Annotated in this window: 52 protein-coding genes and 4 pseudogenes (2 of these 56 only partly in view); 36 read left to right on the top strand and 20 right to left on the bottom strand. The window is 68.2% G+C overall.

The window, feature by feature from the left end:
- From BM150_RS11180 to BM150_RS11165, 4 genes are all read left to right on the top strand, one after another.
- Positions 1-242 carry the end of a DUF3097 domain-containing protein gene (locus BM150_RS11180; RefSeq protein WP_425427418.1) on the top strand. It extends 592 nt beyond the left edge of the window, so only the last 242 of its 834 coding nucleotides appear in the window; the start codon falls outside the window, past its left edge; its stop codon occupies positions 240-242.
- Positions 243-329: 87 nt separating this feature from the next.
- Positions 330-770 carry an NfeD family protein gene (locus BM150_RS11175; protein WP_092926776.1) on the top strand — a complete coding sequence of 147 codons (441 nt, stop codon included), beginning with the start codon at positions 330-332 and terminating at the stop codon, positions 768-770.
- Positions 771-780: 10 nt separating this feature from the next.
- Positions 781-1974: an SPFH domain-containing protein gene (locus tag BM150_RS11170; RefSeq protein WP_092926773.1), complete on the top strand. Its 1194-nt coding sequence runs from the start codon at positions 781-783 to the stop codon at positions 1972-1974.
- Between the two features lie 156 nt (positions 1975-2130).
- Positions 2131-3108: a hypothetical protein gene (locus BM150_RS11165; protein ID WP_092926771.1), complete on the top strand. Its 978-nt coding sequence runs from the start codon at positions 2131-2133 to the stop codon at positions 3106-3108.
- A 77-nt stretch (positions 3109-3185) separates the two neighbouring features.
- Here the strand turns inward: BM150_RS11165 and BM150_RS11160 are convergent, their stop codons facing one another.
- Complete coding sequence (locus tag BM150_RS11160) at positions 3186-3791, bottom strand: DUF421 domain-containing protein (protein ID WP_245755430.1); 606 nt, start codon at positions 3789-3791, stop codon at positions 3186-3188.
- A gap of 206 nt (positions 3792-3997) precedes the next feature.
- On the opposite strand from BM150_RS11160, the gene BM150_RS11155 reads away from it, so the two are divergent.
- From BM150_RS11155 to BM150_RS11145, 3 genes are all read left to right on the top strand, one after another.
- Positions 3998-4447 (top strand): helix-turn-helix transcriptional regulator, encoded by a 450-nt coding sequence (locus BM150_RS11155; RefSeq protein WP_092926950.1) that lies wholly within the window; start codon positions 3998-4000, stop codon positions 4445-4447.
- 6 nt (positions 4448-4453) lie between these two features.
- Entirely contained in the window at positions 4454-4864 is a 411-nt protein-coding gene (locus tag BM150_RS11150; protein WP_092926768.1) for a VOC family protein, read from the top strand.
- A gap of 189 nt (positions 4865-5053) precedes the next feature.
- Entirely contained in the window at positions 5054-7444 is a 2391-nt protein-coding gene (locus tag BM150_RS11145; RefSeq protein ID WP_092926766.1) for an ATP-binding cassette domain-containing protein, read from the top strand.
- A 50-nt stretch (positions 7445-7494) separates the two neighbouring features.
- Here the strand turns inward: BM150_RS11145 and BM150_RS24115 are convergent, their stop codons facing one another.
- Complete coding sequence (locus BM150_RS24115) at positions 7495-7710, bottom strand: alpha/beta fold hydrolase (RefSeq protein WP_092926764.1); 216 nt, start codon at positions 7708-7710, stop codon at positions 7495-7497.
- A gap of 168 nt (positions 7711-7878) precedes the next feature.
- Here BM150_RS24115 and BM150_RS11135 point away from each other — a divergent pair, with 168 nt between their 5' ends.
- Together BM150_RS11135 and BM150_RS24485 are read left to right on the top strand one after the other, a co-directional pair.
- Complete coding sequence (locus BM150_RS11135; RefSeq protein ID WP_092926762.1) at positions 7879-8193, top strand: hypothetical protein; 315 nt, start codon at positions 7879-7881, stop codon at positions 8191-8193.
- 465 nt (positions 8194-8658) lie between these two features.
- Positions 8659-9942 carry a TIGR03086 family metal-binding protein gene (locus BM150_RS24485; protein WP_217641563.1) on the top strand — a complete coding sequence of 428 codons (1284 nt, stop codon included), beginning with the start codon at positions 8659-8661 and terminating at the stop codon, positions 9940-9942.
- Positions 9943-10072: 130 nt separating this feature from the next.
- Here the strand turns inward: BM150_RS24485 and BM150_RS11125 are convergent, their stop codons facing one another.
- Positions 10073-10405: a winged helix-turn-helix transcriptional regulator gene (locus tag BM150_RS11125; protein WP_092926760.1), complete on the bottom strand. Its 333-nt coding sequence runs from the start codon at positions 10403-10405 to the stop codon at positions 10073-10075.
- A 108-nt stretch (positions 10406-10513) separates the two neighbouring features.
- Here BM150_RS11125 and BM150_RS11120 point away from each other — a divergent pair, with 108 nt between their 5' ends.
- The 5 genes from BM150_RS11120 to BM150_RS24105 all read left to right on the top strand — a co-directional run bounded on the left by BM150_RS11120 (position 10514) and on the right by BM150_RS24105 (position 13422).
- Positions 10514-10924 (top strand): RidA family protein, encoded by a 411-nt coding sequence (locus BM150_RS11120; protein WP_092926758.1) that lies wholly within the window; start codon positions 10514-10516, stop codon positions 10922-10924.
- Between the two features lie 111 nt (positions 10925-11035).
- On the top strand, positions 11036-11410 hold the full coding sequence (locus tag BM150_RS11115; RefSeq protein WP_217641560.1) for an NAD(P)H-binding protein: 375 nt from the start codon (positions 11036-11038) through the stop codon (positions 11408-11410).
- 160 nt (positions 11411-11570) lie between these two features.
- Positions 11571-11906, top strand: a complete 336-nt coding sequence (locus tag BM150_RS11110; protein WP_092926756.1) for a hypothetical protein — start codon at positions 11571-11573, stop codon at positions 11904-11906.
- A gap of 332 nt (positions 11907-12238) precedes the next feature.
- Positions 12239-13246: a TerC/Alx family metal homeostasis membrane protein gene (locus BM150_RS11105; RefSeq protein WP_092926754.1), complete on the top strand. Its 1008-nt coding sequence runs from the start codon at positions 12239-12241 to the stop codon at positions 13244-13246.
- A gap of 2 nt (positions 13247-13248) precedes the next feature.
- The gene (locus tag BM150_RS24105) at positions 13249-13422 is read left to right on the top strand and encodes a hypothetical protein (RefSeq protein ID WP_175496779.1); all 174 of its coding nucleotides are present in this window, start codon (positions 13249-13251) and stop codon (positions 13420-13422) included.
- A gap of 81 nt (positions 13423-13503) precedes the next feature.
- Here the strand turns inward: BM150_RS24105 and BM150_RS11100 are convergent, their stop codons facing one another.
- On the bottom strand, positions 13504-14481 hold the full coding sequence (locus BM150_RS11100) for an extracellular catalytic domain type 1 short-chain-length polyhydroxyalkanoate depolymerase (RefSeq protein WP_092926752.1): 978 nt from the start codon (positions 14479-14481) through the stop codon (positions 13504-13506).
- Between the two features lie 304 nt (positions 14482-14785).
- Positions 14786-15493, bottom strand: a complete 708-nt coding sequence (locus BM150_RS11095; protein ID WP_092926750.1) for a GntR family transcriptional regulator — start codon at positions 15491-15493, stop codon at positions 14786-14788.
- 59 nt (positions 15494-15552) lie between these two features.
- Here BM150_RS11095 and BM150_RS11090 point away from each other — a divergent pair, with 59 nt between their 5' ends.
- Entirely contained in the window at positions 15553-16857 is a 1305-nt protein-coding gene (locus BM150_RS11090; protein ID WP_245755429.1) for an MFS transporter, read from the top strand.
- A gap of 8 nt (positions 16858-16865) precedes the next feature.
- On the opposite strand, the gene BM150_RS11085 is transcribed toward BM150_RS11090, so the two are convergent.
- Positions 16866-17675, bottom strand: a complete 810-nt coding sequence (locus BM150_RS11085; RefSeq protein WP_092926746.1) for an SAM-dependent methyltransferase — start codon at positions 17673-17675, stop codon at positions 16866-16868.
- A gap of 326 nt (positions 17676-18001) precedes the next feature.
- On the opposite strand from BM150_RS11085, the gene BM150_RS11080 reads away from it, so the two are divergent.
- Positions 18002-18730: a pectate lyase gene (locus BM150_RS11080; protein ID WP_175496784.1), complete on the top strand. Its 729-nt coding sequence runs from the start codon at positions 18002-18004 to the stop codon at positions 18728-18730.
- A gap of 118 nt (positions 18731-18848) precedes the next feature.
- Here BM150_RS11080 and BM150_RS11075 read toward each other — a convergent pair whose 3' ends face one another.
- Positions 18849-19841, bottom strand: coding sequence for a DMT family transporter (locus BM150_RS11075; protein WP_245755427.1), 993 nt, complete (start codon positions 19839-19841; stop codon positions 18849-18851).
- A gap of 109 nt (positions 19842-19950) precedes the next feature.
- Positions 19951-20874, bottom strand: coding sequence for an LLM class flavin-dependent oxidoreductase (locus tag BM150_RS11070; RefSeq protein WP_217641559.1), 924 nt, complete (start codon positions 20872-20874; stop codon positions 19951-19953).
- 711 nt (positions 20875-21585) lie between these two features.
- Between BM150_RS11070 and BM150_RS11065 the strand changes: the two genes are divergently transcribed.
- A complete protein-coding gene (locus BM150_RS11065; protein ID WP_092926742.1) occupies positions 21586-22275 on the top strand; it encodes a GntR family transcriptional regulator in 690 nt (229 codons plus the stop codon).
- A gap of 70 nt (positions 22276-22345) precedes the next feature.
- Here BM150_RS11065 and BM150_RS11060 read toward each other — a convergent pair whose 3' ends face one another.
- Positions 22346-23830: an NAD-dependent succinate-semialdehyde dehydrogenase gene (locus BM150_RS11060; RefSeq protein ID WP_092926740.1), complete on the bottom strand. Its 1485-nt coding sequence runs from the start codon at positions 23828-23830 to the stop codon at positions 22346-22348.
- Between the two features lie 185 nt (positions 23831-24015).
- Here BM150_RS11060 and BM150_RS11055 point away from each other — a divergent pair, with 185 nt between their 5' ends.
- Positions 24016-25128 carry an LCP family protein gene (locus BM150_RS11055; protein ID WP_092926738.1) on the top strand — a complete coding sequence of 371 codons (1113 nt, stop codon included), beginning with the start codon at positions 24016-24018 and terminating at the stop codon, positions 25126-25128.
- Between the two features lie 82 nt (positions 25129-25210).
- On the opposite strand, the gene BM150_RS11050 is transcribed toward BM150_RS11055, so the two are convergent.
- The gene (locus BM150_RS11050) at positions 25211-26005 is read right to left on the bottom strand and encodes a lysozyme (RefSeq protein ID WP_217641558.1); all 795 of its coding nucleotides are present in this window, start codon (positions 26003-26005) and stop codon (positions 25211-25213) included.
- Between the two features lie 170 nt (positions 26006-26175).
- On the opposite strand from BM150_RS11050, the gene BM150_RS11045 reads away from it, so the two are divergent.
- Both BM150_RS11045 and BM150_RS11040 read left to right on the top strand, forming a co-directional pair.
- A complete protein-coding gene (locus BM150_RS11045) occupies positions 26176-27906 on the top strand; it encodes an ABC-ATPase domain-containing protein (RefSeq protein ID WP_092926736.1) in 1731 nt (576 codons plus the stop codon).
- Between the two features lie 123 nt (positions 27907-28029).
- Positions 28030-28695, top strand: a complete 666-nt coding sequence (locus BM150_RS11040; RefSeq protein ID WP_092926734.1) for a phosphoribosyltransferase — start codon at positions 28030-28032, stop codon at positions 28693-28695.
- Between the two features lie 309 nt (positions 28696-29004).
- Here BM150_RS11040 and BM150_RS11035 read toward each other — a convergent pair.
- Both BM150_RS11035 and BM150_RS11030 read right to left on the bottom strand, forming a co-directional pair.
- A pseudogene (locus BM150_RS11035) lies at positions 29005-30230 on the bottom strand (carboxylesterase/lipase family protein).
- 25 nt (positions 30231-30255) lie between these two features.
- A pseudogene (locus BM150_RS11030) lies at positions 30256-31173 on the bottom strand (MBL fold metallo-hydrolase).
- A 136-nt stretch (positions 31174-31309) separates the two neighbouring features.
- Between BM150_RS11030 and BM150_RS24915 the strand changes: the two are divergent.
- The 6 genes and pseudogenes from BM150_RS24915 (at position 31310) to BM150_RS11000 (ending at position 39592) form a co-directional block, all read left to right on the top strand.
- Positions 31310-32213: pseudogene (locus tag BM150_RS24915) on the top strand (helix-turn-helix domain-containing protein).
- Positions 32214-32461: 248 nt separating this feature from the next.
- Positions 32462-34894, top strand: coding sequence for an AAA family ATPase (locus BM150_RS11020; RefSeq protein ID WP_092926732.1), 2433 nt, complete (start codon positions 32462-32464; stop codon positions 34892-34894).
- A complete protein-coding gene (locus BM150_RS11015) occupies positions 34891-35715 on the top strand; it encodes an SAM hydrolase/SAM-dependent halogenase family protein (protein ID WP_092926730.1) in 825 nt (274 codons plus the stop codon). The genes BM150_RS11020 and BM150_RS11015 overlap by 4 nt, the downstream gene beginning before the upstream one ends.
- 83 nt (positions 35716-35798) lie before the next feature.
- Positions 35799-36797 (top strand): SMP-30/gluconolactonase/LRE family protein, encoded by a 999-nt coding sequence (locus BM150_RS11010; protein WP_092926728.1) that lies wholly within the window; start codon positions 35799-35801, stop codon positions 36795-36797.
- A gap of 163 nt (positions 36798-36960) precedes the next feature.
- Positions 36961-38928 (top strand): aconitate hydratase, encoded by a 1968-nt coding sequence (locus BM150_RS11005; RefSeq protein ID WP_092926726.1) that lies wholly within the window; start codon positions 36961-36963, stop codon positions 38926-38928.
- A gap of 172 nt (positions 38929-39100) precedes the next feature.
- A complete protein-coding gene (locus BM150_RS11000; protein WP_245755422.1) occupies positions 39101-39592 on the top strand; it encodes an STAS domain-containing protein in 492 nt (163 codons plus the stop codon).
- A 91-nt stretch (positions 39593-39683) separates the two neighbouring features.
- Here BM150_RS11000 and BM150_RS23735 read toward each other — a convergent pair.
- Positions 39684-39809 (bottom strand): annotated as a pseudogene (locus BM150_RS23735) (alpha/beta fold hydrolase); the annotation flags it as partial.
- Between the two features lie 337 nt (positions 39810-40146).
- Here BM150_RS23735 and BM150_RS10995 point away from each other — a divergent pair.
- Positions 40147-40731, top strand: a complete 585-nt coding sequence (locus BM150_RS10995) for a GNAT family N-acetyltransferase (protein ID WP_092926724.1) — start codon at positions 40147-40149, stop codon at positions 40729-40731.
- A 137-nt stretch (positions 40732-40868) separates the two neighbouring features.
- On the opposite strand, the gene BM150_RS10990 is transcribed toward BM150_RS10995, so the two are convergent.
- Together BM150_RS10990 and BM150_RS10985 are read right to left on the bottom strand one after the other, a co-directional pair.
- The gene (locus tag BM150_RS10990; protein WP_092926722.1) at positions 40869-41060 is read right to left on the bottom strand and encodes a hypothetical protein; all 192 of its coding nucleotides are present in this window, start codon (positions 41058-41060) and stop codon (positions 40869-40871) included.
- A 75-nt stretch (positions 41061-41135) separates the two neighbouring features.
- On the bottom strand, positions 41136-41315 hold the full coding sequence (locus tag BM150_RS10985; RefSeq protein WP_092926720.1) for an alpha/beta fold hydrolase: 180 nt from the start codon (positions 41313-41315) through the stop codon (positions 41136-41138).
- Between the two features lie 87 nt (positions 41316-41402).
- Between BM150_RS10985 and BM150_RS10980 the strand changes: the two genes are divergently transcribed.
- Positions 41403-41915 (top strand): DinB family protein, encoded by a 513-nt coding sequence (locus BM150_RS10980; RefSeq protein ID WP_092926718.1) that lies wholly within the window; start codon positions 41403-41405, stop codon positions 41913-41915.
- A gap of 116 nt (positions 41916-42031) precedes the next feature.
- Here BM150_RS10980 and BM150_RS10975 read toward each other — a convergent pair whose 3' ends face one another.
- Positions 42032-42292: a Prokaryotic metallothionein gene (locus BM150_RS10975; RefSeq protein WP_092926716.1), complete on the bottom strand. Its 261-nt coding sequence runs from the start codon at positions 42290-42292 to the stop codon at positions 42032-42034.
- 215 nt (positions 42293-42507) lie between these two features.
- Here BM150_RS10975 and BM150_RS10970 point away from each other — a divergent pair, with 215 nt between their 5' ends.
- Entirely contained in the window at positions 42508-42816 is a 309-nt protein-coding gene (locus BM150_RS10970; RefSeq protein ID WP_092926714.1) for a DUF6221 family protein, read from the top strand.
- A 202-nt stretch (positions 42817-43018) separates the two neighbouring features.
- On the top strand, positions 43019-44485 hold the full coding sequence (locus BM150_RS10965; RefSeq protein ID WP_092926712.1) for an MFS transporter: 1467 nt from the start codon (positions 43019-43021) through the stop codon (positions 44483-44485).
- Positions 44486-45249: 764 nt separating this feature from the next.
- Here BM150_RS10965 and BM150_RS10960 read toward each other — a convergent pair.
- Complete coding sequence (locus BM150_RS10960) at positions 45250-45966, bottom strand: 3-keto-5-aminohexanoate cleavage protein (RefSeq protein ID WP_092926710.1); 717 nt, start codon at positions 45964-45966, stop codon at positions 45250-45252.
- A gap of 232 nt (positions 45967-46198) precedes the next feature.
- Here BM150_RS10960 and BM150_RS10955 point away from each other — a divergent pair, with 232 nt between their 5' ends.
- From BM150_RS10955 to BM150_RS10935, 5 genes are all read left to right on the top strand, one after another.
- Entirely contained in the window at positions 46199-47185 is a 987-nt protein-coding gene (locus BM150_RS10955) for a malate dehydrogenase (RefSeq protein ID WP_092926708.1), read from the top strand.
- A 167-nt stretch (positions 47186-47352) separates the two neighbouring features.
- Positions 47353-50565, top strand: coding sequence for a UvrD-helicase domain-containing protein (locus BM150_RS10950; RefSeq protein ID WP_092926706.1), 3213 nt, complete (start codon positions 47353-47355; stop codon positions 50563-50565).
- A 46-nt stretch (positions 50566-50611) separates the two neighbouring features.
- Positions 50612-51502 (top strand): SDR family oxidoreductase, encoded by an 891-nt coding sequence (locus tag BM150_RS10945; protein WP_217641549.1) that lies wholly within the window; start codon positions 50612-50614, stop codon positions 51500-51502.
- A gap of 55 nt (positions 51503-51557) precedes the next feature.
- Positions 51558-52157, top strand: a complete 600-nt coding sequence (locus BM150_RS10940) for a GNAT family N-acetyltransferase (RefSeq protein WP_175496778.1) — start codon at positions 51558-51560, stop codon at positions 52155-52157.
- A gap of 53 nt (positions 52158-52210) precedes the next feature.
- The gene (locus BM150_RS10935; RefSeq protein ID WP_092926702.1) at positions 52211-52768 is read left to right on the top strand and encodes a dihydrofolate reductase family protein; all 558 of its coding nucleotides are present in this window, start codon (positions 52211-52213) and stop codon (positions 52766-52768) included.
- 9 nt (positions 52769-52777) lie between these two features.
- On the opposite strand, the gene hrpB is transcribed toward BM150_RS10935, so the two are convergent.
- Positions 52778-55258, bottom strand: coding sequence for an ATP-dependent helicase HrpB (gene hrpB, locus BM150_RS10930; protein ID WP_092926700.1), 2481 nt, complete (start codon positions 55256-55258; stop codon positions 52778-52780).
- 190 nt (positions 55259-55448) lie between these two features.
- Here hrpB and BM150_RS10925 point away from each other — a divergent pair, with 190 nt between their 5' ends.
- Positions 55449-55967 (top strand): 2'-5' RNA ligase family protein, encoded by a 519-nt coding sequence (locus BM150_RS10925; protein ID WP_175496777.1) that lies wholly within the window; start codon positions 55449-55451, stop codon positions 55965-55967.
- Here BM150_RS10925 and BM150_RS10920 read toward each other — a convergent pair.
- Entirely contained in the window at positions 55961-57190 is a 1230-nt protein-coding gene (locus BM150_RS10920) for an MAB_1171c family putative transporter (RefSeq protein WP_092926696.1), read from the bottom strand. The genes BM150_RS10925 and BM150_RS10920 overlap by 7 nt on opposite strands.
- 2 nt (positions 57191-57192) lie before the next feature.
- A protein-coding gene (locus tag BM150_RS10915) for a hypothetical protein (protein WP_217641548.1) crosses the window boundary here: on the bottom strand, positions 57193-57671 show its 3' portion. 136 nt of this gene lie beyond the right edge of the window; the window shows 479 of its 615 coding nt (coding positions 137-615); its start codon lies beyond the right edge, outside the window; its stop codon occupies positions 57193-57195.

The raw sequence follows: 57671 nt of genomic DNA, 5'->3' as shown, positions 1-57671 counted from the left end.
GGCATCCTTACGTGGACGTCTGGCAGGCCGTGTGCCCGGCCACGGTGGGGATAACCGAGTGGCCGGACATCGACAGGCGGCAGGACTGGAAGACCGGGGTGTGCCGCGAACTGGGCTGGACGGATCCGTCCGAGGGCTGGCGCAGGATCCTCGACGCGGTCGGTGACTTCCGGGACCTGCGGGCCCCACTGCTGGGGGCGGTGGAACGGCTCGTCGACTTCGTCACCCTCGCCGAGGAATAGCCGCCCACCCGCTTCGCCCGCCGACAGCACCCCCTCGCGGACGACTTGAACGGTCACGAAGAGAAGTCGATCTGTCACCATGGGTGTATGGCCGCGTTGGTGTGGTTGATCGCCGGGGTGCTCCTGGTGGCCGCCGAAGCCACTTCAGGTGAGTTCGTGCTGTTGATGCTCGGGCTCGCCGCGATGGGAACCGCCGGAGCGGCGGCGCTGGGTGCGCCGCTGTGGCTGGACGCGGTGATCTTCGCCGCACTCTCCGGCGGACTGGTGTTCCTGGCGCGCCCGGCGGTCAAACGCAGACTGCTGCGTGAGACGACCGAGGGAATCGAACCGCGCACGAACGTGGATGCGCTCATCGGCAAACGTGCCACCGTGGAATCCGCGGTGGATGCCCACGACGGCCGGGTGCGCATCGGCGGGGACGTGTGGTCGGCGCGCTCTTTCGACGAGACACAGGTGCTGGATGTGGGGCGCACGGTGATGGTCATGGAGATTTCGGGGGCCGTCGCCGTGGTGTGGGCCGAACCGTGAGGAGGCGGATGTGAATCCTGCCGTGTGGATTGTGCTGCTGGTGGTCGTACTGCTGGTGATCGTGCTGCTGGCCAAGACCGTACTGGTCGTGCCGCAGGCCACCAGCGCTGTCATCGAACGTCTGGGACGGTTCCGCACCGTGGCCCACCCGGGACTGAACATGCTGTTTCCGTTCCTGGACCGGGTGCGCGCCAAGATCGATCTGCGGGAGCAGGTGGTTTCGTTCCCACCGCAGTCGGTGATCACTCAGGACAACCTCACAGTGTCCATCGACACCGTGGTGTATTTCCAGGTCACCGAATCCCGTTCGGCGGTGTACGAGATCTCCAACTACATCGAGGGGGTCGAGCAGTTGACCACCACCACGCTGCGGAACGTGGTCGGTGGTATGAGCCTGGAGGAGACGTTGACCTCGCGGGACCAGATCAACAGCCAGCTGCGGGGGGTGTTGGACAGCGAGACCAGCCGTTGGGGGATCAGGGTCGCCCGGGTTGAGCTCAAGGCGATCGACCCGCCGCCGTCGATCCAGGACTCGATGGAAAAACAGATGCGCGCCGACCGGGAGAAGCGCGCGATGATCCTCAACGCCGAAGGTGAACGCGAATCCGCCATCAAAACGGCCGAGGGGCAGAAGCAGTCGCAGATCCTGGCCGCGGAGGGGTCCAAGCAGGCCGCGATCCTCAACGCCGAAGGTGAACGCCAATCCAACATTCTGCGTTCGCAGGGTGAGCGGGCCAGCAAGTACCTCACCGCCCAGGGCGAGGCCAAGGCGATCGAGAAAACCTTCGCCGCCGTCAAACGCGCCAAGCCCACTCCCGAGATGCTGGCCTACCAGTATCTGCAGACCCTGCCCGAGATGGCCCAGGGCGACGCCAACAAGGTCTGGGTGGTGCCCAGCGAGTTCAGCAAGTCCCTGGAGGGCTTCGCCCGCATGCTCGGCAGCCCCGACGAGGAGGGCGTGTTCCGCTACGAACCGCCCGAGCAGGAAGTTCCCAGCGAGCCCCCGGAGCAGGACGATCCGTCGGTGTCCTCCTGGTTCGAGATGGCCTCCAACCCCGAGGTGGCCGAGGCGGTGCGCGCGGCCGAAGCGGTGGCCCGCAAGGAAGTTCCCACCGACCTGAGCAGCACACCACGGGCCAGCGGCTCGGCGGACCAGCAGGCCCTCGGGGGAGCGGGAAACTCCCAGCAGCGCGCCGACGGGTGAGTCCCACCGCCCGGCCCGGTCGGCGTGGGCGTGTCGACCGGGCCGGTACGCGGTGCGGTGCTCGCCCGGACGGGAGCGGGGCAGCCGTGGGTGCGGCGAGGACGTCGGTGGTGCGTGGTGGGATATGCTCACCGACGACGAGGAGCACCACCCGTTATGGCACGCACCACCCCACCACGCCCGGTGAACATGGCCGAGGTGTTTCCGGAACTGGCCGGGATGACCAGAACCACCACCAGGCTCCACCCCCGACGGGGTGACCCCACCGTGGAGCGGAGTTCGGTCGGTGGGCCACTGCTGTGGCCCGTCGAGGAACCGTGGCCACGCTGTCACGACTGTCACCACAACAAGTATGGTTTCGCGCCCGAGCTGACCTCGTTGCACGAGGTCCGAGCCGCACGTGGACTCGTCACCGGCGAGCCGTCCCCGCTGTCGGCCGAGGACTTGGAAACGCTGCGGCGTTCGAAAGAAGGAGTCCCGGTAGCCGAGCACGCGCTCAGCCCGATGCCGCTGCTGCCCGTGGCGCAGCTTTACGCCACCGAGATCCCCGATCTGGTCTGTCCGCCGGGAGCCGATCTGTTGCAGGTGCTGTGGTGCCCTTTCGACCACGAGGACGACTACACCCCGAACGTGTGGTTGTACTGGCGCCGTGCGGCCGACATCGAGCATGTGCTGCTGGAACCTCCGGAACCGGCCCTGGTGGTGGATGAAGAGTTCGTTCCTCACCCGTGTGTGCTCAACCCGGAGCGGATCATCGAATTCCCGCCGTTGCACCTGATTCCGCAGAATCTCGCGGAACGTATCCGCCACTGGGAGCAGGAACGGCACATGGATTACGACGACGACCTGTCGATACCGCCCGGTTGGAAAGTGGGCGGTTGGGAATCGATGTGGACGTTCCGCGATCCGATTCCACTGGGCTGCGAACAGTGCGGGTCCGACGTCGAACCGTTGTTGATGATGGAAGGAGGGAATTTCACCCCCAGTTGGCGTGCCGTCGAGGACAACGCTGAACTCGGTGAAGTTCCTGACGGGGAGAGCCACCCGGGGGTTCGGATCGGACGTGGCTACACGTTGCAGATCTACTGCTGTAGCCGTGACCGGAGGCATCCCTGCGTCACCGCCATGCAGTAGCCGCGTGTCGCCCCCACGGAGGCACCCCAGGTTGTTCTGCTTGGTCGTGCCGTGCCGATGGCACCGTTCTCCGAGGGTTACCGGTCCTCCTCCGGTCCGGTGGACGGTCCGGACGAGGGATCGGTGGACTCGGGGGAGTCCGCGGTGTGGGTGGGTAGCCCACTGCGTACCGGCCGTTGCGGCCCGTCGACGCTGGAAAGCAACCTGCTGTCCACGGGACGTCCCCTGGGGTCGACGGTCAGTACCGAGACCTCTCCCGTGGTCTCCAGCACGACCGCCTCGAGCTGCTCCAGCCGGGTGATCCCGGCCAGCCGCAGTTTCGCGTAGAGGTCGTTGCGGGTCATCTGCGCCTGATCCAGGTTCTCGCGCAGTTCCCGGGAACCGTCCATGAGCAGCAACGGCCGGTTGTCGGTGACCCGCTCGACCCTGCGGAGCTTGCGCAGATACGCCAACAGGCTCTGCGTGATGAACAGCGCCGCCAGCGCGAACATGCCCTGCAGCAGCGACACCTCGGAACTGACCGCTGTGGTGGCGGTGATCGACCCGAAGGCCACGGTGGCCGCGTAGTCGAAGTTCGTCATCTGGGAGAACGAACGCAGCCCGGCGATGCGGGAGAACGCGATCAGTGAAATGTAGATCGACACTGTCGAGAGCGCCACGAGCGCCAGCGTCTGCCACGACACATGCAAACCATCGATCACTTGGTGCCCCCTTGGGCGGGCCGGGAATTTCCGCGAACGATTCGAACGCTGCCGGCGCAAACTACCATCGGCCGAGGTCAACCGCTTTTCTCACGCGGTTCGACGAAAGCAGCGCGGCGGGAAGGGGCCGCCGCTCCCACCGTCGGAGACGGTGGGCAATTCGCGTGCGGCGTGGCAACATCGACCGGGTGACCAGCAGCTGCGCGGCATCGCGATATTTGGACGAACTCACCCGGTTGCGCCGGGTCCGGGACCGGATCGACCGGGAGTACGAGCGGCCACTGGACGTGGCAGCGCTCGCGCTGGGGGTACACATGTCGGCGGGACACCTCAGTCGCGCGTTCCGTCGTGCCTACGGCGAGTCACCGTACTCCTACCTGATGACGCGGCGCATCGAGCGCGCGATGGCGTTGTTGCGTCGAGGTGATCTCAGCGTCACCGAGGTCTGTTTCGCGGTCGGCTGCCGCTCGTTGGGCACGTTCAGCACGCGGTTCACCGAGCTGGTCGGTATGCCTCCCAGTACTTACCGGCACACCGCGACGCACACCACGGCCGGTGTGCCCGCGTGCGTGGCCAAGCGGGCGAGCAGACCGATCAGGAATCGAGAAGCGGGGATCGCGCCTCCGCAACTAGTCTGAACCGCCATGAGCCTCACCATTCACTCCAGCTTCCTTCCGCACGAGGACCCGGAAGCCTCCCTGGCGTTCTACCGGGACGTCCTGGGATTCGAGGTCCGCAACGACGTCGGGAACGGCAGGATGCGCTGGATCACGGTCGGCCCCGCCGGGCAGCCCGCTACGTCCCTGGTCCTGGCCCCGCCCGTCGCCGATCCAGGCGTCACCGATGAGGAACGCCGCACCATCACCGAGATGATGGCAAAGGGGACCTACGCCATGCTGCTGCTGGCCACCGACGACCTCGACACCACCTTCGACAGACTGCGGGTCGGCGATTCCGAGATCGTTCAGGAACCCGCCGAGCAGCCCTACGGCGTTCGTGACTGCGCCGTCCGCGATCCCGCCGGAAATCTGATTCGTATTCAGCAGTCGCGCTGACGCGCCCGGCGGAAACAGACACCGACAGCACGGCGGGTCACGGCCCCACCCGTCGAGGTCACCGGCAGGGCCACGGCGAGTCGCCGCCGGTCGTGCCGACGGTGCGCGATCGGACGCATTGTTCGGAACCGTTCGGGAGCACAGCCGTCGACAGCGGTGGCGGAGACGCGCCCAACACTGGGAGGCACGATGAAAACGACCGAGGAAACGCACCCGTATTCGCCCGTTTCGCACACTGCCGACAGTCATGATCTCATCCGCGTGCACGGCGCGCGGGAGAACAATCTCGCCGATGTCGGCATCGAGCTCCCCAAGCGTCGGTTGACGGTGTTCACCGGGGTGTCGGGCTCGGGCAAGAGCTCGCTGGTGTTCGACACGATCGCCGCGGAGTCGCAGCGCCTGATCAACGAGACCTACAGCGCCTTCCTGCAGGGGTTCATGCCCACGCTGGCTCGCCCCGAGGTGGACGTGCTCGACGGGCTGACCACGGCCATCATCGTCGACCAGGAGCGGATGGGGTCCGATCCGCGTTCCACGGTCGGCACCGCCACCGACGTCAACGCGATGCTGCGTGTCCTGTTCAGCAGGATCGGGCAGCCGCACATCGGTTCACCGAAGGCGTTCTCGTTCAACGTGGCCTCGATCAGCGGGGCGGGGGCGGTCACGTTCGAGCGTGGCGGAAAAACCGTGAAAGAACGTCGCGACTTCAGCATCACCGGCGGCATGTGTCCACACTGCGAGGGCCGCGGCTCGGTCACCGATTTCGACCTGTCACAGGTCTACGATGCCGACAAGTCACTCAACGAGGGTGCTCTCACGGTTCCCGGCTACAGCATGGACGGTTGGTACGGTCGCATCTTCCGCGGCTGCGGCTTCTTCGACCCGGACAAACCGGTCCGCGACTTCACAGCGAAAGAGCTCGACGCTCTGCTGTACAAGGAGCCGACCAAGATCAGGGTCGACGATGTCAATCTCACCTACGAGGGGCTGATCCCCAAGATCCGCAAGTCGATGCTGTCCAAGGACGTCGAAGCGATGCAGCCGCACATTCGCGCGTTCGTGGAGCGGGTGGTGACCTTCACCGTTTGCCCGGAGTGTGACGGCACCCGGCTGAGCGAGGCCGCCCGCTCGTCGAAGATCGCGGGCATCAGCATCGCCGACGCCTGCGCGATGCAGATCAGTGACCTGGCCGAGTGGGTCCGCGACCTCGACGAGCCGTCGGTGGCGCCGTTGCTGGCCACACTGCGGCACACGCTCGACTCGTTCGTGGAGATCGGACTGGGCTACCTCGGTCTCGACCGCTCAGCGGGCACGCTCTCGGGTGGTGAGGCACAGCGGGTGAAGATGATTCGCCATCTCGGTTCCTCGTTGACCGACGTCACCTACGTCTTCGACGAGCCCACCACGGGCCTGCATCCGCATGACATCAGGCGGATGAACGATCTGTTGCTGCGGCTGCGGGACAAGGGCAACACGGTGCTCGTCGTGGAGCACGAGCCGGAGGCGATCGAGATCGCCGACCACGTCGTCGACCTCGGTCCCGGAGCGGGAACATCCGGGGGCAGTGTCTGCTTCGAGGGCACCGTCGCCGGACTGCGGGCATCGGGCACGGTCACCGGTCGTCATCTCGACGACCGGGCCGGGCTCAAGGAAGTGGTGCGCGAACCCACTGGTGCGCTGGAGATCCGCGGTGCCGCGGCGAACAATCTGCGCGAGGTCGACGTCGACGTCCCGCTGGGGGTGCTCTGCGTGGTCACCGGTGTGGCCGGTTCCGGCAAGAGCTCGCTCGTGCACGACTCGATATCCGCCGGGGAAGGGGTGGTGTCGATCGACCAGGGGGCGATCCGCGGCTCGCGCCGGAGCAACCCGGCGACCTACACCGGACTGCTCGATCCGATCCGCAAGGCGTTCGCCAAGGCGAACGGTGTGAAACCGGCGCTGTTCAGCGCCAATTCCGAAGGTGCCTGCCCCAGCTGCAACGGTGCCGGTGTCGTATACACCGACCTGGCGATGATGGCCGGGGTGGCCACCACCTGCGAGGAGTGCGAGGGCGATCGGTTCCAGGCCTCGGTGCTGGAACACCACCTCGGCGGTCGTGACATCAGCGAGGTACTGGCGATGTCGGTCACCCGAGCTCAGGAATTCTTCGGCTCCGGAGAGGCCCGCACTCCCGCGGCCCACCGGATCCTGGCGCGGCTGGCCGACGTGGGGCTCGGCTATCTCACCCTCGGTCAACCGTTGACCACGCTCTCCGGCGGCGAGCGGCAGCGGCTCAAGCTTGCCACCCACATGGCGGGCAACGGCGGGGTCTACGTCCTCGACGAGCCGACAACCGGGCTGCACCTGGCCGACGTGGAGCAGTTGCTCGGGCTGCTCGACCGGCTCGTGGACTCCGGCAAGTCGGTCGTCGTCGTCGAGCACCACCAGGCGGTGATGGCTCACGCCGACTGGATCATCGACCTAGGCCCCGGTGCTGGCCACGACGGTGGTCGGGTCGTCTTCGAGGGCACGCCCGCCGAGCTGGTCGCCGCACGTTCCACCCTCACTGGCAGGCACCTGGCGTCCTACGTCGGCAGCTGACCGAGCTCCACAGCCGCCTTCCCACGAGGAAGGGGGAAGGCGGTTCGGACTCAGGTGGGTGTTTCGCGCGGTGCGCGGAGGAATTCGCCGACGGCCTCGGCCTGGCGCGGTAGCGGGTGTCCCGCTTCGGGCAGCGCTATGACGGTGGCGTGCGGTACCGCTCGAGCACGTCGTCGTCGGGTCTGCGCGGAGCTGAACACGCGGTCTCGCTGTCCGACGACGGCCAGCACGGGCATGGTCAACCGGCGCAGCACGGAATCCTCCAAGACCGGCGGTTTTTCCGTCCTCGGCCGGAAATGCCGTTGGACCAGCCTATAGATTGAACGCTAAGAGCTCGCGGCCAGGGTGTGTCACCCGCCCGGCGGGTCCGACGTACTCGATCATCGGTATCGCCGGGGCGCTGCGGTGCGGTGTGCTGGGAGCCGGGTGATTCTATGGATCGTCGCATCGACCGTCGCACCGAGCTCCACGACGTGGCCCGCCAGCTGGCACGGTACCACCACCGCGCCACCGACCCGGTCGTCGATGTCGAGGCCTGGCTGGCCGACCACGAGCACCGGCGCATCCTCGACGTGCTGCTGGTCGTTTGGGACCGCGCCGACGCGCGGCTGCTGCGGTACTTCCGCCCGGATGCCGACGTGTGTGTGGCCGGGCATCTCGTGTCGTGGGCACGGCGCCGCGCCCACGATGCTGCCCGTCCCGACGCGATCCCCGAACAAGGCCCCGGCGCACCGGGGGAAGAGGCTTGAGCAACATTCGTTCCGAATCGTGTGCCGGAGGACTTGAGTGTCGGTAGCTATCGCGGACAAGCCGGCGGAGTCACCGAGGTTCCTCGGTCGCGCTGACGCCGTCGGGCGGCATCGGCCGGCTCATCTGCACCTGATGCGGCTCGGCGAGCCGCGCTGGTATGAGCAAACTCGCCTTTCGCGGCGTGCTCCGTGCCGGCCCTGCCCTCGCCGAGGAGTACGCAACGCCTGAAAGCTCAAGCTGCCCGTGCACATCGCCACGATCGTGGGACCTGTACGAACGCCAAGCAGGCCTTCGTCCGCCGTGTGCTCGAGCGGAACTCGTAACCGGCCCATCCGCCCGGATAGGGGATCCCCGGCTGAGACGGCTGTAAGCTGTAGAAGTCAGCTTCCTGTGCCGCGCTGAGTTCGGGTCCGTTGCTGAGTCGGTACCGGATGAGTGACGTCTCTGCGGGGAGAGGAGCAGAGATGGCGACGTTCGTCCTGATCCCCGGTGCCGGCGGTGCCGGGGAGGTGTATTGGCGCGAGGCCGCGGCCGAGCTCGAAGCGCGGGGGCATGCCGCGATCCCGGTCGAGGTCGAGGGCGACGACCCGGCGCTGGGCCTGCGCGAGTACGCGCTCATCACCGACCAGGCGATCGGCGACCACCGTGATGTCGTGCTCGTCGCACAGTCGATGGGCGCTTTCATCGTGCCGATGATCGGCGAAAGCGATGCCATCGACCGCATAGTGCTGCTCAATGCGATGATTCCGATTCCCGGCGAGTCGCCGGGGGAGTGGTTCGAGGCCACCGGCTCGGGCGAGGCTCGCCGAGCTGCCGACGAAGCGGCCGGACGGTCGGACGAGTTCAACCTCGAGAACGTCTTCCTGCACGACATCCCCGACGACATGAAGGCCGACATGGCCGAGGGCGATCGCGAACCGGCCGAGACACCGTTCGGACAGCCGTGCACCTTCGAGGCGTGGCCGGATGTCCCGATCCACGTCCTGGTCGGCGCTGACGACCGCCTGTTCCCGGCCCAGTTCCAGGTGCGGGTCGCCCGCGATCGGCTCGGCGTCGAGGCCGACGTGATGCCCGGAGGGCACATGGCGGCCAAGAGTCGTCCGGTCGAACTCGCCGAGCGACTGATCGCATACCTGGACGTCGGCACATCGTCGGACGAGCTCAGTACGGCCGAGGTCGGCTTCGACCTCGCCGACGCCGCGGCCGAGATGCGCCGGGTCGTGGTGGGTGTGCGCGACGACCAACTCGACGCGCCGACGCCGTGTGCCGACTGGACCGTACGTGATCTCGCCGTCCATGTGCGCGGGCTGACCAAGGCGTTCACACACACCGCGCGCCACGAGCACCCAGGCGAGCCGCCACCCGACGGTGCGAACCTGCCCGACAACTGGCGTGAGCAGCTCACTCGCGACCTCGACACGCTCGTCGCGGCCTGGCGAGAGCCGTCGGCATGGCGGGGCGAGGCCGAGGCCGGCGGTTTCACCATGCCGTCGACCGAGCTCGCGACCGTCGTGCTCGACGAACTCGTCCTGCACGGTTGGGACCTCGCCCGCGCCACCGGTCAGAGTTTCACCGCGACCGACCACGACGTCGCGATCTGCACGCGCTTCGCCGCCGCGATGTCCACACCCGACACGATCGACAGTCGCGAGGGACTGTACGGGCCGATCGTCGACACCGGCACCGACCCGGCACCGCTCGATGCCCTGCTCGGACTTGCCGGCCGCGATCCCGGCCGACCATCGTGATCCAGGGGGCTGAAGAAGAGCCGGGAAGGATTGAACGTTATCGCTGGTCACCGAGCTGGCTCAGTCTTCGGCGGAAACTGGCCAAGTGCTCACTTCCGAGGCTGTGAACAGCTGCGATGCTCATTAACGTTCAATGCTGTGCCTCGTCGTCGAATCGTGCGCGTGCGCGCTGGACGGCGGGCATGTTGACGGTACTCCAGTGCAGGAGTGCCTCGATGAGTTCTTCGAGGGTCTCGCCCAGCGAGGTGATCCGGTATTCGACGGCGATCGGACGCGAGCTGATGATCACACGTTCGACCATTCCGTTGCGTTCGAGGCGTCGCAGTGTCGCGGTGAGCGACTTCTGCGTCACAGCGGGGATCGCGTGGCGTAGCTCGTTGAAACGTGATGCTCCTTCGCACAGTGTTTCGAGTACCTGGAGCGACCATTTGTCGAGCACTTGCTCGATCAGCTCGCGATGCACCGCCGTGAGCTGCGGGGTTTAGGTCACGATACCTGGTTTCGTTGAAGTTACCTGAAGATACCAAGTACACATGAGATACCCGCTACGGACAAGCCGAGGAGATCTCTCATGACCGTGCTGCTTCGAAGCCCCGAAGGAATGACGCGGCCCGTGCCGTACCACCACGTCGCGATCGGCACGGGAACCCGCCAGATCCACGTCGCCGGCCAGATCGCCCGCGATGTCGAGGCGAACCCCATCGCACCCGGGGACCTCACCGGACAGCTCGCGCAGGCGCTGCGAAATACCGCGCTCGGCTTGAACGATGCCGGAGCGAGCTTTTCCGACGTCGTGCGCCTGAGGTTCTACGTGACGGGCTGGAGCCCCGAGAAGATGGACGACTTCCTCGCGGGCATCGAGCGTGTCAGGGACGAACTCAGGTTGCCGGATCCGTTACCACCGTCCTCGCTCATCGGAATCGACTACCTGTTCGAACCCGACGTGCTCGTCGAGGTCGAAGCGACCGCGGTCCTCGACTGACCCCGACGCGAAACGGACCCTTCGTTCCCGTTGGACCGGGGCCTGTTCAACGGTTGCCCGCGACGTAACGGCGACCGTGCGGTGTGCTCGGCAGAAAGGAACAAACAAAGCGTGAATGTCTTCATCACCGGCATGACCGGTGGTGTCGGCGGTTTGCTCACGCGGAAGCTGCTTTCTCGCGGTGTCAACGTCGGCGGGCTCGTACGCCGGGATGACAAGCGGTCCGAGTTGAGCGCGGACATCGCGCTCTCCCGCGGTGAGCTGGATTGGCTGATCCTTCGCCCCTCGCTCCTGCTCGATGAGCCGGGGAGCGGAACCGTCTCGCTCGGCCCGGCGGAATTTCACGGTCAAATAGCTCGTGAGGACGTCGCCGAGACTCTCGCGGAGCTGCTTCACGAGCCGCGCATCGGGCGGCGGATCCTCGAACTCGACACCGGTTCCACACCGATCCCCGATGCCGTCCGAGCCAACGTTCGCGAGCGCTGAGATGCCGCGACGCCGCGGTTGACGAGTTCACGGTGGCGAGCGCGCTCCTGATGAGGTTCCCGCCTTCCTGGCACGGTGCGACAACATGTACAGGAACAACCGCGGCGGATAGCGTCTCCTCCCCGGGGACGCTCCGGAATCCCAGGGGAGGAGAAATCTCATGAGGGCACGGGCACGTACCACCTGGCTGGTTACCGGGGTCGCCGTCGTCGGAGTCGCGCTGATCGTGGCGCTCTTCACGGTTCCCGAGTTCCTTGCCTCGGGCGATGAGAACAGGGAAACGATCTCGCACCGCGTCCAGCCGCGGCACACCGAGCGGAACAGCGAGCACACCACCAGCGAGTACTGGACCGAAGAACGCATGCGCGAGGCGGAGCCGGCAGGGCCGGTCGCGATCAGCCCGGTCCCGTACGGCGAATTGGCCGTGAGCGCCGGGATCCTCGTCGTCGTGGGAACGACGATCGTGTGGCTGCTGCGGCGACAGCGGCGGGGTTGATTTTCGGTCCGTCGGGCAGCCCACCCATGTGTGCCGACCGGTAGGCACCCCGACAATCGCCGCCGGCGCTCCTGCTCCGCGCATCCCGCGCGGTGAGGCGCCGTGATAAGTAATCGTATACTGCACTTTCAGTGCCAAAAGAAATAAACATGACCAAAAGGACAAAAAGCACCAAGTTGCCAGGACGGACGAATCATCTCCTATACTCCGTCGAGAGGGGAGTACTTCCTCGCGTTGGCCCGGTCAGTACGGACATCAACACGGTGTCCCCGGGAAGCGGCCCCGCCCAGGGGTGAAGGAGACCTCGAACGACGTTGTTCGGGAGGTCTCGAATGTCGGATACCCCCCTGATGGTCGCCGCGACCCCGCAGTCGGTGGGCACGCCGTGGTTGTGGGCGATCAGTATCGGCGTGCTGCTGGTTCTGTTGATCGCCGATTTCGCGGTCACGCACCGCCCGCACGAGGTGGCGATGCGCGAGGCGGTCGGCTGGTCGGTGTTCTACCTGGCGCTGCCGCTGGTGTTCGGACTCGGACTGTGGTGGTGGTTCGGCACCGATCAGGCCCTGGAGTTCTTCGCCGGATTCGTGGTGGAGAAATCCCTGTCGGTGGACAACCTCTTCGTGTTCATGCTGCTGCTGACCGCTTTCGCCGTTCCCACGGCACTGGTGCAACGTGTGCTGCTGTACGGCATCGTGGGAGCGCTGGTGCTGCGGGGCGTGTTCATCGCGATGGGAGCCGCGCTGCTGCAGGCGGGAACCTGGGCTTTTCTGGTGTTCGGGGCGATTCTGTTCGTGACGGCGGTGAAGATTCTGCGTGAGGCGCTCGGCGGTGAGTCCGTCGAACGCGACGTGTCGCAGATGCGTTCGGTGCGGTTGCTGCGCCGGTTGATGCCCGTCACGGAGGAGTACCACGGAGCGAGCCTGACCGTGCGGCAGGCGGGCCGTCGTGCGTTGACACCGATGGCCGTCGTTGTGGTGGCGGTGTTCGCCACCGACGTGGTCTTCGCCGTGGATTCCGTGCCCGCCGTGTACGGCATCACCGAGGACCCCTACCTGGTGTTCACCACCAACGCGTTCGCGCTGCTGGGGCTGCGGGCGTTGTATTTCGTGCTGAGTTCGGTGCTGAGTAAACTGGTGTATCTCAACCACGGACTGGCGCTGATCCTGGCGTTCATCGGTGTGAAGCTGATGCTGCACTGGGCGCACGGGATCTGGCCCGCCGTTCCCGAGATCGCCACTCCGGTCTCGCTGTCGGTGATCGTGCTGATTCTCGTGGTGGTGACGGTGGCCAGCCTGCGGGCCAGGAGCCGCGTCGTGGATGAGGCCAGTCACGGGAGGTGACTATGCCCATCTGGGTTCTCGTCGAGATCGGCGTCACGATTTTCGTGGTCGTGACGCTGCTGATCAGTTGCGCGGTGCTGCTGTCGGCACGACCGCCGCGGTCCTCGCGCGATTCCGGCTTCTCGCGCCATCGAGGAGGAAGACCGTTGTTCCCGCGCGGACCGCGTGCGGGATGAGTCGACGTGCCGGGAGTGCCTTCGCGCTCGAGGGCGCGCCCGGCACGTGCCCCCGGGCCCGTTGCACAGCGGGACGACCGGTCAGTCGGCGAGCTGCCAGTTCTCGGTCATCATGCTCGCCGCGCACACGCCTACATCGAGCATGTGGCTTGCGGTGGCTCCGCATCCCGAGGAAGGGGCCACCGGCTGTCCGTGGCTCATGCCGGTGATGGTGTAGCTCCGCACGACGGTAGTCCCTGCGGTGTTTTCATACGTGGAGTAGGGGTAACCGCCGATCGATCCGCTGCTGTCGGCGATCGCGTCGGTACCGTGCACGTTGGCCCACTGCTCGATCAGTTCGCGTTGATTGGCCACGGCCACGGTGTAGTCAGCATCGCCGTGCCAGACGTCCAGTCCGGGCCAGGGACCGGAGTGCGAACTCGCCGCTCGCACGAGATCGCCCCACGACTCGGGACTGTCGTTCTTACCCGGATACATGCAGGTGTAGGCGTCGAGTAACGAGGTGGCGCACCCGTACGGCAGACCGGCGACCACGCCTCCCGCCTCGTACTGTTCCGGGTAGGCCGCGAGCATCGCAGCGGTCATCGCCCCACCCGCCGACAACCCGGTGGCGTAGACCTTGCCCGGATCGCTGCCGACACTGTCGAGCATGTGCCTGCGCATTTGAGCGATGGATTCGGCCTCGCCGGAGCCTCGGGTCGTGTCTGCTCCCTGGAACCAGTTGAAGCAGTGGTTGAAGTTGTTGGTGCTCGACTGCTCCGGCAGCAGCAGTGCGAAACGGTGCTTTTCTGCCGTTTCCACCCAACCGCTCCGGGTGCCGTAGTCCGTGGCGTTCTGGGTGCATCCGTGCATGGCCACCACCAGTGGGCGGTCCGCGGCCAGTCCGTCGGGGGCATAGCGATACATCCGCAGATTTCCCGGATTGCTGCCGAAATTAATCACTTCTTCGATCGTTGCCGCTCGGGCGGTTTTCGCCGTGAACGGTATCGCCAGCAATGACAACACCGCGACCAGGGTCGCGAGTGCCCGAAATCTGATCTTCGTTTTTGTCGTCCGCATGGATGAACCTTTCCCTGGACAGTGTCGTCGGGTTCGATCGCGACACCTGACGGGATGCTAGAGAGAGCCGTTCGATTCGTGCCATGTTCTGTGAGGACACATCGCGTTCATCCAGAATGTGGGGATCGGATCGTTCTTTCGTGGTGACGAGGTTTCCGCGGCCGCACGAATTGAGCCCGCGAGCGGGCTTAGGGTTTTCGCGTGAACAATTACGGTGCCGGTTTCCGGCTGGCCCCGTGGCCCGCTCGCGGATGCTGGTCGTCACGGGACGCTCGAGGGCACGGATCCGGTGGGGTCAGGCGAGTCACGGCTCCACGTGCGGGAGGTCTTCGCTGATGCCGATGGCGCGCATGGTGTGGGCCAGGTGCTCGCGCAGTCTGCGTTTGGCCAGTGAGGTGTCCCCGTGGTGCAGCGCGGTGGCCAGGCTGTTGTGCTGCTCGGTGACTGCCGCGCGCCGGGATGATTCGTGGGTGCGGGCGGTGGATGTGATGCGCAGTTGGCGATCGCGGAGTGCGCTGTAGAGGTCGGTGACCACGGGGCTGTCGGCGGCGGTGACCAGCTGTGCGTGGAAGTCGCGGTCGGCCTCGTGCATCTCGGAGTCGGAGAGTTCACCGGGGTCGCAGGCGGGGTGGTCGAGCAGTCGTCGTCCGACCGCGACGAGGTGTTGCTCGCCGAGGGCGGCGAGTTTGTCGATCGCGAAGCTTTCCAGGGCGAGACGGGCTTCCAGCAGTGAATGTGCTTCGGCCGGGGTGATCGGTACGACCAGGGCGCCCCGCTTGGGGTACAGCCGCAGGAATCCCTCGCTCTGCAGCCGTAGGAAGGCTTCCCGCACGGGGGTGCGGGACATGCCCAGTGTTCGGGCGATCTCCCCTTCGGACAGCAGATGTCCGTCTGGGTGGCTGCCGTCCAGGAGTCCTGCTCTGACGTGCCGGTAGGCGCGGTCCGTGGCGGGTTGCCGCTGCCGGTCGCCGGAGGTGGGCGGGGCCGTCTCCGAGGGTGTTGTGTTCGACACGGTGTCATTCTACTTCCACCCGGCTTGTATCTAAGATGCATACAAGTTTGGAGGTGGGTGTGCGCGTCACGATCGGCACTTCGGAATCCTCGCTCACCGAGCCTGTCCCGACGGCGACGTCACGACGGGCCTGGCTCGTGTGGTCGGTGGCGGCGGCGTGTTACTTCGTGGCGCTGTTTCACCGGGCGAGCCTGGCGGTGGCCGCCGATGCGGCGCTGGATCGGTTCTCGGCCGGTCCTGCCGCGTTGTCCGTTCTCTCGGCGCTGCAGCTGGGGATCTACCTGGCGTTGCAGATTCCGGCGGGTGTCCTGGCCGACCGGATCGGTCCGCGACGACTGATCACCGGGGCCACGTTGGCGTTGGCCGTGGGCTCGGCGGTGTTCGCGGTCAGCGCGTCCCTGGTGGGCGGGTTGGCGGGACGTGCGTTGATCGGTCTCGGTGACGCGTTCCTGTTCACCAACGTCCTGCGGCTGGCCGCGCGGTGGTTCCCGGCCGAGAGGTTCGGAAGGATCGCGGCGCTGACCGGGTTGGTCGGCGGTGTGGGCCAGTTGGCGGCCACCGCTCCGCTCGCCACCTCGCTGCGTGTGCTGGGGTGGCTGGGCACGTTTCTGGGGGCGGCCGGGTTGACCGCGGTGCTGGCGGTGTCGGCCTGGGTGATGGTGCGGGACCGGCCCCAGGTGGTGGGGTCCGGTGATGCCGTCGGCCGGCCGACGTCGGCTCGGGAGGTCGAGCCGGTGCGGGCGGCGCTGCGGGCTGTGGTGACCACGCCCGGCACGTGGCACTCGTTCTGGGTGCACTTCGTGATGATGGGGCAGTTCGTGGCGGTGACGGTGCTGTGGGGGCCGCCGTGGTTGATGCGGGCGCAGGGCTACGGTGCCGCGGCGGCGGGGAACTGGGTGTTGCTGTGTGTGGCGGGGTTCCTGGTGGGGGCTTGGGCGTGTGGGCAGTTCGTGGCGGGGCGGCCGGCACGTCGGGAGCGGTTCGTGCTGGTGTTGTCGTTGCTGTTGGCCGTGGTGTGGCTGACCGTGATCGGCTGGCCCGGCGTGCTGCCCGCCGCGTTGTTGGCGGTGTTGCTGGTGCTGATCGGAATCGGTGGTGGGGCGGCGATGCTGGCTTTCGACGGGGCCAGAACGGTCAACGCGGCACACCGGTCGGGGCTGGCGGTGGGTACCGCGAACATGGGTGGCTTCACCGCCGCTGTGCTGATCCAGCTCGCCGTTGGCGGGGTGCTGCGGATGACCGAGGGACTGGCGGCGGGCCCGTCCTACCGGTTGGCCTACGTGCCGGTGTTGCTGGTGATCGTGGTGGGCGCGCTCGGCCAGCTCCGGCAGTCGCGGCGCGCCCGTGGGATTGACCGGGGGTGAGTTCGGTTTCAGGGCACGCGTCCGACTCCGACGTAGCCGTACCGGCAGCTTTGCTGTTCCTCGCTCAAGGCTTGTTGGGCGGGACTCCAGTCGGGGTAGTGCACGAGTCCGGGTGGGACCAGCTCGGTTCCGGAGAACCAGCCCGCGACTTCGTCGTGGCTGCGCAGCACGAGTTGTTCGTCGGCGTGTTCGTAGGAGGCCACGACCTGGTCGATCTCGGCCTGCAGGTCGGCGGGCAGGTTGTCGTCACTGGCTTGTGAGATCGCCAGGTAGCTGCCGGAGCTGAGTCGCTGGCGGTAGGTGGCGATGATGTCACCGGGCCGGTCCTGCGGGCCGATGAACAGCAGGACACCGACGATGAGCAGCCCGACGGGGCGGGAGAAGTCCAGCAGTTCGCGGGTTTCCGGGTGTTCGAGGACGGACCGGGGGTCGCGCAGGTCGGCGTTGAGGATCGTGACGTTGGGGTTGTCGGCCAGTTCGGCGCGGGAGGTGTTGTAGGCGATCGTTTCGTAGTCGACGTAGACCACTCGCGCTCGCTGGTTGTGTTGTGCCGCGATTTCGTGGACGTTTCCCACGGTGGGGATGCCCGAGCCGAGATCGAGGAACTGGTCGATTCCCTGCGCGGCCATGTAGTGCACGGCGCACCGCAGGAAAGAGCGGTTGAGTTGCGCTCCCAGTGACCATCGGGGCGCTGATTTCTTGATGCGTTCTGCCAGTTGCCGGTCGGCTTCGGTGTTGTGGTTGCCGCCGAGGAACACGTCGTAGAGCCTGGCTGAGTTCGGGCGGTCCCCGTTGAGTTCCGCTGTCTTCTCGTCCATGGGGTGCTCGCGTTCGGTGTCGGGTGATCTTGTCGGCCACACTCTACGTGCGCCGGCGGTTACTGCCCAGTTCTCGACAGTGATGACGGTGGTGGGGTCGGTGGTCCGGGATGGTTGCCCGTTGCGTGGGTGAGGACCGTGCGAACCAGAGCGCACGGCGTGTTCGGAGTAATCGGCGGGGAAGATCGGGCACTGGGGCAGGGGACAGGTCCGGCCTAGCCTGATTGGGAAAGCGTTTTCTTTCCCGACAGGAAAAGGTAAGAGCTTTGTTGACAGGTATTTCGTCCCGAATTCGGAAGAGTCTGTACCTGGCGACGTTGTCCACGATGACGGTGCTGGGAATGGTGGTGGCGGTTCCGTACGGACACGCCGAAGTGCCCGTGCCGGATGCGCGGGGCGAGCAGGCCGTTGATGCCACGATCACTGTCGAGGGCACGATGGATGGTGGTCTGACCCGGTACTACGGCGAGGGAGAACTCGGCGGTGGTGGCCAGGACGAGGGGCAGCCACCGATCTTCGAGCTCGCTGACGGGGCCACGCTGCAAAACGTCATCATCGGCGCCCCGGCCGCCGACGGGATCCACTGCGAGGGTTCCTGCGCCCTGCGCAACGTGTGGTGGGAGGACGTCGGCGAGGACGCCGCGACGTTCGACGCCGACGACGCCTCCGCCACGATGACCGTGCAGGGCGGCGGTGCCCAGTACGCCGAGGACAAGGTGTTTCAGGCCAACGGCGCGGGAACCATGACGATCAGTGATTTCCAGGTCGAGGACTTCGGCAAGCTGTACCGTTCCTGCGGCAACTGCAGCGACCAGTTCGACCGCCACGTGGTCATCGACAATGTGACCGCCACCGCTCCCGGCGACACGCTGGCCGGTGTCAATATCAACTACGGTGACACCGCCGAGTTCTCCGATATCACGATCGTCGGTGACTCCGAGATGGGAATCTGCTCCTGGTACGAGGGCACCGAGGACTCCGGCGAGCCCGAAGAGGTCGGCGGCGGTCCAGGGGCGAACTGCCTCTACGACCAGTCCGACATCACATTCGAATGATCCGTCGCCACTGCCGGACCCCGACAGTGACGAGGTAGTCCGTCCCGCGTCAGCGATCTCGGGCGCGGGACGTGCTCTCGTTCCCGAATCGAAACGCCCCTCACGATGCGGCCACGCCTCAGGGCAGGTTGTTCCGGTCCGGCTGCTCAGCCCGATCGGTCCAGGAGGCGCTGTCACGCGGTTTCCCGCCGGTGCTCGTGAAGCGGCGGTGGAACGAGCCGGACGCGGAGGCGGCGTAGGCACTGGCGAGTATCAGGGCGCAGCCGAGCAGCTGTGGGAGCGTCGGCCGTTCGCCGAGGACGAGAGCACCCAGGAGGAGAGCACCGACCGGGGTCAGCATGAGCAGAGCCGAGCTGACCGTGCTGCTCAGCCGTGAGGTCGCCAGGGCGACCAACAGCCAGCCGCCGACCTGGCCGCACACGGCGGTCAGGGCCAGCCACCCCAACGCCCCCCAGCCGGGCGTAACGGTGACGCCCCGCCACAGTACTCCACCGATAACCGAGACAGCGGCTGCCGAGATGAGCACGCCACAGTAGGACCGGAGCACTCCCTCGGTGCGCCCGCCGCGGCGCAGCAGGAACAGGAATCCCGAGTAGCACAACGCGGCGAGGACGGCGTGAACCGTTCCTCGTGCCGGAGCGTCGCCGGATACTCCGGTGCCGAGGATCCCGCCGGTGAGCACGATGCCCGTGGCCATGCAGCCAACGATGACCGGGAAGGAGCGGCCCAGCCGCTCGCGGTCGACGAGTGAGCTCAGCAGTGGAACGATGATCACCTGCGTGTTGACCAGCACCGCGGTCACCCCGGCTCCGACCTCGAGGATCGCCTGCGTCCACAACATCGCGTCCGCGGCGAAGAACGTTCCTGCCGCTGCCGCGGCGGCGCAGTTCCGCCACGACAACCCACCCGTCCGGCGTCGTTCGCCGCGGGCCAGCGGCCACAGCAACGGCAACGCGAGCGCGCACCGGAAGAACGTGGCAGTGCCCGGTGAGGTACCGGACAGGTGGATGAAAATCCCGGATGTGGCGATGCCGAGCGCGCCCAGAGCGACCGCGGGATGGGGTCGTGCACGAGCCGCTCGCGAGAGGATCATGCCGGCATCGCGGTCCATGTCCCGACACGATGGTCGTTCGCCGTGTGGTCGAGCAATTCGTTTTCGGGCTGTCGTATCGCGCTCGGTGCGCCGCGCCTGTGTCCCGGGCGGAGTGCCGGTGGGTGCTTCAAAGTCGGTCGAGGACGGGCACGGCGTGGTCGAGGGCGTCGCCGCGGACGACCCAGCGGGTGATGCCCCACCGGTGCCGGGCGGTGTGGAGCTGCTCGATGATTTCGTCGGTGGTGCCGATCCAGAGGTAGGGCACGGCCAGGATGTCCTCGATCGGCGTGTCGAGCTGTTCGGCGAGGGGCGCGGCAGCGGCGTGACGGTCGTCGGTGATCACGACCTGCTGCACGAGCGCCTCCACGGTGGGTGGGTTCGTGCCAGCGGCCCGTGCGCCGTGGTGGATCTGCTCGACGTGTGCGTCCACGCGTGGGGGTGACCAGGACACGGTGTGGGAGTGCCCGTCGGACAGGGTGCGGCCCAGTCCGGACAGCCCGACGGCGTCGGCGTGCGCCCCGCCCCAGCGCAGCAGGCCCGGGTTGGCGCCGCCGACCAGCAGCGGTACTCGTTGTTGGATCGGGCGGGGTGCCTGCAGGGACACGTCGCGCAGCGCCGCGAGGTCGGCGGCGGGAACGGTGGAGCCGTCGAGCAGTTGGCGTACGGCCGTGGCCACCGTGCTCAGCCTGCGCACTCGCGCGGCCGGTGAGGGGCGGGTGTGTCCGGTCATTTCCCATTCGGCGGGGGTGTGTCCGGCTCCGAGGCCGATTTCGGCGCGACCGTCGGAGATCACGTCCAGGGTGGCCGCGTCGGCGGCGATCAGCAGCGGGTCCCGCACGCCGGTGTTGAGGACGTAGGTGCCCACTCGCAGTGTCGAGGTGGCGGCTGCCGCCGCGGCCAGGGCCACGAACGGTGAGGCGCCGACGCCTGGGTGGTCGGCTGCCAGCAGCGCTCGAACACCCAGGTTTTCGCAGCGGCGTGCCAGCTGTGTCCACGTGGCTGGCTGGTCCGGTGTGGCCTGTACCGAGATCTCGATCTGTTCGTCCGTCACCGGCACACCGTGTCACGGCTGTGGGGCGGTGTGGCACCGATCGGTGTTGCGCGGAGAGCGAATCCGTGTGTTCAGGGCCGTTCGGTTGCGGGTGTCGGTGGTGCTCGGCCGGCCCTGGCGAGTTGTGGCGGTTGGCCGACGGGGGGTGGTGTGCGTGATGGTTGGGCTGTCGCGTCCGGTTGTGGAGCGTTGTGTGACGGGGCGTGGGGTTGGTGGTCACGCTCGGTTTTTTCGTCGGGTTCGAGTGCCCTTCGTGGTTAGGGCCTCGGTGACCGAGGGGGTAGCATTGTCAACAATCGGCGTCTTGAGTTGTGATGGTCGGGCGCCGTTGTGCGTGCCGGTTCGGGTGCGCACACGTGAAGGGAGTTTTCGGTGGCGCGTACCGCGAGCGCGAATGCGCTGTTGGCGGCACGTGTGCCTCCGCTACTCGTGACGAGCGAGGATCGTCCGTCACCGAGACGCCGATCGTGCCGAGACCTGTGCGGGGGGCGAAACGGGCGCGGTGTGTTTTCGCGTTCGGGTGTCGTTCCTGTCGCTGTTTCGGACGCGGATGTGGTGTGTCATGCGTGTTCACCGGGTCTTGTTCGGTCGGGGGCCGGTTCCGTCCGGGTGGCCGGTCGGGCTTGTTTCCGGGAGCGCGTCGTCGACGTGCCGCAGCCGCCCCGCTCCCGCGGTCAGGGGTGGGGACCTCGAATGACGAGAGGGTGCGAGATGTTGGGAGTCGACGAACAGAACCAGGCCGGGGAGTTGGAACCGGTTCAGCGCAAGTCCACGGCGGCGATCGTCGCCGATCAGTTGCGTTCGGCGATCATGTATGGCTCGTTGGCTCCGGGGAGTCAGCTGGGTGAGGCCGATCTCGCCACGCAGCTGGGTGTCAGTCGTGGGCCGCTGCGGGAGGCGATGCAGCGCCTCGTTCAGGAAGGACTGCTGCACAGTGAACCCCACCGGGGTCTGTTCGTGACCACGATGGAGCCCGAGGATGTCCACGATGTGTATGTCGCGCGGCTGGCGGTCGAGCGCAGCGCGTGTGAGCAGATCGTGCGGCATCACCGGGTGGACGCGGTGGCGGAGCTGACCGGGGCGCACGCCAAGATGGTCGCTGCCGTGGCCAAGGATGACCGTGACGGGCTCACCGAGGCCGATCAGGAGTTTCACGAGACGCTCGTGGCGGCTTCTCGCAGCCCTCGGCTGCAGCGGATGGCGCAGACGTTGTTGGTGGAGAAGCGGATGTGTCTGGCCGCGTTGGTTGATACGTATCCGGCGGACACGCAGGCGTTGGTCGATGAGCACAAGGGGCTGGTGGATGCGATCGAGGCCGGGGACGAGCGGTTGTTGCTGTCGCGGTTGGAGGAGCACATGAACGATGCGTTGCAGCGGTTGACGGCTTCGTTCGAGCAGTAGACGCACCCGCGTATCCGGGCGGCCCGTCGTGGCGGCGACGGCGCCGCTCGGATACGGGAGTGCGCCCCTGTCACAGCCCGCCGACGGCGATGTATTTGGTTTCCAGGTATTCGTCGATGCCGATCTTGCCGCCTTCGCGGCCGATGCCGGACTGTTTGACCCCGCCGAAGGGTGCGGCGGCGTTGGAGACCACGCCCTGGTTGAGTCCGACCATGCCGGTCTGCAGTGATTCGCTGACGCGGAGCGCGCGTGGCATGTCCCGGGTGTAGGCGTAGCTGACCAGCCCGAACTCGGTGTTGTTGGCGGCGGTGATGGCTTCGTCCTCGTCGGTGAAGGTGCTGATCGGCGCTACGGGGCCGAACACTTCTTCACTGGTCAGGCGGGCGGCTGGGGGAACATCGGTCAGGACTGTGGGTGGGTAGTAGTAGCCGGGCCCGGTTTCGGCTTTGCCGCCGGTGAGTACGCGCGCGCCTTGGCCGACGGCGTCGTCGACGAGTTCGGTGACTTTGTCGAGTTGGGCGGAGTCGATCAGTGGGCCGACTTCGACGTCGTCGCCGACGCCGCGTCCCAGGCGCAGTGCTCGCATGCGCCGGGTGAGTTTGTCGGTGAATTCCTCGGCGATGTCGCGGTGCAGGTAGAAGCGGTTGGCCGCGGTGCAGGCTTCACCGATGTTGCGCATCTTGGCCAGCATGGCCCCGTCCACGGCGGCGTCGACGTCGGCGTCGTCGAAGACCAGGAACGGGGCGTTGCCGCCGAGTTCCATGGATGTTTTGAGTACTTGTCGGGCGGATTGTTCGATCAGGGTGCGTCCCACCGGGGTGGAGCCGGTGAAGGTGAGTTTGCGGGCGCGGGGGTCGGTGATCAGCGGGCGCATCACCTCGTCGGCGTGCCGGGCGGTGATGATGTTGAGCACGCCGTGGGGCAGGCCCGCTTCGGTGAGGATCTCGCCCAGGGCCAGCATGGTCAGCGGTGTCTGGTGGGCGGGTTTGATCACCATGGTGCAGCCCGCCGCCACGGCGGGCCCGATTTTTCGGGTGCCCATGGCCATGGGGAAGTTCCAGGGGGTGACCATCAGTGATGGTCCGACCGGTTGGCGTGTGACCAGCATCCGGCCGCTGCCGTTGGGTGAGACGGTGTAGTCGCCGTCGATGCGGACGGCTTCCTCGGCGAACCAGCGGAAGAATTCGGCGGCGTAGGTGACTTCGGCGCGGGATTCGGCCAGTGGTTTGCCCATTTCCAGCGTCATCAGCAGGGACAGGTCCTCGTGCCTGCTGGTGATCGCCTCGAAGGCGCGCCGCAGGATCTCGCCGCGTTGCCGGGGCGGGTGCGACGCCCAGGAGGGCTGGGCCCGGTCGGCGGCGTCGAGCGCGCGCAGCGCGTCGTCGGCGGTGGCGTCGGGCACGGCGCACAGGGTTGTGGTGGTGGAGGGGTCTTCGACGTCGAAGGTGCGTTCCGCGGCGGCGGACTGCCATGTTCCGTCGATGAGCAGACCGCGGGGCACGGCGTCGAGGACGGTGTTTTCCCTGGGGTGGTGCGGCTGGTCGTCGGTGTGCATGACTTGATGATGCCTTTCGGTGTTCGGGGCGGGACAGTCGACGGGCCCGATGGTGGCGTTCGGTGTCGGCTGGGGCGCGTTGCGTGGTGACCGGTGGGGCTGTGGGGCTCGTCGGGTGATTCCGGGGTGCCTGTCGGGTGATGGCCCGTTTCAGTGAGGGTGGGGGCGCGGATAAATTACCGGGCATGAGCGATTGGTCGGCGAAGCAGCCGAACGGACGAGGCTCGGCGTCTCGCGGGCAGCAGCGGGGCGGATACGACTACTACCGTGCCGGTGGTTCGCGCGGAGGGAGGTCGTCGCCCCGCGGGCATTCCGATTCCGGTGCGGCTTCGACTCCCAAGCGCGGGAAGAAGCGACGATGGGGCCGCGGGATCGGTGTCACGCTGCTGCTGGTGGTGCTGCTGCTGGTGGGGCTCGTGGTCTATGTCGACAGTTCGCTGCAGCGCACCGACGCGTTGGCCGACTACTCGGGACGGGTCGAGGACACGCCCGGCACGAACTGGTTGTTGGTGGGCTCCGACAGCCGCGAGGGGCTCGACGAGTCGCGGCGTGAGGAGCTTTCGGCGGGCGATGCGGGGGGCAGGCGCACCGACACCATGATGCTGATGCACATTCCCGCCGGTGGGGGCAAGCCGGTGCTGGTCAGTCTGCCGCGGGATTCCTCGGTGCCCATCGCCGGGCACGGGCGGAACAAGCTCAACGCGGCGTTCGCGTTCGGTGGCCCGCGGTTGCTGGTGCGCACGGTGGAAACGATCACCGGGGTGCGCATGGATCACTACGCCGAGATCGGCCTGGGGGGATTCGCCAATCTGGTCGAGTCGGTCGGCGGGGTCGAGATGTGTCTGGACCAGCCGCTGAACGACCCCAAGGCGGGGGTGAACCTCTCAGCCGGGTGCCAGCGGCTCGACGGGTCGCAGGCGTTGGGATTCGTGCGCAGCCGCGCCTACGCCGAGGGGGACCTGCAGCGGGTGGAGAACCAGCGCAGACTGCTGGGCGCGTTGATCGACAAGACCACCAGCCCGGCGACGTTGCTCAACCCGTTCCGGATGTTTCCGTTGATCTCGGCCACCGGGGACACGTTCCTGCTCGACAACGGTGATCACGCGTGGCACCTGGCGGGGTTGGCAACAGCGATGGGTGACATTTCCTCCGGCGAGGGACTGTCGGGCACGGTGCCCATCGCCGGGTTCGGCAGGCTCAACGGCCAGTCGGTGGTGCGGTGGGATTCGCAGCGGGCGTCGCGGCTGTTCGAGGCCATCGCCGCCGACCGGGCGGTTTCCGAGCGGATGCTGGGCTAGCGGGGCCACCGGACGGGCACCGGCTGGTGGCCGGTGCCCGTCCGGACTCGGGGTGTGTGCCGAGGAGACGGGGCCGCGGGTGTCACGGGGCCGTGGTGGCGAACCGTTTCAGCGCGGCCATGTCGCCGTTGAACAGGTTCTGGTCGCCGGGAAACGTTCCCCGGTTGTCGTGTTGCCAGATCGCGTGACTGCCCCAGCCGGCGGGAAGTTCACCCACCCGTGGGCCGTATCGTGCCACCCACAGTGGATTGTTGCCCGCGAAGTCGGGGTTGGCCGCGGTGCAGGTGTTCCACCAGTGGCGGGTGGTGTAGATGGCGGGGAAACGGCCGGTCAACGCGCGGTAGGTGTCGCTGAACTCGGCGATCCAGTCGGACATGGCGGCGGGGGAGAGTCCGTAGCAGTGGTCGGGCCCGTACGGGTTGTACTCGATGTCCAGCGCTCCCGGCAGGGTGTGCCCGTCGGGGGACCACCCGCCGCCGTTGGCGACGAAGAACCGTGCCTGTTCGGCCGCGCCGGACAGGTCGGGGCGGCCGAAGTGGTAGGCCCCGCGCAGCATTCCCACGCGCAGCGCCCCTTCGTACTGCGCCGAGAAGGTCGGGCTGCGGAACCCGGTGCCTTCGGTGGCTTTGACGTAGCTGAATCGGGCGCCCCGGCGCCAGGCGGAGTTCCAGTTCACCGTGCCCTGGTGCCCGCTGACGTCCATCCCGGCGACGGTGGCGCCGGAGGTGAGGGGGCCGGGGGTGTGGGTGGCCGCGGCGGCGGGTGTGGCCAGTCCCACCACGGTGACAGCGAGCACACCGGCCAGGCGGGCGGCGCGGTGCGGTTTCGTTCCGGGGCGTCGACGTGATCGGTTGGCTGCGGAGCTGACATCGCTCACGACGGTGATCCTCCTCGATGATTCGGGTGGTGACGACCGCGCGTTCAAACACGCACCGTGTCGCCGTGACCCGGCTGGGAGGCTACCGAAAGCGCCACGTCAGACCCCGTCACACGCGCCGGGGAGAACTCGATTGGATATTCGCCGACGGCTCGGGTACCCATCGGGGGATGGCACAACGAGCGAGTAACAATCGTGGCCCGAGTGGGCGTGGTCAATCGGCCGAACCGACCAATCGCACCGCCCAGGGGCTACGCGACCAACTCAGGTCGATGCACGGCGCCAGCTACGGGCGCTACAAGTCGCTGACCGGCACCTGGTCCTTCGACGGGTTCACGCTGCAGGTGCAGCGGGTCCAGCCTGATCCCTACGCCCCGGCCAGTCGCTGCGAAGTCCGCGTCACCCCCGAACACGCCGGGTTTCCCCCTGATCTGTGGTCCAGCCCGGCACGAGCCCGCGGGCTCGCCGGGGTGCTGGTGCGGGCGGTGCACCGCCGACTCAAGGACAGCAAACTCAGCGTCGACGCGGGCAGGCAACAGGTCCTCGACCGCAGCGCCTGCCAGATCGTCGACGGCACCGTGATCCTGCGGCTGGGCATCGACATGCCCGGACGTGGACGCAGCATCGACGGCAAGCAGGCCGAGCAGGCGCTGTGCCGCGATCTGCCCGACACCGTCGAGGCCGCGCTGCGGTGGCACACCGCCGACCAGTCCCGGGTGCGCGAGTTCGTCGACTCCATCGAGGACACCGACGCGCTGCGGCACCAGCTGGCCCCGCACAACCTGGTGGCCTTCGTCGCCGACGGCGCGGTGCTTCCCCGCCGCAGCGGCATCGACGACCGCCCGCTGCAGCAGGCAGTGCCCTTCTCCTCCCCGGAATCGTTGCGGGTGGAGTTCGACCTGCCCAACCGGGGGCGCGTGTCCGGCATGGGCATCCCCGAAGGCATCAGCCTGATCGTCGGCGGTGGTTTCCACGGCAAGTCCACCCTGCTGCGCGCTTTGGAGCACGGCATCTACGACCATGTTCCCGGCGACGGCAGGGAACTGGTGGTGTGCACCCCCGACACCGTCAAGGTCCGCGCCGAGGACGGCAGGCGCGTGCACCGCGTCGACGTCAGCCCCTTCGTCAGCCACCTGCCCACCGGCTCGGACACCAGCGACTTCTCCACCGACAACGCCTCGGGCTCGACCTCGCAGGCAGCCTCGATCGTCGAAGCGGTCGAAGCCGGCTCGAACGCGCTGCTGCTGGACGAGGACACCGCCGCGACCAACCTGATGATCCGCGACGCGCGGATGCAGGAACTGGTGGCCAAGGACTCCGAACCGTTGACACCGTTTCTGGACCTCATCCGCCCGCTGCATCAGCGGCACGGGGTGTCGACCGTGATGGTCATGGGCGGCTCCGGTGACTACATGGACGTCGCCGACCGGGTGCTGATGCTGGACTCCTACCGCTGCTACGAGGTCACCGACCGAGCCCGCGCACTGGCCACCACACCCACCGGGCGGCACCGGGAAGCCGAGACGTTTCCCGACACCCGCGCCCGCGTGCCCGACCCCAAGTCGGTGGAGACCGACCGGCCGAAGGTGCGTTCACGCGGCACCGACGCGTTGACCCTGGGACAGTCCACCGTGGAACTGCGGGCCGTGGAGCAGCTGGTCGACCCCAGCCAGGTCACCGGCATCGGTCTGGCGCTGGTCACCTGCGTCCGCTCCGGCATGCTCGACGGCAGCCGCACCGTGCACGAGGTGCTCGACGCCTACGACGCCGAAGTCGCCAAACGCGGCATCCACGCCGTCGACGACCGCTACGTCGGCGATTTCGCCGTGCCGCGTCGTTTCGAACTCGCCGCCGCGCTCAACCGGCTGCGCACACTGCGTGTCGGGGCCTTCCGGGACTGAGAGAACCCCGCCCGCACCGTGGCAGGCGGGTTTTCCCCGCACACCGAGGTGGGCACCCTGGCACCAAGGACCCCGGGACGTCGACGGCGTCACATCCGCACCGTGGTCCGAAGGAGGCCGACCATGGGCAACCGTGATGCGTTCGACAGCGACACGGTCTACACCGACCGCGCCCACGCGGGGCGTGTCCTGGCCGGACAACTGGCCCAGCACCGGCTGGTCGACCCGGTGGTGCTGGGGCTGGCCCGTGGTGGGGTGCCGGTGGCCGTGGAAGTGGCCGCGGCGCTGCACGCCCCGGTGCGGGCCTGCGTGGCCCGCAAGATCGGCGCACCCGGCCAGCCGGAACTGGCGTTGGGTGCGGTGGCCGCGCAGGGCCCACCCACCTACGACCAGCGGCTGCTGCGGGCCTTCGGGCTCGACGCCGAACAACTCAGCCCCCAGTGCGAACAGCAACGGGCCGAGGCCCGCAGGCAGGAGCGGGCCTACCAGCACGAGGCGCCGGTGGAGCTGTCCGGCCGGGACGTGATCGTCGTCGACGACGGGCTGGCCACCGGCGCCACCGCCCGTGCTGCGATACGGCGAGTCCACCAGGAGGAGCCGGCCCGCGTCGTGCTGGCCGTGCCGGTCGGATCCCCCGAGGCCGTGGCGGCGCTGTCCGGCGAGGTCGACCTGCTGGTGTGCCCCAGCAGCCCGAGATCGTTCACCGCGGTGGGGCAGTGGTACCGCGACTTCCAGCCGGTCACCGACGACGAGCTGCACCGGCTGCTGGGCCACGGCGTGCCCCAGTAGCCCCCGTTGTCCGGTTCCTCCCGTGGGGCGGGTGGGTTACCCGAACGGCGACGTGAGATGGGTCGGCAGCTGTGCTGGTGCCGTTCGACGTGCTGCCCGACCGGCAGGCCCGCCGATCGGTCCTCGTCCTGCTAGTCGAACCCGCGCCGTACGTACAGCTGGAACCAGTGCACGCACCCGTCCTCGAAGTGACCGGCGGACCATGGCCCGCACCCGCGGTATCGCAGTCGCCTGCGGGAAAAATCCGTTCGTCGGCTTGTGGGACGGGGTGATGCCCGTTCGGGTTCCGCTCTGGCCCGGTGGGAAGGCTCAGCCTCCGAGAAGCTCCGCCACGGGCTGTCGCGGGTCGTACGCGGCCCATCCCGGGTTCCCGGTGCCGGCGAACTCGACCCAGGCGGTGTGCACCCGGTCCGCGAGGCCTGCTGGGGCGGGGTCGGGGCCGAGCAGGCCCGTGTCACCGTGCAGCCACGGTTTGTCGGCGGTGTCGAAGACGAAGGGAAGTTCGACGGTGTGGGTGGCGCCGAGTCGTCCGGTCAGGGCCGTCGAGCGATACCCGAACGAGTAGACGTGTGTGCGGCCGCCCGAGATCCGTGCGTGGGCTTGCGCCATGCGGGTCGTGCCGGCTCCGAACAGCGCCTCCCCGAGCATCGCAGAGCGCAGCTCGCCCGGTGTCGCGTTCGGCAGTGCCGCGCGGTGCGCGGCGACCGCGGTCTCCGGGGCCGCGTACAACCTGGCGGCGAGGGAGAGCACGTCTTCCTTATCTCCAGGAAGCGCTCGTCCGGGATCGCGGCAAATGCTTCGGCCGTTGGTTCGACGCCCAGCGTGGCGGCGACCGTGGTGGTGACCCGTCGCGCCTGTTCCGGGGTGAAGGTGCCGCTGCCGCTCTGGATGATCGCCCGCCGGAACAGGCCCTTGGCCTCCGGCGTCGCGAGTAGCGCTCCGACGAGTGTGGCGCCCGCGGACTGGCCGAAGATCGTGACGTTGTCCGGGTCACCGCCGAACGTCGCGACTGTGGCGCGTATCCAGCCGAGCGCGGCGAGCACATCGAGCAGCCCGCGGTTGGCCGGGGCGCCTTCCAGGTCGAGGAAACCGGGTATGCCGAGACGGTAGTTCACCGTCACGAGGACGATGCCGTCGCGGGCGAACGCGTCGCCGTCGTAGAGCGCGGCGCGGCTCGAGCCGGCGACGAATCCGCCGCCGTGCACGAAGACCATGACGGGGCGCCTGCCGTCGTCGGTCGCAGGCGTGCTGACGTCGACGGTCAGGTATTCCTCGCCCCGGACCCAGCCAGGCCCGAAGTAGGGGGTCATGTCGAGCCCGCCGAAGTCGCGGACCGGTTGGGGAGCTGTCGGCGGGGGCTGCGTGCCGTCGCGGACGCCGGACCAGCCCGGGTGCGGAACGGGCGGTGCGAAACGGCGTGCGCCGATCGGTGCTGCCGCGTAAGGGATGGCGCGGTAGAACTCGCCGGAGGCGTCGCGGACGCCGCGCACGGCACCCGCCGGGGTTTTGACGACCGGGTTCGCGTAGTGGGGCACGGGAAACGCTTCCTTTCCGGGAGTATCAGGAGATGGGGGAGAAGGCCGCCCACTCCTTGATCGCGAACTTCGACCCGTTGCGCGTGACCTCCGCGGCGCCGTGACCGCCGAAGTGCGCGGGGAAAACGAGCGCGTTGTTCTCAGCGGCGTGGCCGAGCAGCTCGTGTCGGGTGGCTCGGGACTCGGCCGGGGCCTCGCAGAAGCAGGAGTTGGTTTCCGGCTCTGCGATCTGCAGCGCGGTATGCACCAGGTCCCCGACGAACAGGGCCCGGTCGTGGCCGGACTCCAACGCGAGCACGGACGAACCGGGGGTGTGTCCGGGAGCGAGAGCGAGCCGCAGGTTCTTGTCGATCCGGTGCGACCCCTCCCACAGGTGGGTCAGGCCGGCCTGGTGGACCGGCGTGACGCTGTCCTCGAAGACGTTCTGGTTCCCGCGGCCCAGCACGGACCTGTTCTCGTTGGCCGGGTCCCAGAATTCGAAGTCCCGCCGCGTCATCAGGTAGGTGGCGTTCGGGAAGGTCGGTACCCAGGTACGGCCGTCGAGCCGGGTGTTCCAGCCGACGTGGTCGACGTGCAGGTGCGTGTTGACCACGATGTCGACATCCTCGGGCCGCACCCCGGCGGCGGCGAGGTTGTCGAGGTAGCTCGTGTCCAGACGGCTCCACACCGGCGAGTACGGCCGTTCCTTCCGGTTGCCCACGCCGGTGTCGACGAGGATCGTGCGCCCCTCGCTGCGCAGCAGCCAGGACTGGATCGCCGAGTGGCACTCGTCCGTTCCAGGGTCTCAGAAGTCGGGCGCCAGCCAGTCGCGGTGCTCGTCCCACGAGCCGTCAGGACTGTCCGGGAAGAACTCGCCCGGTGTCATCCCGACCGAGCCGTAGAACTCCTTGACGCGGGTGACGGTGACCTCGCCCAGGGTGATCTGCTCGGGATTGCGCTCCATGTGCTCCGTCCCTGTTCGGGTGATGTGGTCGAATGACACCGATCCTGGACACGCGGCCGTGCACGAGCCACTCCCGCGTTGTCCTACCCCTCGTGGGGTGTGGCTCGGATCGGCCCGTGCCCCGCATACTGGCGGCATGGACGGACCCGGCCCACTCGGCGATTTCCTGCAGGCCAGACGGGCGCTGCTGCGACCGGAAGACGTCGGTCTGCGCGATTTCGGTCCCCGCAGGCGGGTGGCCGGGCTCCGGCGTGAGGAACTGGCACAGCTGGCGGGCGTCAGCGTTTCGTACTACACGAGGTTGGAGCAGGGCCTGTCCCGCGGCGCCTCGACCGAGGTGCTCGAGGCGATCGCCCGCGCCCTGCTGCTCGACGAGCACGAGTGCGAGCACCTCACCCGGCTCGCCGAGGCCGCCCGCCGCACACCCCGCGCGCGCCGCCCCCCGGCCCGAGAAGCTTGCCGACGAGACGCGGGACCTCCTGCGCGCCGTGGACGGCGTCCCGGCACTGGTGCTTGGTCGACGTACGGACGTGCTGGCGTGGAACGCCCTCGGGCACGCCCTGCTGGCGGGGCACCTGGACTTCCACAGCCCGGACAACCCGGCGGGGCGGCCGAACACGAGTCGGATGCTGTTCCTGGATCCACACTGCCGGGAGCTGTACACGGACTGGAAGCGCAAGGCCCGCGCGGTGGTCGGCAACCTGCGTATCACCGTCGGCAGGCACCCGCAGGACCCACTGCTCGCGGAACTGATCGGCGAACTGACGATGAACAGCCCGGAGTTCGTCGCACTCTGGAACGACCACCGCGTGGCACCCTGCGACGCCACCTCCTACGAACTGCACCATCCCGTCGTCGGCACGGTGACAGTGACACAGCAGACACTGGCGATCGCCCGCTCACCGGAACAGGTGCTGATCGTGTGCACGACCTCCACCGGCTCCCCCTCCGAGGAGGCTCTCGCACTGCTCCGGCAGACGAGCAACGGCCAGGCCGCTCACGCGGACAACGTGGATGCTCCGCTGCGGACACCTCGCTAGGTGAGAAGGGTTCGCGCCCGCAAGCGGATGTGCGGCAACAACACGACGATCCGGCCGCGCCCACTCCCCTCGAGACCGCATCCGTCCACCGTAGAAGCCCCGAGCCCCCCGCCCTTGAGGAGAGCTTCAGCGCTGCGGGGGCCCACTGTGCCACCACCCCGACACCGCCACATCGGTATTGGCCAGGATGGACAGCGTGATCACCGTGGGACCACACCACGACCAGCCACGCCGATCGGGAGTGTGACGTGAGTAGCGGCCGGGCCTTCGAACCGTCACCGGGTGTCGAGTCGCTGCTCGACGAACTGCTGCGTGCCCGCGGGGATGACACCGGCAGCGACACCACCCACCGCGGGCAGACCGGTGTGCTCGACGAGCAGGCCCGCACGGTGCTGTCCACAGCCGTGCACGCCGCCCGCGACTGGGGGCACACCGCCCTCGACGACACCCACCTGCTGTGGGCACTGACCCAGACCGGCCCCACCGCCTCGATGCTGCGTGAGACCGGGGTGGCCGTGGACCGGCTGGCCCGCAGCCTGCGCACCCTGGCCGGAGCGCACGAGGCCACCGGCGGCTCGGCCGACCCGCGCCCCTGGCTGACCAGCGCCGCACGGCACGCCCTGCTGGGTTCCTACCGGCAGGCGCGGCACGAGGGCGCCGCCCAGCTCGGGACGCGGCACCTGCTGCTGGGCGTGGCCACCGACGCCGACTCCGCGGCTGGCCGTGCCCTGGCACGGGCGATCGAACAGGGCGAGCACCACCGGACCGGCCCCGCCGAGCACACCGAGCAGGACCACCACGACACCACCCAGCCCGCCACGCCGTGGCTGGACGAGTTCGGTGTGGACCTCACCGCCCGCGCCGCCGCGGGCGACATCGACCCCGTGACAGGGCGAGACCACCAGATCGACCAGATCGTGGAGGTGCTGGCACGGCGCGGTAAGAACAGCCCCGTGCTGCTGGGGGAGGCGGGGGTGGGCAAAACCGCCATCGTGGAAGGACTGGCCCACCGCATCAGCACCAACACCGCGCCGCCGCTGCTGGCGGGCCGTCGACTCGTCTCCCTCGACGTCACCGGCCTCGTCGCGGGAGCGCAACACCGGGGGGACTTCGAACGGCGGCTGCGGGAACTGCTGCGTGAAGTCACCGAACACCGACAGGACCTGATCGTGTTCGTCGACGAGATCCACGTGCTGATCGGCACCGGAGCCGGTGACGGCGCGCTGGACGCGGCCACCGTGGTCAAACCCGCCCTGGCACGTGGCGAACTCCCCCTGATCGGCGCCACCACCACCGAGGAATACCGCAGGCACATCGAAAAGGACCCGGCCCTGGAACGACGGTTCCACCCCGTCACGGTGCCCGAACCCACGGTGGCCGAGACCACCGCGATCCTGCGGGGACTGCGGCAGCGCTACCAGCAGCACCACCACATCCGCATCGACGAACGGGCGCTGCGGCACGCCGCCGCGCTGGCCGAGCGCCACATCCCCGACCGTTTCCTGCCCGACAAGGCCGTCGACGTGCTCGACCAGGCCTGCGCCCGCCTGCGGCTGCGGCACGACCGCGCCCCCACCGGCACCGCCACCCGGCCGCTGCTGGGAACCGACACCGTCACCGAAGTCGTCGCTGAGCGCACCGGCCTGCCGCTGACCGAACTCGGCACCACCGAACGCGTCAAACTCCGCGAACTCGACACCCGACTGTCCGAACGCGTCATCGGCCAGCCACAGGCCACCCGCACCGTCGCCGACGCCATCCGCCGCGCCCGCACCGGCCTGTCCGACCCGGACCGCCCGTTGTGCAGCTTCGTGTTCACCGGCCCCACCGGGGTGGGCAAAACGGAACTGGCGCGGGCGCTGGCGGCCGCGCTGTTTTCCGACAGCGACCGCACGGTGCGGTTCGACATGGGCGAATTCCAGGAAAAACACAGCGTGTCCCGCCTGATCGGCGCCCCACCCGGCTATCTCGGACACGACGAACCCGGCCAACTCACCAACAGCATCCGCACCCACCCCTACAGCGTGCTGCTGCTCGACGAGATCGAAAAATCCCACCCCGACATCCTCAACACGCTGCTGCAGGTACTCGACGCGGGAAGACTCACCGACTCCAACGGCACCACCGTGGACTTCAGCAACACCGTGGTGATCATGACCTCCAACATCGGAGCCGAGCAGGCACTGCTCGCCGCCGAGCCCGACCAGCCCCCGTTCGACCCCGTCGCCGCGCTGAGCGCGCGGCTGCGGCCCGAGTTCGTCAACCGCATCGACGAGATCGTGCCGTTCCAGCCGCTGACCACCGACGCGCTGGTCGACATCGCCGAGTCGCTGCTGGAACACACCCGACAGCGGCTGCGCACCCGGGGGATGCGGCTGGATATCACCGAGCGGGCCGTGGGATGGCTCGTGCACCGTGGCGAACACCGCGAGTTCGGGGCGCGGCAGCTGCGGCGGGTCATCGAACGGGAACTGCACAACCGCATCGCCACCCTGCTGACCGAGCACCCCGCCCCGGAGGGCAAGACCGTGCACGTCGACCTCGACGAGCAGGACACGCCGACCGTGCGGCTGGCCGGGGCACAGCGGCACGCCGACGGCGAGCGCCCCACCGAGCCGGACCGAGCGAGCACACCGGTCACCACCCCGGCCGGCGGCGACGGTGCCACGATGGGGCCATGAGCGATCAACCGCGCTACCCGTGGATCTCGTTTACCACCGACTACGGCACCGCCGACGGATTCGTCGCCGCCTGCCGAGGAGTGCTGGCCCGCCACGCCCCCGGCGTGCCGGTCCTCGACATCAGCCACCACATTCCGCCGCAGGCGATCACCGCCGCCTCGGCGGTGCTGACCCAGACCGTGCCCTACCTGCCCACGGCGGTGCACCTGGTCGTCGTCGACCCCGGTGTGGGAACCGCTCGACGCGGCATCGCACTGGAAACCACCTCCGGCAGCCTGCTCGTCGGGCCGGACAACGGTGTGCTGCTCGCCCCGGCCGACCGGCTCGGCGGGATCACCACCGCCGTGGAACTGGCCGAACCGGACTGGTGGCTGCCCGAGGTCTCGGCCACCTTCCACGGGCGCGACATCTTCGCCCCCGTGGCCGCGGCCGCCGCGCTGGGCGCCGACATCCGCACAGCGGGCCCCGCGCTCTCCCCCGAACAACTCGTGGCAGCCCCCACGCCCCACTCCAGCAGCCACGGCCGAAACGTGCGGGCACAGGTGATCACCATCGACCACTTCGGCAACCTGCAGCTGGCGCTGCCCGCGACGCGGGCACCCTGGCACCACGGCGACCCGCTGCTGATCACCACCCCCACCGGCCGGTTCACCGCCCGGTACGGCCGCACCTTCGGCGACGTCGCCGAAGGCGACTGCCTGGTCCTGCCCGACTCGGCCGGACACCTGGCCGTGGCCGTCAACACCGCCTCGGCCGCCGCCCACCTCGACATCGACCGCGACCAGCTCCTCGACATCACACCCGCCGACCAGGACACGTAATCACCACGACCCCACACCACGACACCGCCGCGTCACCCGGCGGCAGCGCTGTCGTTGTCCCCACACCCCACCAGGAGCCGACCATGACCACCGGGATCCGCCCCCGCGGATGGCGCCCACCCCGGGCCCGTCGCACACAGCCACGACGACTCGCCGCCCCGCACCTGCTGCCGGTCAACGGGCTCGGCCCCGAAGACGTCGTGCTCGACGAACACGACCGGATCATCACCGGCGTCGACGACGGCCGCCTGCTCGCCCTCGACCAGGACGGGCGGCAGCTGCGGGTGCTGGCCGACACCGGCGGCCGTCCGCTGGGCATCGAAACGCTGCCCGACGGGGCGCTGCTGGTCTGCGACGCCGAACGAGGGCTGCTGCGAATCGACCCGCGGCACGGCCACGTCCACACCCTGCTCGCCAGCGGCGGCCCGGTACGGCCGGCGCTGTGCAACAACGCCGCGGTGGCCACCGACGGCACCGTGTACTTCAGCGACTCCTCCCGCCGGTTCCCACTGTCCCGGTGGCGGCACGACCTCATGGAACACTCCGGCACCGGCCGGTTGTGGCGCCTACCGCCGGACGGGCCCGCCGAGGTGCTGCTCGACGGGCTGCAGTTCGCCAACGGGGTGGCACTGACCCCCGACGAGACGAGCGTGGTGGTGGCCGAAACCGGCGCCTACCGGCTGCGCCGCGTGACACTGACCGGGCCCCGCGCGGGCAGCAGCGACACGATGCTGTCGGCGATGGCCGGTTTCCCCGACAACATCTCCACCGGCACCGACGGGCTGATCTGGGTGACCCAGGCCGCGGCACGCAGCCACCTGCTCGACACCGCCCACACCCACGCCCCGGCGCTGCTGCGCCTGGCCGCCGCACTACCGCGACCGCTGCAGCCGCAGCCCGCCGAAACGCTGTGGCTGCTGGCCGTCGACACCCACGGGCGAGTGGTGCACGAACTCGCCGCCCCGGTGGGCGACTTCGGGATGGTCACCGGAGTGCGCCAGCACCGGGGCACGCTCTACCTCGGCAGCCTGACCAGCCGCGCCGTGGCCACCCTGCCGCTGGAGCCCGCGACCCCACACTGACGCAACCACCGGCGGTGAACATCCCCGACCGCGCCGCGTGCTGCCCGGCTGATCGTTTCAACACCAACCACAACGGGTAACCCGAACACGGCCCACCCGGGCCGAGCCCCACCCAGGGCACCGGCACCCGGTGAGCACACGATCACGAAAGGGGAGACCCGCCGTGCCCGCACACACCCTGGCGCACAAACTCATCGCCGACCACCTCGTCGACGGCCACATGACCCCCGGCAACGAGGTGGCGCTGTCGGTCGACCAGACCCTGACCCAGGACGCCACCGGCACACTGGTCATGCAGGAACTGGAATCGCTGGGGCTGCGGCGCGCCCACACCGAGGTCAGCGTGCAGTACGTCGACCACAACCTGCTGCAGGCCGACGAGAAGAACGCCGAGGACCACGAATTCCTGCGCACCGCCGCGCAGCGCTACGGGCTGTGGTACTCCAAACCCGGCAACGGCGTGTCCCACCCCACCCACATGCAGCGGTTCGGCATCCCGGGCAAATCCATGGTCGGCTCCGACTCGCACACCTGCGCCGCCGGATCACTGGGCATGCTCGCCATCGGAGTGGGCGGACTCGAGGTCGCCCTGGCCATCGCAGGCGAGCCCCTGCGCCTGCGCATGCCCGAAATCTGGGGAGTACGCCTGACCGGGCAACTACCACCCTGGGTCTCGGCCAAGGACGTCATCCTGGAAATGCTGCGCAGACACACCGTCAACGGCGGGGTCGACCGCATCATCGAATACCACGGCCCCGGCCTGGCCGACCTGTCGGCCATGGACCGCCACGTCATCGCCAACATGGGTGCCGAACTCGGCGCCACCACCACCGTGTTCCCCGCCGACGAGGCCGTGCGGCGGTTCCTGCGCGCCGAAGGACGCGAACACGACTTCACCGAGCTGGCCGCCGACCCCGACGCCGCCTACGACCTCACCGACGAAATCGACCTGACCGGCCTGCAGCCGCTGATCGCCCAACCCTCCGCGCCCGACAACGTCGTCCCGGTCAGCGCCGTCGCCGGCCGCGAGGTGAGCCAAACCGTGATCGGCTCCTCGGCCAACCCGGGACTGCGCGACTTCGCGGTCCCCGCCCGCATGCTGCGCGGCCGCTCCACCAGCGACGCGGTCAGCGTCGACATCAACCCCACCTCCCGCGAGATCCTGCAGGACCTGGCACGCTCCGGTGCCGTCGCCGACCTGATCGGCGCGGGAGCACGCATCCACCAGTCCGGCTGCATGGGCTGCATCGGCATGGGCCAGGCCCCGGCGGTGGGGCAGAACTCGCTACGAACGTTTCCCCGGAACTTCCCCGGCCGCTCCGGCACCCCCGAGGACTCGGTGTGGCTGTGCTCACCGGAAACCGCCGCTGCCGCCGCGCTGACCGGCACCATCACCGACCCCCGGGAACTGGCCGAACGGCTCGGCCTCACCGACGACACCGTCGAAGAACCCGAACACAGCGCCGTCAACACCGCCATGCTGCTGGCACCGCCCGAAGAAGCCGAGTCGCTGCGCACCCGGCCTGTCAAAGGCCCCAACATCTCCGCCCTGCCGGACCTGGCGCCAGCGCCACGGCGTCTCGAAACGGCCGTGCTACTCAAAACCGGCGACAACGTCTCCACCGACGAGATCTCACCGGCCGGTGCGCAAGCGTTACCGCTGCGGTCCAACATCCCGGCACTGGCCGAGTTCACCTTCACCCGACTCGACCCCGACTACCCCCAGCGGGCCCGCCAACACCACCACCCGCACGCGGTGATCGGCGGCGACAACTACGGGCAGGGCTCCTCCCGGGAACACGCCGCCATCACACCCCGCCACCTGGGACTACGACTGGTGGCGGCCAAATCCTTCGCCCGGATCCACTGGCAGAACCTGATCAACTTCGGCATCCTGCCGCTGGAATTCACCGACCCTGCCGACTACGACGACATCGGCCACGGCGATGTGCTTCGCCTCGACGACCTGCACCGGCAGCTGCCCGAGCACCACACACTGACGCTGCACAACACCACCCGCGGCACCGACTACCGAATGGGCCACCGGCTGTCCCCACGCCAGGTCAACGCCGTGCTGGCCGGTGGGATCATCCCCATGCTCGCCGAAACCACCCCACACAGCGGCCCCTGACCTCGCATGTATCCGCCGATCCGACGACACAGCGGTTGTAGCACCACCAACGGGGCCACTACGGTGGGAACCACATCTGGCGAACAGTAGTCAAAGCGCGACACAGCGTAATCACACAACACGCCGTGCCCGCCACCCTCCTCGCCACCCGGCGGACGCCGCAGGAGGAAACGTGATCGTTTCTCGACCCACCCCACAGTCGGTCCACAGCGACCAGCCCGACACCGCCCCGGCGAGCCCGCCACACCCGACCGTGCCCACCAGACGAGCGGGTGAGGAGGAACTCGCACAGGGACAACACCGGCTCGACCCGGCGCTGCGCATGTCGGTGCAACGCCCCGCCCCCGGAGTGGTGGTGGTGAGTATGAACGGAGACATCGACCTCGCCGCGGCACCCCGAGTCACCGAACTCATCCGGCAACGCCTCACCGCTGCCGCCCTGCGAACACTGATCGTGGACCTGAGCACGGTCTCGTTCATCGACACCACCGGAGTCGAACTGCTCCTCAAAGCCCAACGCCGCGCCGACCGACGCGGCATCGACATGCACGTGGTCCCCGGGCAGGGCTGCGTGGCCCGCCTACTCGACCTCACCGGCATCAACGCCAGCCTGACCTGCCACGACAGCGTCACCACCGCGCTGGCACACGCCCACAACCAGTAGCGAACCGCAGCCGCTCACCACCCCTGCGCCCCCGCCAAGCAACGAACCCTCACCGAGCTACGAATGCCCGGGGAAGGCCACGCGCCGCCGCATCACCTCCACCTCCGACATCACCCTCGACCATCACCAGCCGCCCGACCAAATCGGGCCGCCGCGCGGCGAGCAGCAACGCGGTGTGCGCACCCATCGACTGGCCGACCACAGTCACCGGTCTTCCGATAGCACACGCCGAAAAACCAACGGTTAACTCTGTTTCGCCAGGTCAGGGACGGATGTGAGGCCGTGGCTACCAACCCCGTGCTCAACCCGCTGCCGGTGGTGTGCAGCACGAACCACGGAACGGCGATCAGCGTCATCGTAGAGCCGACCGTGGCGACCCCGCTCGCGGCGACCAGGGCGGCCAGTGGCGTCCTGCTCATCGACGACCTCCCCATGCATCAAGTGGGACAGTGCTGTCGGGGACTGCTAGCATTTCCACGCCGTTCGTCGGGACCAGCCACGCGACGCGCCTTCAGCCGCCCGACGCGAGACACCGTTTCGGAGCCACCGCACCCATGCGACCCGTCGTCACCGAACGCCTTCTGCTCCGCTCGTTCACCGAGTCCGATCTCGACGACCTGCACGAGATCCAGCGACGCCCGGACGTCACCCGTTACCTGTTCTTCGACGCGCGCTCCTGGGAGGAGACGAAGACGGCGCTGGACAAGCGGGGCGGCGAGACCGAACTGACCACCGAGGGCCAGAACCTGGCGATCGCCGTGGAGCTGCGCGAGACCGGCCGGGTCATCGGGGACTTCAACCTGGAGTGGGTCAGCGCCGAGCTGGGTCGCGCCGAGATCGGGTTCGTGATGAACCCCGACCACAGCGGCCGCGGCTACGCCACCGAGGCCGGACGCGAGGTGTTGCGCCTGGCCTTCGAGCACTATGGGTTCCACCGGGTCGTCGGCCTTTGCAACGGGAACAACCACAGTTCCCAGCGCCTGATGGAGCGTCTCGGGATGCGGCGCGAGGCCTTCTTCGTGCAGGGCGAGATACTCAAGGGCGAACGCGCCGATGTCGCCGTCTACGCGATGCTCGCCACCGAGTGGGAGCAGGGCGCCACCGCGGCCCGCTCCGAGGGGCGGGCCGCGCGCGGCTGATCCGGGCACCGCCACCTCAGCTCCGGTTCCACAGGCCTCCTCGAAGGGGGTGGCGACCTTCGAGCCGTCGCCGCGAGGCAGAAAGTCCTCCAGCGCCACGTACTTCTCGCGCAGCAGCCGCTTGCGCACCTTGCCGGTCACCCCTGAGGGAAGTCCTCCTTGGGCCTGTACCCGGCAGTGGTGGTCGGGCCCTTCGTCGCGAACAGGCCGATCTCACCCGGCTCGGCGCGGGTGCCGTCCTTGCGCAGCACCACCGCCTCGGCCACGGCGTCGGGACGGCCGATACAGCGGTCGTTGCGCTGCGAGGTCAGCGACTGGGGCCGGACCATATCGCGCGACGCGTGGCTCGCAGCTCGGTTTCCAGCTCGACGATCCGGCGTTTGGCCGCAGCCAGCTCCGTCTTCTCACCACGCCGCGGCGGTTCGGGCCCACTCGCCCGAGTAACCGGCCAACCCGTGCAGAAACACCACCGTCCGCGGCCCGAAACCGTCCACGCGGTAGCTGATCCGCAGACCCCCAGACCACGCACTCCGCACACCCGGATCGTTGCCGACACGCCCCGCCTGCCTCCAGTGCTCACTCACCCACGCATCGTCACACGAAACACCGGAACGAACGCACCGATCCAGTCTGAAAAGTGAAACTCTCACGCCGAGTGCGATAATCACCCGGTGAATAACACCGAACGCCCCATGCCACCCCTCGACGCCGACGAACGCAGCGTGCTCGAAGGGTGGCTCGACTTCCACCGCGCCACCCTCGCCCGAAAATGCGAAGGACTGGACGACACCCAGGCGGCCACCGCCACCGTGGCACCTTCCGAACTCACCCTGACCGGCCTCGTCCAGCACATGGCCGAGGTGGAACGCACCTGGTTCCGCCGAATCCTGGCCGCCGAGGAACTGGCCACCACCCACACCGAGCAGGCCCGAACCGACGGAACCGACGGCGGATTCGAACTGGCCGAGCACGCCACCCTGCACGACGCCCTGAACACCTGGCGCACCGAGGTGGAACACGCCCGCCGCAGCTGCCGCGAGCACTCGTTGACCGACACCGGCGACCTCGGCGGCCAGCACGTCAACCTGCGCTGGATCTACGTGCACATGATCGAGGAATACGCCCGCCACAACGGCCACGCCGACCTGCTGCGCGAACGCCTCGACGGCACCACCGGCATCTAGCCACACCCACCACGAAACAACCGGCGACACCGAACCGATGTCCGGGAACCCCCACCGGGGCCACCCGGACACATCGGCACCGAAACCGCGACCGGAACGACGCTCACAGGGCCCGCTCAGCCCGGATGAGCCCCCACCGCGTCCCGCAGCTGATCGGCCATCGACGCACCAGCCTGCCGCGCACAATGCGCGCAGCAGAAGAACTGCCCGGAATCCTCCACACCGTGCCCGAGCACACGGCACCCACAGTGCTCGCAGGACGGAGCCAACCGGTGCGCCGCGCACTCGAACGAGTCGAACACATGCACCTGATCACCCGCCGTACGCACCTCGAACGTCATCCAGTAGTCATTGCCACAAACCTCACACGACGCCATGACGCCCCCCTCGGAACCAACGACCGTAACAACCACAGCATGCGACCCCCACCCTGATCACGACAACCACACACGCCGATACCCAGCGCATTCGTGCCCCACTCGGCCGCACCACGCCCGACCCCACCCCGGGCCATGATCGACAATGAGACCCGTGGCCACCCCACACCACCAACGGGGACGGCCGAAGCCAGGACCAGGCGAGGAGGGCGATCGTGGACCGGTTCCGGGAATTCCTGCGCACACAGATCCTGCACGACCTGGAACGCCTCACCGACGCCCGACGCGACGGCGAATCCGGCACCCCCACCTGCTCCACCGCCCGCATCACCCGGGGATTCCGCGAATGCGAACTCAAAGCCCGCATCCTCGACCAGCACCGGCACTGCGGCACCGGCCACGGCCCCTGCGACGCCCTCAACACCTCGTTCCCCCACGAGGACGAACGAGGATGCCTCACCCGAGCCCTGCTCGGGCTGCCCTACAACGACCGCCCCGGCTACCACCACCGGTGGCGCCCCTGAACACCACGCGGCCACACCACGCGCCACCTGAAACAGGGAAACCACCTCCAACCACGAGCGGAACGGACAACGAGCCCCGCCGCGACGCCACCTACGTCACCGCCAGTCAGTACATCGTCGACGGTGGCCTGGCGAAACGATAGGAACCACAGTCCGCGACAACACCCCGGCCGAAGCGGTCCACAGCGGTTATCCTCACCCGATGAGCGCTCACCGCGCCGACGACCCCGTGCCACTGCGCTCCGCACAAGGGCGGTGGATCATCCTCGCCACCATGCTCGGCTCCGGAGTCGCCTTCCTGGACGGCTCGGTGGTCAACGTCGCGCTACCCGCCATCAGCCGTGACCTCGGCGGCACCTTCGCCCTGCTGCAGTGGGTGCTCGACGCCTACCTGCTGACACTGAGCTCACTACTGCTGCTGGGAGGGGCGCTCGGGGACCGATACGGCCGCAGACGCGTCTTCAGCGCCGGGCTGGTGCTGTTCACCCTGGCCTCACTGGGCTGCGGGCTGGCGAGCGGGGGAGCGGAACTGATCACCGCCCGGCTGGTGCAGGGCATCGGTGGTGCACTGCTGGTTCCGGGCAGCCTCGCCCTGATCAACGCCTCCATCAGCCAGGACGACCGCGGTAAAGCCGTCGGCACCTGGGCGGGACTGACCGGCATCGCCGCCGCGATCGGCCCCTTCGTGGGTGGGTGGCTGGTCGACACCGCCTCCTGGCGCTGGGTGTTCCTCATCAACCTTCCCATCGCCGCGATCGCCCTGCTGGTCACCCGGCGCCACGTTCCCGAGACCCGCGACCCCACCATCTCGGGACCGCCCGACCTCACCGGCGCGATGGCGATCACGCTCGGACTGACCGGTGCCGTGTACGCGCTGATCGAAACCCCCACACACGGCTGGAACCCGGTCACCGTGCTCGCGGCACTCGTCGGAACAGCGGGTCTGCTTACCTTTCCGTTCGTCGAGGCGAAGCAGTCCGCACCGTTGCTTCCGCTGTCGCTGTTCCGCTCGCGCCAGTTCGTCGGGGCCAACCTCACCACGTTCACCGTCTACGGTGCCCTGAGCTCGGCGTTGTTCCTGCTGTCGTTGCAGCTGCAGCAGACGCTCGGCTACTCGGCGATGGCCGCGGGAATCGCCACCTTGCCGATCACCGTGGTCATGCTGCTGCTGTCCAGCAGAATGGGAGCACTGGCACAGCGGATCGGTCCGCGGTGGCCGATGACCATCGGCCCGCTGGTGTGTGCCTGCGGGCTGGTGCTGATGACACGTGTGACGCCCGGAACGTCCTATGCGACGACCGTGCTGCCCGCCGTGCTGATCTTCGGCCTCGGACTGTCGGTCACCGTGGCACCGCTGACCTCGGCCGTACTGGCCTCGGTCGGACGCGAACACGGTGGTGTCGCCTCCGGCGTCAACAACGCCATATCGCGGATGGCCGGGCTGCTGGCGGTGGCGGTACTGCCACCGCTGGCGGGACTGTCCGGAATCGCCGCGGGACAACCGCTGGGGCAGGGGTACGCAACGGCCATGTTCATCTCCGCCGGACTGTGCGTGGCAGGGGCCGTGACAGCGGCGGTCGGTGTCGAAAACGCCGCCCGGGTGCGTTCACTGCCGCTGCCGGCCGTGAACCACGCCTGCCAGGATCCGTGCACCCGGAATCCTCGGTGAGCACGCCACCGGTCGGCGCCGGTGCGAAAAGTCGACACACCAAATGATGGATAATATTTGTTATCCACGTTTCATGGGAGTGGACGGAGGTTCGGCTCGGAGTGGGGACGTGTCGGTTCGGTGTGTCTCGACCGACATCGGCACGAGCACGGTGACACGCTCCGATTTCTCTCCGCACGAGACAGCGTCATCACGGTGACGAATCCGCGCTTCCACGGACCCATGGACATCCCGAGATCATCGTCCCGGCCCGCCAGGCAGCGGAAGCACCGTCGGAGTCGTCCTGAAGGCCCTGATAATCCACATGTCAGCTAGCTGAGCGGGCACTCAGCACCTGCGGGCACCGCCAACAGTCTCCGGTGGAAGGTGAAAGAACGCCGAGAGCGGTCGCCGCAACCACCGGATACACCGGGCACGAATTTAGCCGATAAGACACATTATGTTAAGTAATGGATTTCGCGACGGCGAGTCCACTCTTCTCCGCGCTGTGCCACTGTCCGGTACGGACGCGGGAAGTCCGGGAGAAGCGTCGGTGTCCGACTCGTGGTCGTGCTGCTCGGTACCTGCGGCGCGGATTACTTCGAGTACGAGTCGAGGCCGAACATGTGGAGAACCTCTCGATTCGTCACGAGAACGGTTATCGGGTCGTGGTGACTGTCCGTCGCGGGACAGCGCGGGGAAGTCGAACACGAGGTACGGGTTCACTGACCGGCACTGCGAGGTACCACTTCCCCACCGCGCTGGGCGGTGACGATTCGTGCGGTTCAGCCGTGTGCCGCTCGGGTGCGTACTGCGGTGACGAGTTGGGCGTTGTCGTCGGCGATGGTGCCGTCGGGAAGCAGCAGGGTGTCTTCCAGACCGATTCGGGTGTGCAGGCCCTGTTGCTCTGCGAGGCGCAGTACCGGCCAGGCACCGGCGGCCCTGCCGTGCAGCAGGATGGGTGTGCGGGTGGGGCGGATTCGTGCCAGCAGTGTTTCGGCGGTGGCTGTCGCGCCCGTCGTGGTGGGGTCGACGACCTCGGCGAGGATGCGGAGTGCCTGCTCGCGGTGGGGCCATTCGGCGAAGTGCTCACCGGCCTCGGTTCCGGAGTGGATGCCGGCTTCGATGCCGATCCCGCGTTTCAGCAGTGCCTGGGCGATTCGTTCGGCGTCGGGTTCGTGCCAGTCGACCGAGGCGTGATCCGGGAGGACGGTCCAGCTCGCTATGGCGTCGAGTCGGGAGGGTGTGTCGGGGGTGGTCCAGGCGGTGGTGGGGATTCCCACTGTGATGCCCGGGGCGGCGGCGCGGATCGCGTTGACGGCGGCGGCCACCGTGGTGGCGTCGAGGCTGTCGGCACCGTCGGGGGTTTTGGGGTGTACGTGGACGTCCTCGGCGCCCGCGGCGATGCTGTGAGCTGCGGCCGCGGCGAGGTCCGGTGGTTGTACGGGTAGGTGGTGGTGTTCCCGAATGCCCCGGGGACCGTTGAGGCAGACCTGCAGCATGATTCCATTCTGCTGGATTGTGGTGTGTGGCGAAACACGGCGTGTGTCGTGCGGTGGTGGTGACCGGGTGTGTCGACCGTGTCGTTGGATTGTCGTACGGGGTTTCGGCTGAATCGGTTTCGTTTCGGTATGACCGGTGTCCGGGGTGTGATCCGTGGCGGGGGCGCCCGGTTCGTGGTGTTCGGGTGGATAGCATCGCTTCGGCAATACCCGGCGACCAGGAGAGAACTCCATGACTCGTTCCCCCGTTACCGTCACTGTCACCGGCGCTGCTGGTCAGATCGGTTACGCGTTGCTGTTTCGGATCGCGTCCGGCCAGCTCATCGGTCCGGATACCCCGATCAATCTCAGGTTGTTGGAGATTCCGCAGGCGGTCAAGGCCGCTGAGGGGACGGCGATGGAGCTGACCGACTGCGCGTTCCCGTTGCTGCGCAGTATCGAGGTCACCGATGACACGCGGCGTGCCTTCGAGGGCACCAACATTGCCTTGTTGGTGGGTGCTCGTCCCCGTACGCAGGGGATGGAGCGCGGTGATCTGCTCGAGGCCAATGGTGGCATCTTCAAACCGCAGGGTGAGGCCATCAATGCCAACGCGGCGGATGATGTGCGGGTCCTGGTCGTGGGCAATCCGGCGAACACGAACGCGTTGATCGCCCAGGCCCATGCTCCGGATGTGCCCGCGGAGCGTTTCACGGCGATGACCAGGCTGGATCACAACCGTGCGTTGGCGCAGTTGGCGATCAAGCTGGGTGTGGGTGTCGACGAGATCCGCAGGTTGGCGATCTGGGGTAACCATTCGGCGACGCAGTACCCGGATCTGTTCCACGCCGAGGTGGGCGGCAAGATCGCCGCTGAACAGGTCGAGCGGCAGTGGATGAGTGATGAGTTCATCCCGACCGTGGCCAAGCGTGGCGCGGCGATCATCGAGGCTCGTGGGGCCTCGTCGGCGGCGTCGGCGGCCAACGCGGCCATCGATCACGTGCACACCTGGGTCAACGGTACGGCCGAGGGTGACTGGACGTCGGCGGGTGTGGTTTCCGACGGTTCCTATGGTGTGCCGGAGGGGTTGATTTCGTCCTTCCCGGTGACCGCTCGGGACGGGCGTTACGAGATCGTTCAGGGACTCGACATCGACGAGTTCTCCCGTCCTCGTATCGACGCTTCGGTGCAGGAGTTGGTCGACGAGCGTGAGACCGTGCGCGGGTTGGGCCTGGTCTGATCCGTTCGTGCGGTGTGCGGGGCCGGTGGTTGCGGATGTTTCCACCGGCCCCGCGTGTTTGTCGGGCCCTGAAGGTGTCGGCCTCGTCAGAGGGGTTTCGTCGGGTTCGTGCGGGGTGCTGTGTGGCCCGGGCGTGACGGGTGTGGCCGGTTTGGCAAGATCGGCGGGTGCGCTTCTACGCTGACTTGCATATCCACTCCAAGTACTCCCGCGCGTGCAGCAAGGACTGCGACATCGAGCACCTGGCCTGGTGGGCGCGTCGCAAGGGGGTCACGGTGGTGGGTACCGGGGACTTCACACATCCGGCTTGGCGTGCGCACCTGCGTGAGGTTCTGGAACCCGCCGAGCCGGGACTGTTGCGGCTGCGTCCGGAGTACGAGCGTGCGGTGCTGCGTACGTTGCCCACCGAGTGCCACACTCCGGTGCGGTTCATGCTGTCGGTGGAGATCGCCACGATCTACAAGTACGGGGACTATACTCGCAAGATTCACCATTTGTGCTATGTCCCGGATTTCGACGCGGCCGAGGAATTCAGCCGCAGACTCGGAAACATCGGCAATCTGGGTTCGGACGGGCGTCCTATTCTGGGGTTGGACGCGCGGGATCTGTTGGAGATCACGTTGGAGTCCGGGGCGGGCTCGTATCTGGTGCCCGCTCATATCTGGACTCCGTGGTTCGCCGTTCTGGGGTCCAAGGCCGGGTTCGATTCGATCGGTGAGTGCTACCGGGATCTGGCGGGCCACGTTTTCGCGCTGGAGACGGGGTTGTCCAGTGACCCGGAGATGAACTGGCGACTGTCGGCGTTGGACGGGTACACCCTGGTGAGTCATTCCGACGCGCACTCACCGCCGATGTTGGCTCGGGAAGCCACTGTGTTCGACACCGAGCTGGACTATTTCGCGATGCGTCGCGCGTTGGAGACCGGTGTTGGTTTCGAGGGGACGGTGGAGTTCTTCCCCGAGGAGGGCAAGTACCACCTCGACGGGCACCGCAAGTGCGGGGTGCGGTTCGATCCGGCCGAGACGCGGCGTCATGGGCGCAGGTGTCCGGACTGTGGCAAACCGTTGACGGTGGGGGTGCTCAATCGGGTGGATGCGTTGGCGGATCGTCCGGAGGGTGTGCGCCCGTCCGGCGCGGCGGGATACCGCAATCTGATACCGCTTCCGGAGATCGTCGGTGAGATCCGGGGTGTCGGGCCCAAGAGCAAGAAGGTCTTCGGTGAGATCAGCGAGCTCACGGCGCGGCACGGTTCCGAGCTGGCCATCCTGGAGGATGTCCCGGTCGAGCGGTTGCGGCGGGACAGCGGTGCGTTGGCCGAGGCGATCGAGCGGCTGCGTACGGGCGCGGTGCACCGGGAAGCCGGTTTTGACGGTGAGTACGGCACGATTCGCGTGTTCGAGCCGGAAGAGCTCCCGCGGGTGCGCGGTGGCGGTGCCGCCTCGTTATTCGCCGACGACGAGTTGACCGCCCCTACCCTGCCGGAGGCGGCTACTCGGCCGGAGGCGGCGGGTGGCTCGGAGACGGTCGTCGGCGGGGTCGCCACCACTTCCCCACCGTTCGCTGACGAGGTCACCGTACCGCTCGAGGAGCGGGAAGGGGAATCCTTCGGCGCCCGGGATGTTCCGGATACCCCGGATGCTGCCGGGGCCGACGTGGCCCCGGCCACTGGGGTGCTGGCCGAACTCGATGCCGAGCAGCGGGCCGCTGCCGAAGTGGATTCCGGGCCGTTGATGATCGTTGCCGGGCCGGGTACGGGTAAGACCCGCACGATCACGCACCGGATCGCTCACCTGGTCGAAGAACGGGATGTGCCCGCCTCGAGCTGTTTGGCCATCACTTTCACCAGGCGGGCCGCGGCGGAGATGAGCCGACGGATCACCGCGTTGGTGGGAGAACGGGGCCGTGAGGTCACTGTGGCGACGTTTCACTCGTTGGGGTTGAGCATCGTGCGGGACAACCACGCCGCACTGGGGTTGCCCGAGGACGTCGCCCTGGTCGACGTCGACCGGCGACACCGGATTCTGGTGTCGTTGACCGGTGACGAGCGGAGGGCGCGGCAGTTTGTCTCGGTGCTTTCGCGTGCTCGTCGGGGTGGTGAGGTCTCCGGTGAGGTCGCGGAGTTGTTGCCCGACTACACCGCGGCGCTGCGGCGGGAGGGGCTGGTGGATTTCGACGATCTGCTGGTGCTGCCGGTAGAGCTGTTGCGGGCCGATCCGGAGTTGGCCGAGTGGTATCGGCGGCGGTATCGCTGGATCAGCGTGGACGAGTACCAGGATGTCGACGAGGTGCAGTACCGACTGTTGCGGTTGCTGGCGCCCGCCGCGGCCAATCTGACCGTCATCGGCGACCCGGATCAGGCGATTTACGGTTTCCGTGGCGCCGATGTGGGGTTTTTTCTGCGGTTCGAGCGGGACTATCCGGATGCTCCGGTGCGGGCGTTGACGCGGAACTATCGCAGTGGGCGGCGCATCGTCGAGGGCGCGGTGCGGGCGATTCGTCCGGAGAGTCTGGTTCCGGGACGGACGCTGCGGCCGGTGGGTGCCGACAGTGACCACCCGATCGTGCTGCACCGGGCGTCCGATGAGCGGGCCGAGGCGAGGTTCGTGGCCCGCACCGTCGACGGATTGCTCGGCGGTGCCACCTTCCATTCGCTGGACAGCGGCAGCGCCGACGGTTACGAGACCTCGTCGTTGGGGTTCGGCGACATCGCGGTGGTTTACCGCACCGATGCGCAGTCGCGGATGTTGGCCGAGGAGTTGACCCGGCACGGATTTCCGGTGCAGAAACGCAGTCACGACCCGCTGGCGGCGCGCGCCGGGGTGGAGCCGTTGCTGCGGGAGCTCGGTTATGCCGGTCGCCGTTCCGGAACGGTGCTGCGGCAGCTGGAGCAGGCCGCCGCCACTGTGGCCGAGACACTGGGTGAGCAGGTTGAACAGCTGCACACGGCCGTGGAGTTGTTGACCCCGCTGGCTTCACGTTTCGGTGAGGATGTGCTCGGGTTTTGCCAGGAGGTCATGCTGGGCGCGGAGGTCGACGCGTTGGACCCGCGTGCGGACGCGGTGTCGCTTTTGACGCTGCACGCCGCGAAGGGGCTGGAATACCCGGTTGTGTTCGTGACCGGTTGTGAGGACGGGTTGTTGCCGCTGCGTTGGCCGGGCGAGCAGCGCGACGACACCGCCGAGGAGCGGCGGTTGTTCTTCGTGGGGATGACGCGGGCCCAGCGGCGGTTGTACCTGACCCGTGCGGCGCGTCGTGGCCAGGCGTCCACCGCGGGTCAGCGCACGCCCAGTCCGTTCCTGGCCGAACTGGGTGACACGGCGGTGCGCGATGGTGACGACGGTGGCAAACGGTCCGCTGCTCGGCAGCTGAGTCTGCTCTGAACCGTGTCGTTGTCCTTGTGGACAGCGTGGTGGTCGTGTTTCGGATATGATCGATCACACACGGCTGAAGGGTGCGATGTTGGCGGAGTCGATCGCGCTTACCGGCGCCACCGGTGAGCTCGGCAGTGGGATCTGTCGATTGCTCGAGCGGCGTGGGGTGCCGCAGCGGCTCGTGGCTCGCAGTCCCGAACGTCTTCCCCGGGTGGAGAACTGTTCGGTGGTGCAGGCGTCCTATGCGGACCAGGCGGCGTTGCTGCGGGCGTTTCGTGGTGTGGACACGGTGCTGTTCGTTTCCGCTCACGAGGATCCGGCCCGGTTGTGGCTGCATCGCACGGTGATCGACGCGGCGGCCGAGGCGGGGGTGCGTCGTGTCGTCTACACCTCGTTCATGGGAGCCGCTCCGCACGCTACCTTCCCGTTCGCTCGGGAGCACTCGGCTACTGAACAGGCCATCGCCGCCGGCGGGATGCGGTTGACCGCGCTGCGCAATTCGATGTATGCCGACCTGGTGCCGCGTTTCGTCGGTGACGACGGGGTGATCCGGGGGCCGGCTGGAAGTGGTCGGGCCGCCTGGGTGGCCAGGTGGGACGTGGCGCGGTTGGCGACGGAGGTGTTGCTCGACGACGACCACGCCGACCGGGTTTACGACGTGTCCGGTCCGGAGCCGCTGGATCTGCACGAAACCGCCCGGCTGCTCGGTGAGGTCACCGGTCGTGACATCACCTATCACGCCGAGGAGGAGCAGGAGGCACGCCAGTCGCGGGCCGGTGCCCAGCAGTGGCAGGTCGACGCCTGGGTGGGGTCGTATTTGGCCATCGCCTCGGGGGAAACCTCGGTGACCAGCCACACGGTCGAGCACGTCACCGGGCGGCGGCCGTGGAGTTTCGCCGAGTACCTGCGGGCCGAGCCGGACAGTTGGCGGCACCTGGCCGCGTGAACGTCCGGCGCGCCACAGTGGGATGCGCTGCGGGGCGGTCCGGTACCGTCTTCTGGTGCGTGCGGTTTCGGCGGTCGAGAGGTTCTACGCGGGGTTCGGCAGGGCGACGACTTTTCAGCTCACACCGGGTGTCTGCCCGGTCGAGCTCGATGTGCTGTTGGCCGAACGCGGCTACTACCGGCACACCCCGATGTCGTTGTGGGCGGCGTCGGTGGGCGATGTCCGTGCCCGGGCGCGATCGAGCGGTGCGGAGACTCGGTTGACGGAGTCACCCACTGGGGCGTGGTTCGACGTGTGGCGTGCGGTGCACGGTGATGGCGGTGGTTGCCGGCCGGAGTGGGAGATGCTCGCCCGGGTGGAGCGGCCGAGTGCCTATGTCGGCGTGCTCGACGGTGATGAACTCGTGGCGGTGGGCCGGGCGGTCGTCGACGGCGGGTGGGCCGGTGTGTTCGGGATGGCCACGCTGCCGCGGGCGCGTGGGCGGGGTGCGGCTCGTGAGGTGTTGCGGTCGTTGGCCGACTGGGCGTCGGACCTGGGAGCCGAGGGGATGTATCTGCAGGTCGACGGTGGCAACTCGCCGGCGCTGCGGTTGTACGAGAGCATGGGGTTTTCCGAGGTGTGTCGGTACCACTACCGCAGTGAAGTGCTGTCGTGACGAGACCGCGGGAAAGCGCCCGCAGCGGACACGTCGCACAGGACGGGAGTGCCATGGCGAGGCTGATCTGTTCCGCGCTGGCCTCGCTCGACGGCTACATCGCCGACGAGCACGGCCGTTTTGACTGGGCAGTACCCGACGAGGAGGTGTTGGCCTTCATCAACGAGCTGGAGCGGCCGGTCGGTACGCATCTGTACGGGCGTAGGCTCTACGAGTTGATGACCGGGTGGGAGACCGATCCCGCGCTGGCCGAACACTCCCCCGCCATGGGTGAGTTCGCGCGACTGTGGCGGGCGGCCGACAAGATCGTCTACTCCGGCACGCTGGATACGGTGGTCACCACCCGCACCCGGATCGAACGAACCTTCGACGTCGAGGCGGTGCGGCGCCTGAAGAACTCGGCCGAGCGCGATCTCGCCGTGGGTGGACCGGAGCTGGCTGCTCACGCGTTCGAGGCGGGGCTGGTCGATGAGTGCGGGCTGTTTTTCGCTCCGGTCTTGGTGGGTGGTGGTAAGTCGTTCTTTCCGCGCGGGGTGTCTGCCGAGCTTGAGCTGCTCGACCAGCGTCGTTTCGGTAATGGCATGGTCCATGTGCGCTACCGTCTCCGGTAACCGGTCTTGTCAGCCGCCGCGTGGTCGGTCGGGTGCGGCGTTCCACGGGTCCTCCGGCCACGGGTGCTTGAGGTACTGGCCCCGCAGTTCGGCGCGGACCTGGTGGTAGCCGTTGTTCCAGAACGAGGTCAGGTCGCCGGTGACGGCGGCGGGCCGTCCGGCGGGGTCGAGCAGCCGCATCAGCACCGTGACGCGGCCGTCGGCGATGGTGGGCACGCTGGTCCAGCCGAAGACTTCCTGGAGCCGTACCGGCAGGACGGGTTGTTCGTCGTCGTAGTCGAGGCGGATCCGCGCACCGGACGGTACCTGCATCCGTGGCGGGGCCAGTTCGTCGAGCCGCCCGGCCTCGGGCCACGGCAGCAGGCGGTGCAGTGTTTGCCCGATGTCGATGCGTTCCAGGTCGGCGCGGCAGTGTGCGGCCGAGAGTTCGGGTTCCAGCCAGGTGTCGACCGTGGCCAGCAGGTCGGTCTCGTCGGTGCCGGGCCAGGGTTCGCCGAACGTGCGGCGCAGGAAGGCCAGCCGTCGCCGGAGCTGGTGTGCTTCGGTGTCCCAGGTCAGCAGCCGTAGTCCCTCGTCGTGCAGCCCGTCGAGCAGCGCCGCTCGCACCTGTTCCGGTGGGGGCTGTCGCAGTGGTGTGTCCGACAGCACGATCGATCCCAGGCGGCGCAGGGTGCGGGCGCGTATGTCGCCCTCGTGCCAGTCGATCTCGTCGTCGGCCGTCACGAGCCCGGGGGCGGCCTGTTCGGCGAGTCGTTGGTCGGCGCGTGCGGCCAGCCGCACGAAGCCGTGTGCGCGGCTGGGGTCGCGTTCGGCCACGGCCACGGCCAGCCATTCCGAGCCGGCCAGTCCTTCGGAGGTGGGCATGCCGGAGGGGTCTTCGCGCACTTCGGAGCGGGGCAGTTCCACGGCGGTGCCGCCTGCCATGAGATACACCCGGGAGCGGGGTGCGCGGCGTCTGGCCAGTCGTTCGGGGTGTGCCAGGGCCACCACCAGGGCCTCGTCGTCGGCCTCGGGTGGGTTCGGTGTGGCGGGTACCATTTTTTCCAGTCGTCGTGCCTCGCGTCGCCAGCGGCGGGAACCGGGCCCGTTGTCGCGGAGTTTGCGCAGGCCGGTGCTCAGTTCGGTCTCGGTCGAGAGGGTGTCGTCGTCGAGCAGCGCGACGACTTCGGCGGCGGTGCGTCGTCCGGCGCGCGCGCTGCCGTCCAGTAGCGCGCGGGACAGGCGGGGGTGCAGGCCGAGTTCGGCCATGCGGTGTCCGCGTTCGGTGATCTTTCCGTGGTTGTCGAGGGCTCCCAGCGCCGAGAGCACTTGGTGTCCCGCTGTCAGCGGCCCCTGCGGTGGGGTGTCCCACCAGCGCAGCGCCTGCCCGTCCGGGGTTCCCCAGCAGGCCAGTTCGAGTGCGAGTCGGGTGAGGTCGGTGGTGCGGATCTCGGGTTCGGGGTAGCTGGTGAGGGTGCTGTGTTCGTGTTCGGGCCAGCACCGGTATGCCTTGCCGGGGGCTTCGCGGCCGGCGCGGCCCGCGCGTTGTTCGGCGACCGCCCGGGGGGTTCGGACGGTGACCAGCCCGGACAGGCCGCGGCGGTGGTCGACGCGGGAGACGCGGGACAGGCCGGAGTCGACCACCGTGCGTACGCCGGGCACGGTGAGGCTGGATTCGGCCACGGCGGTGGCCAGGACGACGCGGCGTCGTGTTCTGGGGGTGAGTGCGTCGTCCTGCTCGTTGGTGGGCAGTCTGCCGTGCAGGGGTAGCACGTCCACGTCGGTTTCGTCGGAGAGCAGCTCGCGGGTGCGGGTGATTTCGCGGGCGCCGGGCAGGAAGGCGAGCACGTCGCCGGGTTGTTCGTGCAGCGCGGTGCGTACGGCGCGTGCCACGGTGTTTTCGGTTCGCTCGTTGCGCGAGGGGGCGATGTGGGTGGTCTCGACCGGGTGGGTTTCGCCGGTGGTGTGCAGGACCGGTGCTGGTTCGTGGTCGCCGAGCAGGTTGGCCAGTCGGTCGCTGTCGACGGTGGCCGAGGTGGCCAGTACTCGCAGGTCGGGGCGTAGGCCGTCGCGGGCGTCGAGCAGCAGCGCCAGCAGCAGGTCTGCGTCGAGGTGTCGTTCGTGGCACTCGTCGAGGACGACGGCGTCGACGTCGGACAGTTCGGGGTCGGTTTGCAGCCGCCGCACGAGCAGTCCGGAGGTGACGACTTCGACGCGGGTGCGTGGTGAGCCGCGCCGTTCGCCGCGCACCGCGTAGCCGACCTGTTCGCCGACCTGTTGCCCGAGCAGGTCGGCCATGCGGGTGGCGGCGGCGCGGGTGGCCAGGCGGCGTGGTTCGGCCACCACCACCCGCAGCCCGCGCTCGGCCAGTGCCAGCGGCACCAGCGTGGTTTTGCCGGTTCCGGGTGGGGCGACCAGCACTGCGGTGCCGCTGTGGTCCAGCTCGGCGTTGATGTCGCCGAGAACGGGCCGGACCGGCAGGTCGGGAAGCTCGGGCAGCGTCAGCGTCATCGGTGAGACGGTATCGTCACCTGGAGTGGGGCTGTTCCGCGGCGCCTTGTGCCCGGTTTGCGGACTTGTCTACAGGTCGGTGGCTTTGGTTCGCCGCGCCGGATACGTTCTCACGTCCCTCGCGGGATGGTTGTCGGCGGGCAACGGTCGGTCGGTGGGGGCCGCTGTCGTGATCGGGTACAACGGAGCCATGCCACGAGAGGGTCGTACTGGTCTGGTCATTCCGGTTCCCGCCGCCGATGAGGCGCTGGCCCCGCTGGTCGAGCGGTATCCGCAGGCGGTGCGTGAGGGGGTGCCTGCGCACCTGTCGGTGCTGTATCCGTTCCTCACCGCCGAGGAGCTCGATACCGGGGTGGTCACCACGTTGCGGACGCTGTTCGACCGGCAGCCCCCGCTGCGGGTGGTGTTGGAGCGGTGCCACCGGCAGGGCGGATTCGTGTATCTGCTTCCCGAGCCGCTCGGTCCGCTGCGGGAATTGACCGAGGCAGTCCGGCGCAACTGGCCGGAGTTGGTTCCCTACGAGGGGCGTTACGACGTGCTGGAGCCGCACGTGACGGTGGCGATGGGGGCCGAGGAGGAGACGGCGGCGGCGATGCGGCGGGAGGCGGCGGAGTCGGTGCCGTTGGCGGTGGAGCTGGGTGAGGTGTGGCTGGTGGTGTTGCGGCAGCGGTGGCAGCTGTACGAGCGGTTCGTCCTTCGTGGTCAGTAGGGTTGCTGTGGCCGCTCGTTGTCCGCGTCGGTCGGGGCAGGCTGCCGAGCCAGGGCTTCGGAGACCCGCACGAGCCAGCTGATTTCGTCGGTGAGGTCGTCGTAGGGTTCGGCGGCGCGTGTGCGCTTGGTCTCGGGGATCGGCGCGTCGCGGTTGTGTCGGGACAGCGCGGTGTGGATGTCTCGGGCCTCGACGACGGCGGCGCGGTCCTGCTCGGCGACACCGTCCCGCCGCACCGCGGTCTGGTGCTCGCGGGTGTCCTCGACCGATCGGTAGGGTCGCAGCAGGAGCAGGCCGTCGCGGATGGCCACCACACGTCGGTACAGCTGTTCGGAATCGCCACGTTCCGGTGTCGTGCCGGTTCGTTCGGGGTCTTCGACGGTGAAGGCGATATTGGGCATCGCGGTGTGCAGTGTGTGCCACAGCGGGTACAGCCGCCGGTAGGAACGCCGGTGGGCCAGTGAACGGACGAGTTGTTCGCAGCGCGGCCCGAGAGTGGGCACAGCGGCCCCCAGCACGATGGCCAGCACGGACAGCGCCGGAAGACCGATCGCGAAGGTGCAGTCGACCGTGGCGAACGCCGAGGGGCAGTAGGGCTCGGCCACCGATCCGGTCAGCAGTTCCGACAGCACCGACCACAGTTTGTGCGCGAGATATCCGGCTGCCAGTGTGCTGCCGACGGCCAGCAGCACCATCCCGGCGCGCAGCCAGGTTCGGGTGTAGCGGATCGAGCTCATGGTCAGCAGGATCAGCTCGGTCACGGCCGTGCCCAGGTACAGCGAGTACAGCAGTGTGTAGCCGGCCAGGGTCGGCTGGGTGGCGTAGAGCCCGGTGAACACACCGGTTCCGTCGGGCGGGTCGCTGAACGCGAACATCGCGATCATGCCCAGCAGCGTCAGCAGCAGGCTCAGCAGGCGAGTACGGACCTTGCGGGGTACCTGTTCGGCGGGGTGGCCGACGTAGAGCATCAGGTGCAGAAATCCGAACGCCGCCACGAGTGTGCACATGTTCGACAGCAGCCGTCCGAGACTGGGCAGGAGTGCGCTCTCGGCGGTCTGTACGACGGGTGCCAGTGTGATGAAGGCCGTTCCCAGTGCGCAGGCGAGCGTGATCAGCGGTATCTCCGTGGGGCGCCTGCGTCCTCGGTTCCAGAGCACGATGCGGTAACCGGCTACCGAGAACACCACGAAGCCGGTGGTCAGGAACAGCACGGACACGCCCATGTTCACTCTCCGAAGATGTAGTCGACCCGGGCGAGACGTCGTGCGGTCACAGGTGGGGCCTCGCCCGCCACGTGGGGACGTCGACGTGCCCGCTGGTGCAGCAGCGACGCCACTGTTTCGGCCTCGTGCTCCTGCGACTCCCCGGTTGCCCGATCCAGCAGGTGCGCCAGCGCCGCCGGAGCCAGATCCGGTGCGATGCGTTGTGCCTCCTGTTCGGACAGGACACAGTGGCCACGATGGCGTGAGATCATGTGCCCGACCTCGTGCAGGATGATGTGGTCCTGGTGAAAACCACTGGTGTTGGCGGCGTAGGCGATCACGTCGTGGTCGGCGTGTTGTTGCCACAACCCGGAGCTGTCCCCACGGGTCCACACGATCGGGCACAGGTCGATGTCGCGGCCGCGGTGTTGTTCGAGCCGATCGAGGAAATCGTTGATGTCCCACGGGTGTGGCACACCGATGTGGCCGATCAGCTCGTCGA

The sequence above is a fragment of the Actinopolyspora alba genome (genome assembly GCF_900112765.1).
In the GTDB taxonomy this organism is placed as follows: domain Bacteria; phylum Actinomycetota; class Actinomycetes; order Mycobacteriales; family Pseudonocardiaceae; genus Actinopolyspora; species Actinopolyspora alba.
The sequence above is the reverse complement of the archived record's forward strand: the minus strand, read 5'-3'. Positions and strand labels throughout refer to the sequence as shown.

Bases quoted from the DNA above. Each gene is read 5' to 3' on its own strand.
- BM150_RS11175 (WP_092926776.1), top strand. From the start codon at position 330: ATGGCCGCGTTGGTGTGGTTGATCGCCGGGGTGCTCCTGGTGGCCGCC.
- BM150_RS11165 (WP_092926771.1), top strand. From the start codon at position 2,131: ATGGCACGCACCACCCCACCACGCCCGGTGAACATGGCCGAGGTGTTT.
- BM150_RS11150 (WP_092926768.1), top strand. From the start codon at position 4,454: ATGAGCCTCACCATTCACTCCAGCTTCCTTCCGCACGAGGACCCGGAA.
- BM150_RS11145 (WP_092926766.1), top strand. From the start codon at position 5,054: ATGAAAACGACCGAGGAAACGCACCCGTATTCGCCCGTTTCGCACACT.
- BM150_RS11135 (WP_092926762.1), top strand. From the start codon at position 7,879: ATGGATCGTCGCATCGACCGTCGCACCGAGCTCCACGACGTGGCCCGC.
- BM150_RS24485 (WP_217641563.1), top strand. From the start codon at position 8,659: ATGGCGACGTTCGTCCTGATCCCCGGTGCCGGCGGTGCCGGGGAGGTG.
- BM150_RS11120 (WP_092926758.1), top strand. From the start codon at position 10,514: ATGACCGTGCTGCTTCGAAGCCCCGAAGGAATGACGCGGCCCGTGCCG.
- BM150_RS11110 (WP_092926756.1), top strand. From the start codon at position 11,571: ATGAGGGCACGGGCACGTACCACCTGGCTGGTTACCGGGGTCGCCGTC.
- BM150_RS11105 (WP_092926754.1), top strand. From the start codon at position 12,239: ATGTCGGATACCCCCCTGATGGTCGCCGCGACCCCGCAGTCGGTGGGC.
- BM150_RS24105 (WP_175496779.1), top strand. From the start codon at position 13,249: ATGCCCATCTGGGTTCTCGTCGAGATCGGCGTCACGATTTTCGTGGTC.
- BM150_RS11100 (WP_092926752.1), bottom strand. From the start codon at position 14,481: ATGCGGACGACAAAAACGAAGATCAGATTTCGGGCACTCGCGACCCTG.
- BM150_RS11085 (WP_092926746.1), bottom strand. From the start codon at position 17,675: ATGGACGAGAAGACAGCGGAACTCAACGGGGACCGCCCGAACTCAGCC.
- BM150_RS11080 (WP_175496784.1), top strand. From the start codon at position 18,002: ATGACGGTGCTGGGAATGGTGGTGGCGGTTCCGTACGGACACGCCGAA.
- BM150_RS11075 (WP_245755427.1), bottom strand. From the start codon at position 19,841: ATGGACCGCGATGCCGGCATGATCCTCTCGCGAGCGGCTCGTGCACGA.
- BM150_RS11065 (WP_092926742.1), top strand. From the start codon at position 21,586: ATGTTGGGAGTCGACGAACAGAACCAGGCCGGGGAGTTGGAACCGGTT.
- BM150_RS11060 (WP_092926740.1), bottom strand. From the start codon at position 23,830: ATGCACACCGACGACCAGCCGCACCACCCCAGGGAAAACACCGTCCTC.
- BM150_RS11055 (WP_092926738.1), top strand. From the start codon at position 24,016: ATGAGCGATTGGTCGGCGAAGCAGCCGAACGGACGAGGCTCGGCGTCT.
- BM150_RS11045 (WP_092926736.1), top strand. From the start codon at position 26,176: ATGGCACAACGAGCGAGTAACAATCGTGGCCCGAGTGGGCGTGGTCAA.
- BM150_RS11040 (WP_092926734.1), top strand. From the start codon at position 28,030: ATGGGCAACCGTGATGCGTTCGACAGCGACACGGTCTACACCGACCGC.
- BM150_RS11015 (WP_092926730.1), top strand. From the start codon at position 34,891: ATGAGCGATCAACCGCGCTACCCGTGGATCTCGTTTACCACCGACTAC.
- BM150_RS11010 (WP_092926728.1), top strand. From the start codon at position 35,799: ATGACCACCGGGATCCGCCCCCGCGGATGGCGCCCACCCCGGGCCCGT.
- BM150_RS10995 (WP_092926724.1), top strand. From the start codon at position 40,147: ATGCGACCCGTCGTCACCGAACGCCTTCTGCTCCGCTCGTTCACCGAG.
- BM150_RS10990 (WP_092926722.1), bottom strand. From the start codon at position 41,060: ATGGTCCGGCCCCAGTCGCTGACCTCGCAGCGCAACGACCGCTGTATC.
- BM150_RS10975 (WP_092926716.1), bottom strand. From the start codon at position 42,292: ATGGCGTCGTGTGAGGTTTGTGGCAATGACTACTGGATGACGTTCGAG.
- BM150_RS10965 (WP_092926712.1), top strand. From the start codon at position 43,019: ATGAGCGCTCACCGCGCCGACGACCCCGTGCCACTGCGCTCCGCACAA.
- BM150_RS10960 (WP_092926710.1), bottom strand. From the start codon at position 45,966: ATGCTGCAGGTCTGCCTCAACGGTCCCCGGGGCATTCGGGAACACCAC.
- BM150_RS10955 (WP_092926708.1), top strand. From the start codon at position 46,199: ATGACTCGTTCCCCCGTTACCGTCACTGTCACCGGCGCTGCTGGTCAG.
- BM150_RS10945 (WP_217641549.1), top strand. From the start codon at position 50,612: ATGATCGATCACACACGGCTGAAGGGTGCGATGTTGGCGGAGTCGATC.
- BM150_RS10935 (WP_092926702.1), top strand. From the start codon at position 52,211: ATGGCGAGGCTGATCTGTTCCGCGCTGGCCTCGCTCGACGGCTACATC.
- hrpB (WP_092926700.1), bottom strand. From the start codon at position 55,258: ATGACGCTGACGCTGCCCGAGCTTCCCGACCTGCCGGTCCGGCCCGTT.
- BM150_RS10925 (WP_175496777.1), top strand. From the start codon at position 55,449: ATGCCACGAGAGGGTCGTACTGGTCTGGTCATTCCGGTTCCCGCCGCC.
- BM150_RS10920 (WP_092926696.1), bottom strand. From the start codon at position 57,190: ATGGGCGTGTCCGTGCTGTTCCTGACCACCGGCTTCGTGGTGTTCTCG.